This is a genomic window from Candidatus Desulfofervidus auxilii, assembly GCA_030262725.1.
Lineage (GTDB): Bacteria > Desulfobacterota > Desulfofervidia > Desulfofervidales > Desulfofervidaceae > JAJSZS01.
The window spans coordinates 1-57671 of sequence record JAJSZS010000008.1; the positions used below are offsets into that span (position 1 = coordinate 1).

The following is a 57671-nucleotide window of genomic DNA, read 5'->3' on the forward strand; positions in this document are numbered from 1 at the left end:
AATATCCACTGTATAACTTCATCCACAGTGGTATCTAATGTAACTGCCCTTCTAGCTAGCCAATAACGATAATCATCACCAAAAGGAATATCATTCAAATAACCATTATGATAGCCAGCACCAACTGAATTATAATATTGCATTGCTAACAATGCTCTTTCTTCATTCCATTGACTATAAGGCACTATGAAATTATTTACATCAAATCCTAAAGCTATCAATTCTTCTTTTGACATTTCAAGTTCTCTTTCAACAGAATCAGACCTTATTTCATAATTTGAAGGATCATCACTATTAAATGTATGAATATAAAGAGTTTTTGTCTCATCATCGAAATAAAATGAACCTGGGGTGTTTTCCACTCCACTAATAGACCATTTTTTCTTTAACGGAATTCCGTTTTCTACAACAAAAGGCAATTCATCATATTGATAATTAGTTAATGATTGATAAGTATAGTTCATACCAGAAACTTTCTGCCATTCATTAAATATCACCTCATCCTGATAGCTTTGGGGAATTTTATTAAAATGAGGGTGACTTTTACTATGTGAACATATTTCCCAACCTGCGCTTTGCATTTCAAGAAGCTGATTAACATTCATTTTCGACCAACTTCCAATACGATTCGAAATAACATTAGCAGTTCCCACAAATCCATACTGACTCAAAATAGGAAAAGCAGATTCGTACACGCTTTTATGACCATCATCAAAGGAGAAAGTGAGCATTGCACTATTCGCATAAGGAGATAATACAAAGATTATAAGCATCAAGAAAATAAATTTTCTTAACATTTTATTTCTCCATATTTTAACGATTTGACTATAATATATTTTTCAAAAAGTCAAGTAACAAAATGTTTTTTGCTTACGAAGTGGAAATAACGAGGTGATTTTTGCTTTAATTAGTTTAAACATAAAGTTGTAGAAATAAAATACAATTGGCAACTTAAAAATGTTATATTGCAAGAGCTAATCTTTTTGACTTTTTCTTCCCGAAGTGGAAATAAATGGACGATAATTTTCATTTCCATTTTAATCTAAATTCACTATTTACTTGCCGGCTTACTTCCCACTTTAAATTTTACTTTTTTGCCCTTTAAAGCACTGTTAAATAATAAGTTTGCCCTAACTACCTGTAGCATTCTTAAAGGTATTCCAATAAAAAGATCTCTAAATAGAAAACAAATTTCTTTAATACACATTTTTGAACATTCTATTTCATAATTGTATATCTTAAGATATCGTTTAGCTAAAAAAGTAAATGCTTTTATTTCATAACTATTTAGTGTTTTTTTCCATTTATATATATTTTGAGGCGAAATAGGTTTAAAAATCAGTTCAGAATGATGTGAACCTATATAATATTTACTCTTCTTATAAAAATTGAGTATTTCACTTTCGTAATTAATATTCAAGAAAAAGCATATTTTTTTTAATACTTCTTGAGGTTCCATAAGAAGATCTTCATAACGAATTCTCATCTTATTAGAATTTGGCACATATTTAAGAAATTTCTCTATCTTATAATTTTTATATTGCCACTCTAAAGCAACAACAGCAACATTATTTTTCGTTGGATCCATTTTACGCCAACTATCAAAGACATCTCTACCATCTCTTACAATATGAATAAATTTTGCTTCTGGAAATAACTGATATAGCAATTTTATTTTTCTAAACAATGAAGGTGTTTTATCTCCCCAAATAATTTTCCCTTCGTGTTTAGCATAACTTAAATAAAGGCTTTCAATAAGTTCTTTCAAAGTTATTTCTTTTTGTTGTTTTAAATTTTCTAAAAAGTCTGAATAATCATAGTTCCATAAATGGAAATGAGGACTATTTCTTAAGTAGTTATAAATTCTTTTTAAGGACTCACCATAAAAAGGTTTTTTAAAATACTTATATTTTAAAAGTGGTCTTAAAAATTCAGCCTCTTCAGGTATAGCAATTTTTGAATGGCTGTTTAGAATAAGACGTAACAGAGTTGTACCAGACCTTTGAGTACCCAAAATAAATATTGGTGGTTTTTTACTATTCATTAGTTAGTTCCTTTGAAAATTTAATTATTACCAAAAATTTATACTAGAAGTTTCAAGAAGCTCTATTAGCATTTCTTGTTTTCCCCATGGAAAATAATACCAAGTAGTAGCAATCATACCAAGAGGTTTTGGAACAAGTTTTTTCATAAATGATGAAAAAGTTGCAATAGCTCTTTCATCTTTAAAAGTAGCGCCAATGACTTCAAAGCCTTTTTTTCTAAAATAAATAATAGAAGAATATGTTTTTTGTGGAAAGTAAATCCAATCAGCAATAATAACGTTTTTATTAATAAAATCTATTGCTTTATACATTTGTTTATATCCACCATTTTTTTCTTTTTTAAGCATATCACTCCATATAATAGTTCTTACTCCTTTCTTAAAAAGAAAATCGGTTATAATGTTAATATCTTTTGCAAAAAGCCTATAACTTATAGGCGGATTATATTTGTGCATACCAAAACATTCATCGTGTCCTATATGAAAGTACTCAGGATGAAATAAATTTAACAACTCTTCAATTAGATCAAAAACTATTTTATAAACTTCTTTCTTTTTGGGATCGTAACACAAAAATCTTTTAGATTTTTGTAAAAGCTTGTGCTGAATTAATCGCGGATATGCAGGAGCCAATAATCTTTCTTGTTTACACAAAAGATTTAATTCAGGAATTACGATAAAATATCTTTTTTTTGCAAAGTTAATAATGTCCCTAAGTTGATTTTTAGACAAAGCATTGGGACTCGAAATTTCAGGATGACTACTATATTTTAAATTATTATCTATATGTAAGATCAAAACATTAAATTTCAATTCTGAAGCGATCTTTATAACTTCTTTTAATCTTTTAATATTGAAAGTATCGAAGACTGTCATATGAACAGCACGGAACGGAAAAATAGGATAATCAGATATTACGAGTGTTGGAATTGACAAATATTTCTTGCCACGCACTATTCGAATATGACTCATTAAAATTATTTGTTTTATTGTTTGAATTGCATAAAATAATCCTTTTTTACTATTAAAAGAAACAAGGAAAAAATCCTTTGTAATTATTATAGCATATCCTTCATCATTTTTTATTTTGATTTCCCAAGCATCAAGAAGTTTTTTTGCCAAAGGGTTTGTAGCTTTTAAAAAATATATAGAAGGTCTATAAGATAAATGGTCTTTATTTAAAATTTTATATCGATACTGACCGCAAATTTTAAAAGACTTTCCAATAATCTCTTTTATATTTTTCCAAAAAAGATTTAGTTCAAATTCATAGTCATTGCTATCAAGAAAAATCAGTGTTTGTGAATCGAATCTAAATTCGCTGTTGTCAAGCCAATAAAATTTTTTAACAGGTGGAATAAACGCAAACAAAGATCTATAAAAAAGAAAGGTTAAAAGAATAATAAGAACATTAAAAAAGAAATTTTTAATCATTGTTCAAAACTGACTCTTTATTTTTACTCCATGCCTCACCCATAGCCAAAAAAACTGGTAATAACCAAGAAGTAGAAGGATAACCTTCGACACTTTCGGTTAATCCACCTATAAAATAAGCACAAACTAATCCAATTGCTAAATAAATAGCACGAACATTATATTTAGAAACTTGCAACAATCTATAAACAATGAGCAAACGAAAACATAAAAAACCAATTAATCCAATCACTCCAACATCAAATAAAGTTGTAAAATAATCACTTTGAGCCGAAGCAAAATTAGTTCTTGGCCAGTAAACTATTCTCCACGCACTATAACCCATACCAAACAACAGAGCATCATGTTTAACTAGGGTTTGATACATCCATACCCAAACTTTGACTCTGGTGTGAAAAGAATTAATGCTATATGAACTAGTATTTTCTATATAAGTTTTTAAAGGAATAGAAAAAATCTCTCTTAATTGTTGATACATTGAAGTATGGACAAAAAATATCAACGCGCAAAACATAACTCCTATAACTACAGAATAATATTTTATTGGTTTATTTCTATAAGTGTAAAAAAGTGTTACTAATAGACTTAACATATACACTATAACGCCAATTTTAGCGCCTCCAAAATATACAGCAACAGGAAGCGTAAAAAATACTACTACATAATAATATTTCGAAATTTTTTTAGTGACTATATAATAATAAAAGATAGGGACAAGCACACTTACAAATATAGAAAAACTATGAGGAAATTCAAAAAATAAAAAATGAAATTTAATACTTCTTGATGTATCATAACTAAAATTACTTATAAAAGCAAGACACAATCCTAGAAAAGAAAACAAAAGAAACAAAACGGCTAGAAAGTAACAAAAAATTTTATCAAAGTCTTTAAACTTTAATATACTTATTTGACAGAAATAATAAATTGCTAAAAAAGATAAAACTTTACTACCTAATCTAAAAAAGGACAAGAAATTCCAATGATAAACCAGAGTGAAGAACAAAAAACATAGGTATACAACAAAATATTTTAATAAACTGTGATTTAAATAATCTTTATTTTCCAAAATATTTAAAAGATGAAATAAAAATAAAAAAATACAAAACAAATTAATAACACCTGTAAGACTAATATAAGGAAACATAATAGCAAAAACCTTTTGAGCAGTTCCACTTACCATATGAATTACAAAAAGCATAGGGAAAATATATTCTATTTTAAGAAAGCAAAAAATGGCAAAAATAATAAAAAAATAAAAAATAAATGATGTACTAATTTTTGCTAAAAATTCATTAATCTTAAACATAACTATTCATAAAGAAAAAAATATTTCTCAGCTAATTGTTCTGCAATTATAGAATAATCTCTATACCTTGTAACATTATTTCTCCCATTTTTAGAAAAAACATTTAATAGCTCTCTATTTCTAATCAAAAAAGAAATTTTTTCTACTATATAGGTCTCATTATAAGGTACACATATCCCACATTGTAATTTTTTTACAAGTTCTTTTTGATCAGGAATTTCAGATACCACACATGGAATACCTAAAGCAGCATATTCCATTACTTTTGTAGGAGATGAAGTAATAAATATTATTTCGTTTGGTGGAGTTAAGGAAAGACCCAAATCCCCTGCAAAAGTATATTTCCAAGCTTCCTTTTGGGGTAACCATCCAGTAATAGTAACACGTTCTTTAATTCCTAGTTTATTTATCTGTTGATCAAACCAATATAGATTTTGACCAACTGGAGGCCCTCCAATCAACAATAGATAAACGTCAAATTTTTTTTCGATTAACTTTTTAGTTATTTTTAATAATAAATCTGTTTTTCTAATCTTACTTATTACTCCTAAGTATACCATTATAAAAGCATTTTCAGGAAGATTTAAATCTCTTCTTAAAGAATACTTGTTTAAGGATAAAATTGGCCTAACTTCGCTAGTATCTACACCCATAGGGATAGGAGTCATTTTGGAGTGAGGTATTCCCTTTTTAGCCAACCACTCTTTCATAGTATTACTTTGCACAAAAATATGATCCGCTTTAGAAAACACTAATTTATATTGGATAAATTTAGTGAAAATTCCTCTTAATTTTAAAAATAATTTTTTAAATAAACCTAAATTTTCACTTTTCGATCTTACTAAATCTCCTTCTGGAAATGGCCAAGATATCCAAAAGAAAAATGGCTTTTTATATAATCTAGATATTACCAATCCTATTAAAGCAACTAAGGATTTATCCCTAACTTGTAAGGCATCATAAAATTTCAATTTTTTTATTATTAAAAGTGTTTCCTTAAACACCTCAAAAGGTCTATGTAATTTTGAAGTTTTATATAGATACAAACTACCAGCAGGCCAGTCTTCAAAAGTATTTTTTATGTAGCGCGATATAAGTGATGTATAAATACCATATCGTGGTAAATACTTTCCAAAAAGTGTCTTAATATCTACTCTAAATGTTGGATAGTTTTCTCTAATAACATACAAAATTTTCATTGCTTACCTAAAAGTATTATAATAATGGATACCCGTATCTAAAATTCAGAAAACCACCAATTAGTAAAAAAGAAATTTTATTAACTAATCTAATGTTTTTTCGATAGTCCTTATTGAATTCAATTTTAACATTTTTTTTAAATCGCCATCGACTGCCTGCAATATTATGAATATTTTCTGTAATAGGATAACTCAAAACAGTTCCTGATGGGTCTAAGCCAAGCCATTTATATATTCTCTTCATTATATTTTCAGTATCACTTGATAACTCCTCATACAATACTCTAAAATAATGAAGATTTGTGATGTTACTTTTACCAATGTTTTCAGCAGCAATATTACATATTGTTCATCTAAAAGCAGTTCTTAAAGGATTCACTCGTGGAGTGAATACATTTTTACCATAACTTGGTTTAATTCTTGGAATCGAACAAGAATGAGTAACAGCCATACCATCTCTTACTAAATGAATGAAATATATCTCAAATAGATCACTTTTTATATAAATTTTTAATCTAGAAAATAATTTTGAAGAATCAACAATAAATTTACATTTAGTAAGATCTTTTACTGTTTTAAGCAATCTATAATAATTATTTTGAATTTTTTTTATTTTATTTGGAGGAATAATATCTATTAAGGTAAGATTATTTAAAATTTTAGAAATTTTGTTTGGTGGATCATTATAATCTAATCTAAAATTTGTCTTTTCTGGTAAATTTTCAAAGATTTTATTCCAAAAACTACAAGAACTTATTTTCTTTCCACAAGAGCACAAAAGATCTTGTGATAACCATTTATCAAGAAACATCAATTCTCCTAAACTTTGAATTTCTTTATGATTATTTAGAAGTAAATCCAATAATGTAGTACCACTACGTCCTGTAGGGCCAATATAAATTACTTTTATCCTCTCCTGCATCTTTAACTTTTCACTGTTTAACTAAATTATAATTAAACTTTAGCAATAAAGGCAAAGTAAATGTACTTACTATTAAACGTTGACTAAAAGACATCTTTTGATGCCATTCTTTATCGTATTTTATTTCAATTTTTCCCTTTTTAAACCGCATTGGATTTCCAGACACTGTATGATTTTCGGTTAAGGTTAAAATGTTCTTTTGAAGAATATTTGAAACATCTCTTTTTATACCGAATTTTTTCAATATAATTCCTATAATCTTATCCGGACTGCTAACTAAATCTTCATATTTAACAAATATATAATTATTAAACATTTTTTTTGTAACTAGAAATAACAAATTAATTTTATTCCATTCAAAAGCACTTTTAAATGAAGAATAACGTGGCATATAAACGATTTTATTTGTTATTTCAGGTCGTATTTTTTTCCTTTGCCATGAATAAGCGACAGCACAACTATGTCTAACTAAATGAATAACGTTAAGTTCAATATTTTTTAAATTCAAAAGGACAAATGCATGAAGTGGAACCTTAGATGAATCTATGATAATATTACATGAAGCTACCTTTGCTATACTTGTATAAAGTTTAGAAAGTATTTGGATGTAATTTTTTAGTCTAAAATCAAAATCCCTAAATCTAATTTTAGGGAATAACAGAAAAGGTATATACCTCATTCTTTGCACAGAATTTCTTAGCTTAAGAATATTTATTACATCTGAAGAGCTAATTTTTCCAAAGGCTTTTTCAACAACTTCTCTCCAAAAATCGCAAGAATTAAAAGGTTTACCACATCCACATAATTGGTTTTCTAAAAAACTCCTTTCCCAAATAAGCCAAAGTTCTCCTGCAGAGAAGAATCCTTCAAATTCTCCTAAAATTCTTTCTAAAAGAGTGCTTCCGCTTCTTCCATATCCTGCGATATAAATAATTTTGATCTTTTCCACACTGTATTCCTCAGACAGATTTTATTCTCATAAAGCCTTCCCAAATCCAAAATTAAAAGCTAGACTATTAACACCTAATCGTTTTCGCACAAGCCACCACAATGCTATATTCCATGTTACCATTGAAATTGCCGTAGCTATTGCTGCTCCTTTGATGCCATAGGGAGGAATTAAAATAAAATTTAGCAAAATATTAACCCCTGCAGCTAGAGCTAAACCTCGCGCAGTGTCCTTTTCATGACCAGTCATGTTTAAGAGAACGCCAACAGAACCCACTGCTGAATTTACCACTTGTCCTAAAAGAAGGATTAAAAGAGGAATATAGGCAAGAATAAAATCTTTTCCAAATATTAAGCTAAGAAGGGATTTCCCAAAAAATACAAAAAGGCATGTAATAAGTAAATTAAAACCAAATATAGCTTGAGCACTACGCGTTACTAAGCGTTGAAGTCTGTCCATTTCCTTTTTTGCGTAAAGAGTTGCGAAACGTGGAGCTACAACCATATTTACTGCTTGAAGACCAAAAGCAGTCACTAAGGCCATTTGCACCGCTACCCTGTAGATTCCTACTTGAGCAGGGGGTTTAAAAATCCCAAGCATTACTATATCCGTTTGATTATTTATTACCCACATACTAGCAATAAAGGCAAGGGGAATTAAACTACTAAACCACCTCTTTCCTTCATAGATTGGTTTAACTTTATATACATTTAAGGGAGTATTCCGATAAAGCAACCACGCCCCTATTATAAAAGCAATTCCTGCTGCTGTTACATTAAGAGCCATTGCTTGTGGAGGGGTAAGTTTTTGGTGAAAAAGAAAAAATACAATACATAAAAAAGCAAAAAATAAAGCAGGGCGAATAAAAAATTCAGGAAGCTGCCCTATGACAACTTTATGTAAACCTCTTAAAGCAGCTCCTCTCAAATTTCCAAGAGAAACAAGAGGAACAAGAAAAAGAGCCCATAAAAAGGTCCATTCTTTAAGACCAAGTTTACCTTTTTTAAAGATAAGAAAAATTGAACCTATAACAATAATAAGACTTATAGAAATAACCATTATTACTTTTCCTGCCCAACGCCAAATACCCTGCACAATTTCTGGTTTGTTTTTAGCCATACCTTTAGCTGTTTCCCGGACTATAAGTTGTGGAAGCCCTGCTTGAGCTGGCATGGAGAGAAGAGCTATAAAAGCATAAGCATAAGCATATATTCCATAGCCTTCTGCTCCTAATATTCTTGCAAGAAGCACAGTAACCAAAAAAGAAAAACCAGCATGAGATATTTTTAACAAAAAACTCCAACTTGTTTCTTTTGCTAGCTGCGAATTTAATAGATATTTAAAATCCATTATTTTAAGATTAAATAATTTTTTTTGTTTTAAGAAAATCAAGAATTTTATTTACACATTCGTCTATACTTAATTGGTCTGTTTCAAGAGTTATTTCTGGAGATTCAGGCTCCTCATAAGGGTCATCCAGCCCTGTAAGTCCTTTTATTTCTCCTGCAAAAGCTTTTTTATAAAGTCCTTTTGGATCTCTCTGAATACATATTTCAAGAGGACATTTTACAAAAACCTCTATAAATTCTCCATCTGAAAGAAAGTTTCTAACCATCTTTCTTTGCTCTTTATAAGGTGAAGCAAAGGCACAAATAACTATAATACCCGCATCTACAAAGAGTTTAGCCACTTCACCTACACGGCGAATATTCTCATCCCTGTCCTTTTTTGAAAATCCCAAGTCTTTACATAAACCATGCCTTATATTATCTCCATCAAGAAGGTAAGTATGCACTCCCATGTTACACAATTTTTCTTCAAGCTCTCGTGAAATTGTTGTTTTGCCAGAGCCAGGAATTCCTGTAAACCAGATTACCGCAGGACGATGTCCTTTATTTTTTGTTCTTTGCTCTTTAGAAACCCTTGATTTCTGCCAATAAATATTTTTGTTTTGAGTAGAATCATTTTTAGAAGTACCAGTTGTGGGAGAATAAGATGATGAATTAGAATTATAAGTTTTCTCATTCATTGCTATGCCTCTTCAAGATTTTTTTATTACCTTTACGTAGTAGCAACCTCTACTCCATACCTAGTGTTTAAATATTTTAAGAAATATAGCATACTTGTCTATTATAAGCTCATTGAATTAAAAGTCAAATTGCCTGAATTTGTTGACAGAAAACTATGTTTTTAATAACCTATATTTTCTGAAAGGTATCTCAACTTCAATATAAACTTTATCTCCTTCCTTTAAGTTATGTCTTTTGCACAATTCATAACGTGTTATTTTTTCACTCCCTTCAAATGTTTTGGCAAAGCTAGTGCAACCACTACTTAAATTTCGTAAAGATGTTGTGTAAGTTTTATCGTCAATATTTAAAATAAAGGATTCACCAGGTGGAGGAAAAAATTGTCTAACTGTTTTCTTACAGGAAACTATAGCTAATCCAGAGGGGTTTGCCCCTATTCGTTGAACAGAAAATTCCAACCTTTTACGGGCTACAGGGTAAAAGATATTCTTAAAGATTTCTCTTCTAACTCTAAAGCCAATTTTTTTAAGTGTTTCATAAAGCTTGTTTATGTCTTCTATTTCAATTTTGTTTTCTTCTAAAAGCTTCTTTGTTATTCCTAGCGTTCCTTTGACTTTTAAACCCAATTCCATTGCTGCTTTTCTTGCTGCAAAATCATCTAAAATAACCACGTCGGCATTTAATTCTACTGCCAAAGCTATTGCTTCAGATTCACCTTGACCAAGTCTTTCATTTAACGCTTTATAAAGTTTTACTAATTTGGTGGCTAAACCAAAGTTAACATTGCTATGGTTTTTAATTTTTAAGATTTTTTCGTTAGCTTCATCGTCTTTGACAGAAATTTCTTCTATTACTTTTTTTGGAATGGCAACCATTTGGAATAAGGACAAAGCTTTTTCTAAATATCCAAGTTTTGCAAGAAAAATTAGGGGAGAGGTATTAAAAACCGCTGTCAATTACCACTCCTTTTCTATTTCTATATCTTCTTTTTCAAGAAAAGAAAAAGAATAACCAACACTATCTAGCATTTCTAATAAAGTTTTCTCTTCAAGATTTAGAAGTTCTGCAGCTTTTCTTAAACTTATAAGTCTTAAAGATAAAGCACCAACTACTGTTAGGAAAAGGTTCTTTTTTTCTTTGTCTCTGAAAAAAGGGATGGAAAGATCAAGATATTTTTGATTTTGTTCTTGCATCTTAGCCTCCAATAATATTTTATAAGCTAAATATTTTCTTCAGTAAAGGGACTTTAGAAAACTGGGCGAGAATTTAAAAGTCAAATTGCCTGTGACTTATCAGATTTGAAGGATTTGGTGCTATTTGTTTATGAATTTTTTAATCTCTTCAACAGTTTCAATGGATTTAATTGCTTCATTGATTGTTTCCAGTAAATTTATATCTTCTATTTTCTTTATTTCAGGATAAATTTTTAATCCTTCTGTTCCAAACTTTGATTCAAGACCTAGTTTTATTGCTGTCAAAAGTCCCAGCCTGATTCCATGTTGAACTTGCTGCTCAAACAATTTCTGATCAGTAGCAGACATAATTTTGAAACCTCCTTCTGATTAAATATAGCTCCGCCATTGAGGTTGGTTTCTTAATTTAAAAGCAAAAAATATGCCAAACAAAAATCTTATTATACGTGTATTTTTTAAAAAATAAAGAGAAAATAATTTCTTATTAAGGGAAAATATTTTCTATTGTTTATTGTGCTTAAATAAATGATTTTTAAGCATAGGAAAAATTTTTCTCTTTGGTAAAATTTTGACAATTGTTCTAAAGCATGCTATTTTTCTTGCAAAAATAGATGGGTTTTATATGGTTTTTCTTTATTCTTTTATTATAGCGTTTCTGATAACAACTATTTCCATACCATTATTTATAAGGGTTGCACCAAAGTTAAAATTGATTGATGTGCCTGATGAGAGGAAAAAACATACTAAGCCTATTCCAAAAGTAGGAGGATTGTCATTAGCTATAGGAGTCCTATTACCTTTATTATTTTGGGCAAGAAATGTGCCCCATTTTTGGGCAATTTTTATCTCTATTTTTGTTATATTTATTTTTGGACTATTAGATGATGCTTATTGTATGTCCCCTAGTTATAAATTCCTTGGTCAAATTTTGGCTGCATTGATTGTTATATACTTAGGAGGAATAAAGATAAATTCACTTGGATATATTATTGGAGAAAAAGAATTAATATTAGGTTATTTGTCAATTCCTTTAACTGTATTTTGGTTAGTTTTAGGCACAAATGCTATAAATTTAGCAGATGGACTTGATGGATTAGCAGCAGGTATATGTTTGCTTATTTTTTGTTTTATTTGTTTTCTAGCTATAGAAATGGGTAGCTACTTAGTTAGCATTTTTGGTTTTGCAGTATGTGGAGGTCTTATTGGATTTTTAAGGTATAATACGTTTCCAGCTGTTGTTTTTTTGGGTGATACAGGAAGCCAATTCCTTGGTTTTTCAGCTTCTTTAGTTACAATTATGCTTTGCCAAAACTCTATTTATAGCCCTGTCTTACCAATTTTATTATTAGGATTTCCTTTAATTGATACAGCATATGTTATTATCAATCGAATCAAGCAGGGAAAATCCCCATTTAAAGCTGATCGCAGCCATTTGCATTATCGCTTACTCAATATAGGGATGAGTCATCAAGAGTCTGTATTAACAATTTATATACTTCAAACAATCTTTGTCTGTATAGCTTTCCTGTGCCGTTTTGAGCGTGATAAAATATTATTTTGGGGTTATTTACTTTTCCTCATAAGTTTTATATGGTTTATTTTTACTATTCAGCGAAAAGAGATTGTTTTTCCATATCCTAAGAAAGGTTTTTTAATTCATCAAAGATTTATAAGAACACAAATTGCCAATTACTGTGCTTATGCTTTATTTGTTTTTTTAGCTTTATTTTACATAGCCATGCCTTTTTTTCTAAAAGATGTTAAAAAAGACATAGGAATTATATGTGGCTTATTTTTAATCTTATTTTTTTCTTTTTCAAAAAGAAAAGAGTTATTTTCCAAGTTTATTTTTATTGTAGCTAGCTTTTTTATTTGTATATATTATTTTTATATTTTAGACTTCAAAGGTATAACACTATTTCAAAATAATCTAGCCCATTTATGCGATATATTTTTCTTTTTTCTTTCTATCTTATTCATAATTTTCCTTATAGGTACAAATGAGATAATCCCTATCACTACATTTGATTATTTAGTTTTGGCACTTGCTATTATTATTCCAAATATTCCAGGCACACCTGTATGGCAATTTCATTTAGGTAAGTTTTTTGCCAAATTGATTGCAATTTATTTTTTCTTAACCACATTTCTTGAAAAAAGATATTTTAGATATTTTTATATTTTTGTTATTTTGTCACTTTTATTGCTTTTGATTAGGTCATTTAATTTTTTGGGTTATTTCTTGTAAAGTTTTTAATGCTAAAGCCTTACCAGGAAAATTTATGTCTTCCTTTGTCGCCTTTATTAACTCTGCCTTTGCCAATGTTAATTGTCCCATTGCTTTATATGTCATGCCAAGATGATAGTGATAAATAGGTTTGTTAGGATTGATTCTAATAGCCTCTCTTAAATCAGAAAGTGCCTTTTCATAATTTTTTAAATGATAATGGATCCAACCAGATGTGTCTAAGAAGTCTGGGTGATTAGGAAATTTTTTAATTACTTTATCTATTAAATTTCTTGCTTTTTTTAAATTTTCATCAGTTTTCATTTTTTCAACATAGAGAAAGGCTAAGTTGTTTGCAGCAGCTGCATGCTCTGGATATTTATTCAGTATATACTGATAACAAGATTCAACTTTTTTATATTTTCCCTCTTGCTCATATAATAAAGCCAAAATAAACCAAGCATGAGGAGAGTCTTTTAATTCAGTTTTGATTATTTTCTCATAATTTTTAGCTGTTTCTTTTGGGAAAAGATGTTTGTAAACTCTTGCTAAATTGTAATAAGTGTTAGAAGCTTCAGGTTTTATAGAAATGGCTTTCAAAAATGCCTCTTCAGCTTTTTTTGGTTTTTTGGCTATTAAATATACTTCACCAAGTAAATTCTGAATATAAAATTCATGTTTTGGTACTAAATTTAAATATTCTTTGCATTTTGCTATGGCTTTTTGATATTCCTTTTTAGCCACATAACAGCGTGTTAATTCTATTAAAGCTTCAAGAAAATCTTTTTTTATTTTTAATGCTTCTTTAAAATGATTTATTGCTTTGTCAAAATTTTTTTGACCTTTTTCTATTATGCCAAGCTTGTGATAGATAAAAGGATTTTTAGGGCTCAGATTTAATGCTTTATTATATGCTTTTTTAGACTTTTCTATTTTACCCTGTATAAGATAGGTGTCTCCCAAAAAAATCAATGTAGGGATATGATTTGGTGCTATTTTTAAGATTTCTTCAAATTCCCTTTCTGCTTCCTTTAAATCATGTTTTTTAAAGTAAACTTGAGCTAAGAGAAATTTTGATTCTAAGTCATCTTCTTTAATCTTTAATGCTTCTTTTAAAGTATCTTCTGCCAGCTCTATTTGTCCATTCATAAAATATGCCCTTGCCAAGAGGCGATAGGCATCTAGAAATTTTGGTCTTTCTTTTAAGACAAACCTCAATTCAGTAATAGCTTCATTTGCTTGTTTCATATTAAGATGATATTTTGCTTTTAAAAAATGAGCTTCCAAATTTTTAGGGTTTTTTTCCAATACAGCATTTATTTCATCAAATGCTAATTTGTTTTCTCCCTTTTCAAGGTAATAAGTGGCCAAAAGATTACGTGCCTTAAATAATAATGGGCTTTCTTTTGCAGATTTAACACATTGTTTAAGTATATCTAAATATAGCTTTTCTTTTCCTTGCTGTTTGTATAAGTCAGCAAGAAATAAATAAATTTCTGGCTCATTAAATGTTTCTATAGCTTTTTTTAAGGTTTTTTCTGCTTCAGTTATTTTCTTTTCTTTTAAAAGAATAGCAGCTAAAGTAAGGTGATATTTGTAATCTTCTGGATGAGCCTTAATTAAATAGTTGGTAATTTCCTTTGCTTTATCAAATTCTGAAATTCTAGTATAAAATCTAACTAAAATTAATTTTGCCTTTTCTTCTTTAGAAAACCCAATAGCTTTTTTATAAAATGCTTCTGCTTCCTTGAATCTTTTTTGAGATTCATAAAAGCTAGCTAAAGCTAAATTGAGACTTAAATTTTTTGGATTATTTTTTAAACCTGTTTTTAAGGTTTCTTCTGCTAAGGCAAGATCATTTTTTACTTCATATAATTGGGCTAAAGAGATATATGCTTGTGCTTTTTTAGGATCAAGTGAAATAATCTCCTTTAATATTTTAATTGCTTCTTCTTTTTTGTCTTGAAATTTTAAAGCAGTTGCTTTTAATAAAAGTGCTTCTGTATTTTTAGCTTCTTTTTTAAGAACTAATTCTGCTTTTTCCAATGCTTTTTCTGGTTTTCTTGCTATGACATAGATAAATCCCATTTTTATATGTGCATCAAAAAGGTTTGGATCTAATGTTGTGGCTGTATTAAAATATTTAAAAGCTTGAGTTAGATTTCTCAATCTATAAGAGCATAGACCAACCATGTAATAGCCTTTAGCAAATTTTGGGTCAATTTTTATGGCATTTTTAAACTCTAATTGAGCCTTTTTATAATCCCCTTTTTCAAAAAGCTCCATTCCTTTATTAAAAAATGATTGCTTTCTTTCCTCTTTCCCTCCACAAGAAAAAATAATTAATAAGATTAATAAGAAAATCCAGCTTTTTAAAAATATTTTCATCATCTTTCCCTATTTATTCTGTCTAACATTAAAACCAATCTATCTAATAAAGTTATAGTTTTTTGAAGCAATTCATAAACATTTTTTTCAAGATTTTTTAATCGTAAATCTATTTGTTTTAAAGAATTATCTGTTAAACTGCTTTCTTTTTCCTGTGTCTTTATTGTTTCTTCTATTTCAGGCATCTTATGCGAAAATAATTCTCCTATTACATCACTAACCACATCTTTTGTAATTGTTTTTAATTCATCAACAAATCCATAAACTAATGCAGCATCACAAATTGCATTGATTAAACGTGGTACACCACCGCTATGTTCAAATATAAGCTGAATAGCCTCTTCAGAAAAAATATCTGTATTTATAGCACCTGCTACTTGAAGCCGATGTTTAATATAGGCAAAGGTCTCTTTTCTGTCTAAGGGAAACAAATGATAATTTAAAGTAATGCGTTGAAGTAATTGTTTTAAAGAAGGATGAAGAAGTTTACTTCTTAAATTAGGCTGTCCAGTAAGAATAATTTGTAATAAATGTTTATTGTTAGTTTGAAAATTGGATAACATTCTAAGTTCCTCAAGTACTTCAACAGATAAATTTTGTGCTTCATCTACTACAAGAACAGCAGGTTGATTATTTTTGCATTTTTCCATTAAGAAGTTGTGTAATTTATCCAATAACTGTGCCTTTGTTTCATCTTTATCATAATTAATGTTATATTCTTGAAGAACTGCTTGAATAAATTCTAAGGTATTTAAATTCGTATTTGTAATTACTCCTATAATATCTCCTTGAATTTGATTTAAAAATTTTTTGATTAAAATAGTCTTTCCTGTTCCAGGCTCTCCTGTAATCATAATAAAGCTTAAATTGTTTAAAAAACCATATTCAAGGTAACTTAAGGCAGCTTTATGTTTAGAGCTAGTAAAAAAATATTTTGGATCAGGAGCAGATTCAAAGGGTTTTTCTTTAAGACCATAGAATTCTAAATACATTATTCTAAATAATAAAGCTCAGTTTTTTCTGTTAAGGGCATTTTATTTAAAATTATTCCTAAAAGAGGCTTATTTTCCAAAAGTTCTAAAGCTTTTTTAACTTGTTCTATTGTAGTTTTATATACTTCTACTATAAGCAATACAGCATCTATATAAGAGGACAATACTAAAGCATCAGCATATGTTAAAACAGGTGGAGAATCAAAAAATATATAACGGTCTGGATAGCGATTTTTTACCTCTTTAACTAATGCTTCCATTCTGGGTGTATCTAATATTTCAGTTGCATTAGAGACAGCTTTTCCACCTGGCAATATAACTAATTTTTCGATACCTGGATTAACTAATAAGGTTGATAATGGAATTTCTCCATTAATTAAATAGTCTGAAAGTCCTTTTTCTAAGTTTAAACCAAAAAAATTAGCAATAGATGGATTTCTTAAATCTGCATCAACCAAAAGCACTGTTTTTGTAAATTCCTTTGCAAAAGTTATGGCTAAATTGATGGCAGTTACTGTTTTACCTTCTCCTGGCATCACACTTGTAATAAGTAAACTATTCCATCCCCTTTCCTGAGTGCGCTGTAATATTTGTGTTCTTAAGAAACGATAATATTCATAAACTTTATTATTTTTAAAAGCAGCAATTATCTTATTTTTCTTAAGATTTTCTAAATCTGCTTTAATTATTTTAGTTTGAACATATTGAGGTGTGTTAAATTCTTTTTCAACCTTTTTAAACTGTTTTGCTTTTTCCAAAGCCTTTTCAATTTTATTCATTTTTTCCCTCTACCAAATTTTATACCAAAGAATATCAAGCTTAATAAAATAGAAATGAACAAATACTAGGCAAATTATCATTAATAATAATGCTCCAGCAATATAAACAAGTTTAATTTTTTTCTTAGCTGCTATATCTTCTTCTGTTTCTATAATAGGCAAGATACCAATTACAGGTATAGAAGTAATTGAAGCAATGTCTTTTACTCCTTTTACTGAATGATCAATGTATTCAGCAATAGAGACCGCAGCTATGCCCGTGCCTAAAGAAAGAATAAAGCCAATAAGAATGATAGCTAAACGATTGGGTTTGCAAGGTTCTTCAGGATATTGTGGTGGATCAATGATGGTAAATCTTTCTCCTTTTTGGCTTGATTCAAGTCTTTCAGCCACCTTTGCTTCCATTAATTTATCCATTAATTCACGATATTTTATTTCAGCATTTGTTTTGTCTCTTAAAAGACTCTGATACTCTTTTTCTACCTCTGGCATCCTTTCTAAACGGCGTTGATAGTCTTCCAATTTTTTCCGCAATTCCTCCCTTTGTTTTTTTAAATTTTCTATCTCCATCTCTGTGGAGGCAATTTGTGTAGAAAGATTTATATAACTTGGATTATCAGGTTCTTTAACAATTGTTGTCTTTAATTCATTGGAAGATTTTTCTATCTTTTTCTCAAGCTCTGCAATTTCTCTTTTTAACCTCTTTATATCAGGGTGTTTATCAGATAGCCTCTCTTTTAGGCTTGCCAATTGGGATTTTAAATTTTCTAACCTTTTTATATCATTTTGTAATTCATTTCTAACTTTTACTTCTTTTTCTAAGCTTTCTATTTCTTTTTTAAGTTTTAAGACATCTGGATGTTTGGGAGAAAGTGTTGCTATAGCACTTATATATTGATTTTTTAAAAGTTCTAATCTCTTTTCTGGCGTAAGGATTCTTTCACCAGTTTCAGAAATTATAGGTAAATAAGGGTTAATTGTAGCTAACTGACCTTCTAAATAAATCTTCCTTTCTTGTAACATGGCTATCTGATCATCCAAACGGGCAATCTCATCACTTAATCTTCTTAAATTTTGCAGATTCAGTTGTGTCAATTCTGGCAATTCTGTAAGGTGTTTTTCTTTAAATTCAGCAATTTTTTTGTCTAATTCTTCAATATGTTTTTTAAGCATATCAATTTGGGCTTCCAAAAATTGGGTAGTTTCTTTTGCTTTTGTTTCACGATTTTTTAAATTTTCTTCCAAATATAATGAGGCTAAATAGTTGGTTACTTGCTGAACTGTATTAGGCTCTTTTCCTTCATAAGAAAGAGTAAAAGCAATTGTAGCTGCCTTTTCTCTTGGATTCGGTACTTCAATACTGATTGTTTCTAATTCAATGCTATCTCTCATCTTTTCAATAATTTCATCAATCGTAAGTTTCTCCCTTAAATCTGCATAAAGATTAAATCTATTTATCACCTCTAAAAGTCTTGGACGACTCATAATTTGCTGAGTAATAGCCTGAAGTCTTTCTTCTACATAACCAGTAACAGTCGTTCTAACTAAGTCAGGTGGAATTTCTTGTTCTTCAATAAGTATAGTAGCTGTTGACCGATATACAGGCGGAAGCAAAATGGCTAAAAGCAAAAAAGATAAAAATACTAATGTAAAAGAGATTAAAAATGCCTTTTTTCTTCTCTTAAAAATCCTTATATAATCAGCTATCCCTTTATATTCTGTTTCAGAAATTTGTCTAACCATTTTTTATTGCCATAAATATAATTTTGACCAATTAATTCCCAAAAAAATAACATTTCTTTCAGCTTTAAAATCAGTAAGTCTGCTTTTATAAAATTGTCTTAAATAAGCTAATTCAACTGAAAAATTTTTTGTTAAGAAAAATTGCATTGATGGTCTTACATCATAGCTATAATAATCTAATGTTTTTACATCACCACTTGTTTCTCCTCTATAATAGCTAGCATAAAAAATACCTTTTAGTCTTTCTGTAAAATTATAGTCAATCTTACTATAAACCCTTCCTCTAAAAATCATCTCCCCAATTACACTCGGTATAATGTCTCTCTCTATACCTATAAAAAATGTCCCCTTTTCCATTTTCCTAGAAAAACTTACATTCAATAATGCTCCAACACCTTTTTCTCTTTTTGTCTCTGTATATGGCACAATAATAGGGTAATTTAAAAAATAAAAGATCATGTACCTTCTAAGTTTAACTTTAGAATCTGAATATCTTAAGCCTAAAAAACCACTTATTTGAGTTTTTTCAGAAAACATATAATCTATTCCACCAAAAAATAATACATTATGTGTTCGCCCTAAATCTGATTTAAAATAATTATAACCTAATCTGCTAATTAAAGAAATCCTTCCATCACTTAAATGGTATTCATAGGCTAAATTTCCACCTGTATACCAATAATCTATATATATAGCTGATTCATAATCACTTCGCATATAAAAAGAAGAAAATGTAATAAGACTTTTTTCTGTCAAAGAATAACTTATTAAGCCATCCCCTGAATAATTTTTTCTTATATTACGCTCTAAACCAATACCAGTCTCTGTCCATTCTGATTCAAGCGTTGTATCTCTTATGTATCTTCCATTTAAGGCAAGTGTCAGTCTTTCTGTTTTTAAATGACTTAATCCTATTCTATAAATCTGTTCTTCTGTATTTAAGTTTGTTTCATCTGCATAGCGCAAAATATTTACTTGAGCTTCTGTATTAATCTTTGTTTTTTCTGTGTTAATAGAAGCTAATATTTTTGGACGAATATAAGTCACAAAATCATCTTTTTTGCCTCTCCAATAAAGATATATATTATCATCATAACTTTGCCTTAAAGAAAATGAAGGTATAACTTTGTATTGAGCACCATATAAAATATTTGCCAAAATAACGAAAAACATTATAAAGCCCCACCTCACTAACATTTAGATTTTGACCTCATTCCTACGGCACAACAATTACATCACCACTTTTTAAAAATATATTTTGCTCAAGCTTTTTGCCTTTAGAAACTGCTTTATAATCAAACTTGATTCTGATTTGTTTTCCCCCTTCTTGTCTCAGGATGCTGATATTGTCTAGGTCTGCAAATGGAGAAAATCCTCCTGCCATAGCCAATGCCTGCATCACATTTATCCTTCTTCCTAAAGTATATGCCCCAGGCTTATTTACTTTACCAACAATATAAATTTTATAACTGTTTATCCCAATTAACATCACTGTAACTACTGGATCAGAAATATATTCTTTTAATTTTTCTGTAATCTCTTTTTTTACCTCTTCTACTGTTTTTCCTGCTGCTTGAATCTCCCCTACTAAAGGAAAATTTATTTTTCCATCAGGACGCACAATCACCTGTTTTGTCAATGCTTCATCCTTCCAAACAGAAATCTCTAATACATCCTCTGGCCCAAGGACAAAAGATGAAGACTGTGCATAGACTTTGATAGGTAAAAGTAAAAAAATTACTAAAAAAATAAATTTTTTCATTTTAATACCCTATTTTTAAATTTTTAAAACATTCCTATCATCCATCAATAAAAGTGTCAATGGCAAAAATAATGCCAAATTAATGCGCAATAATTCCTTATCATATTCTTCTAACTTGGTCAAAATTAAGGAAAGAAATTTCTTATTTTTAAAAGTCGCCCAATTTTTAAAAACTTTTTGTATGAAAAATAATTCACAAAATGTGAAAATTTTTTCTTTTTTTATTTTGAAATGCTTAAAAAATCTATTTTTTATTCTGGCACAATTTTTGCTTGACATATTCATAACATTAGTGTAAGCTTAATAATTAAATTTAATTTAGGGGGCAATTATGAAAAAGAATTTTTTAATTTTATTAATCTTGATAATTGTTTTATTACCATTTCTAGCTGTAGCTCACACAACTTATATAACAGGTGAGGATGTTGATATTGTAAGTTGGCAAGAGTTTGTAAATGTAACTATAGAGGAAGGAAGTGCTAGTGGTGAAGTAAGTGGTGACATTAATGGGACAGTGAGTATTGATAATCATTTCTCATTGAGCGTTAATTCTGGGACATTTGCTGGTTTTGAATTTGGTTTTAATAATTGGGAAGTCAGTGTTAATGGTGATACTTATACTGGAATAAGCACTTGGTTTTATGATCCAGAATCTGATGAAACACACATAGCTATAGGTGGAGATATAGCTGCAATAGGTTATGGCACTGAAGAAGGGGGAGAATTTGTTCTTGCAAGAATTGAAGATACACAATGTCATGGCAATTTTACATATAAAGAAACTAGTAGTTCATTTACTTCATATGATACAAATATTCTTTTAAATGTTGAAACCGAACTTTTTTATGGTCATGGAACTGGTTATTATAATGGTGGAATTGCTGCTTATTTAGTTGAATTAGAATTTGAAGATTTGTTAGAAGCAGAGCTTTTCATCTATATCTGTGACTGGGGAGATGGGAAAGGATTTGGAGTAGATCTGCCAGAAGAAACAGGATATTGGTGGTTAGGAGGGGTTAGTCCTCCACTTTATGGAGTAATAGAGGATATTGTAGGAGATGGAAAAGATGCTTTGATAGAGCATGCTGTCCCTTTACCTTCAACACTTCTTCTTTTAGGTAGTGGACTGTTTGGTATTTTGGTTATGAGAAAAAGGAGAGGAAAATGCAGCTAAAAAATTTTTTTGCAGGATTGATTATTTTTGTATTTATTCTATTTTCAGCTTTGGCAATGGCAGACAGGACTGATTTAGTTGGCTTTCCTTACCATAAGCAGGTATTCTCAGGAAATGTGGATGTTAGGGTTGAAATAAAAAATTTTGAAGGAATATTTTCAGGAGCAGTTATTGGAGAATATAACAATAATTTTATTTGGTTAAGTATAACCTCTGGAGATTATGCAGGTTATGGTTTTGGTATGGGCACATCTGAAGGAACCATAGGATGTCCACCTTATATAGAGATGCAAGACTATGTAAGCAACTTCATTAATGCTAAAAAGCCAGAACATGGCTACGTAGCGGTTTATGGTGATTTTGGGGCAATAGGGTATGCAAATCCAACTGAATTAACAAGCCTTTTTGGTACTCAATATAGTGGAACATTTTATGCACCTGTGACTAATGAGACAGTGACTGATATTTATAACACTGTTCCTTTAGAGATTTATATATCCACTGGAAGTTTTTCTCTTTCTGGCTATTATTCTGGCACAATGACTATTACAGGGCTTACCTTTGATTTTGTTGATGTAAGTAACTTAGATCCTTTCCAAGAATGGGGCATAGATGAACTTGTTGGTTTTATTGGCGCTTATGATTGGAGTGAAACAGGTGTAGGAGATGATGGTGAAATATATTTTGTATATACAGAACCCATTCATTTAGGTGCTGTTACTGGTGAATTAAAAGGGGTGCTTGTTGCTGATTTGGAAAATTATACTGCTTTTATTGAACATGCAGGCACTGCTCCTCCTATTCCTATTCCATCAACGCTGTTATTGCTTGGAAGTGGATTAATTGGTGTTTTGGCAATAAGAAAAAGTATTGGAATTTAAGTATTAATCCTTGCAGAAGCTATTTCTAATGCTTTAAAAGAAGAAAACTAGGATTGATTTTAAAGCGTGAAATTGCAGAAATAAAAAGCAGATTAGCAATTTAATAGAATTTTCTGAAATTCTAGAAATTCCTAAATTATATGAGAATAGCAATGCTAAATAATTATTATTATTTGCGTGGTGGTTCAGAAAGGGTATTTTTTAATGAGATTGAATTATTAGAAAAACATGGGCATATAGTAGGAGTATTTTCAAGAGATCATCAAGAAAATTTCCCAAGCAAATATGCTTCTTTTTTTCCTCCAAATATTCAAACTGATAAGGTGAAATTCAATTTATCAGCTATAAAATTAATAAGTGAGATTATTTATTCAAAAAGAAATAAAAATCTTTTTGAAAATTTTTTAAGTTATTTTAAACCAGACATCATACATGCTCATAATATTTATGGTCGTATTACAACCTCTGTTTTAGATGCTGGTAAAAGATATAGTTTGCCTGTAGTAATGACTTTGCATGATTATAAGCTTATATGTCCAAATTATAAATTGATGCGTAATGGAAAGGTTTGTGAAGATTGTAAGGGGAAAAAGTTTTATATGGCAATTTTAAATAAATGTCATAAGAATAGTTATCTTGCTTCATTTATTTATGTTGTTGAGACAGCTTTTAATGAATTTTTAGGAAAATATAAAAAAAATGTAGATTTTTTTATAGCACCAAGCCGATTTTTAAAAAATAAATTGATTGAATTTGGCATGGATAGAGAAAAAATTATTTATATCCCAAATTTTATAGATTTAAATAAGTATGAACCAAATTATGATTTTGAGGATTATTTTCTTTATTTTGGACGTATTTCAATGGAAAAGGGTATAGATTTATTAATAGATGCATTTTGTAATTTAAATCATAAAAAAATAAAACTTATGATTGTAGGAGATGGGCCAATTAGAGTAGAAATGGAGAGAAAAGTGGAAAAATTGAATAATAAAAATATTAAGTTTACAGGTTACTTAAGTAGAAGTAAGTTAAAAAAAATTATTCAAAATGCTCTAGCTATAATTTTGCCTTCACAATGGTATGAAAATGCCCCTATGAGTGTATTAGAAGCCTTTGCCTATGGAAAGCCAGTAATTGGAGCAAAGATTGGAGGAATTACAGAAATGATAGATGAAGAGATTAATGGATATTTATTTAAAGCAGGGGACATTGATGATTTAAAAATAAAAATGGAAAGTATGATAAAAAAAGATAGATTTAAAATTATAGAGATGGGGAAAAATGCCAGAGAAAAAGTTGAAAAAGAATATAATGCTCAATTACATTATGAAAAATTGATGGAAGTTTATGAAAAGGCTCAAATATAATCTTTAATCTGTTTTATAAATTCGTTCATGTCATCAATGTTATCCAGAAGTTTATATAGTAGCTTTGTATCAACAGATATGTATTCATGCACTAAAATGTTTCTTAGACCAACCATTCCTATGAGTTTTTTTTCTAAGGTTTTATCTATGTACTTGAATTTTCTAAGTAATTCAATGCATTCACTATAATTGTTTGGGCTTCCCAAGTTATATTTTGCACATATATGACAAGCTATATCTATTATGATCTGAATAGATTCTAAAAAGCCATAACGTAAAGCCCATTCCTTTGTTTTGTTTGATAATACATCTTCTAAGGTGTGTTCTATTTTAAAATTTTTTAATTCAGCTATATTTCTCTCTAAAGTGATTAGTCTCTCATACATAATTTTGCTCTCCGATTTTATTTCTTTCGATTCTTTCCAAAAATTTTTTTATATTTTTTTCATACAAATCTTTTAAATCTAGATAATAGAGCAGAGTGTTTTTTTTAAATTCAATAAACTTATTATTGTCACTTACATATAAAACAATACCTTCTGTAATTATGTGTCTGCAAAATTTTGCATTTTTTTTATAAAGCTCATTTAAAATGATGATGTCTATTTTTTTACACAATTTTGCTTCTAACTTTGCTATTATGTATCCCAATTCTAAAATATCTGGCATTTTGCTAAAATGTATGGCGATATCTATATCGCTTAATTCACTGTAATGTTCTTTAGCATAAGAGCCAAAAACTATTATAAAATCAATAGATTTATAAATATCCAAAATTTCTTTTTTTAATTTTTTAAATAAATTCGATTTTTTCATATGTTTGTTTTTATCATTTTCAGGAAAATTAGTAAAGTTAACTTAAGATTCCTAAATATAAAAATATTTGCAAAAATGCGAGATTTCTGTTTAAAATACTTTAAGAATATCTTGAAAATCAAATTATACTCATGAAGATAGTTTATATAGCTTTAAAAGGGATGCCTTTAGGAGGTGGGATAGAGAAGTATACAGAAGAGTTGGGCAGCAGATTGGTAAAAAAAGGTCATAAAATAATAGTTTATTGTAGTCCTTATTATCAAACTAGAAATAATGAATATAAAGGTATGAAGGTTAAAATACTTCCGTGTATTAATACAAAAAGTTTACAAAAAATATCGCTTTGTTTTTTAGCTAGCCTTGATCAGTTTTTGGAAAAAGATATTGATATTGTGCATTATCATGCAGTGGGGCCTTCTATTTTTTCTTTTTTACCAAGAATGTTAGGTAGAAAAACTGTGGTTCAGATTCATGGTATTGAGTGGAAAAGACCAAAATGGGGATATTTGGGAAAAACATTTTTTAAATTAAGTGATTTATCAGCTGTTTATTTTCCTAACAAAGTGACAGCTGTATCAAAGGTATTAAAAGATTTTTATGAAAAGAAATTTGGTAGAGAAGTTGTTTATATTCCAACTGGGGTGAATAAACCAATAAAAAGACCACCTAAAAAAATAAAAAAATTTGGAATTAATGGAAATGATTATATCTTTTTTGCAGCTAGACTTGTTCCAGACAAAGGATGCCATTATTTAATTGATGCATTCAATGAGCTGAAGACAGATTTAAAATTGGTTATTGCAGGTGATGCTCCACATGAAGAAGGATATAAAAGAATATTGTATGAAAAGGCTCAAGGAAATAGAAATATAATTTTTACGGGATTTATTCATGGAGAGCTATTAGAAGAATTTTTTAGCAACGCATATATTTATGTGTTGCCTTCAGAGATAGAAGGGCTTCCTACCTCTTTGCTTGAAGCGATGAGTTATGGAAATTGCTGTGTAGTAAGCGATATTCCTGAAAATTTGGAAGCTTTAGGCAATTATGGATATTCTTTTAAGTCAAAGGATTATAAAGATTTAAAAAGATGTTTACAAACATTGATTGATAAACCAGAATTAATCTATGAAAAGAAAAAAGATGTGGCAGAATATGTCTGTAAACATTATTCATGGGATAAGATTGCAGATGAATTTGAGCAATTGTATTATGAAATCCTAAAAAATTAAATATTAATGGAGAAAAAATGATTAATTTTTTGAGAAGTAATTCAATTATCTTTGGGATTATTGGTGTTACTTATAGATGTAATGCTAAATGTTATATGTGTAACACATGGAAGTATCCTACTAAAAAGAGCGAAGAGATTGATGTAAAAACATTGGAGAAATTGCCAAAAATAAGGGTAATAAATGTAACAGGTGGTGAACCATTTATGAGAGATGATTTGGATGAAATTGTTTCTGTTTTAAAAAAGAAATGTAAAAGACTGGTAATCAGCACAAATGGTTTTTTTACTGAAAGAATTATTAAATTGGCAAAAAAACACCCAGATATAGGGATTAGAATAAGTATTGAAGGTTTGCCCAAAATAAATGATGAGCTAAGGGGGATAAAAGATGGCTTTGATAAAGGGTTAAGAACATTAATTGAATTAAGAGCTATGGGTATGAAAGATGTGGGATTTGGGATGACTGTAACAGATAAAAATGCTAAAGATTTATTACCACTTTATAGACTTTCAAAATTAATGAAAATGGAATTTGCTACAGCTACTGTGCATAATTCTTATTATTTTCATAAGTTTGATAATGAAATCAAAGATAAAGAATTAGTTATTGGTGAATTCAAAAAATTGATAAAAGAACTTTTAAGGTCAAATAGGATAAAGGATTGGTATAGGGCATATTTTAATTATGGAATTATAAATTATATTAAAGGAAAAAAAAGATTATTGCCTTGTGAGATGGCTTTTAATTCTTTTTATTTAGATCCATTGGGTGAGGTAAGACCATGTAATGTTATGGAAGAGACAATGGGAAATTTAAAAGAAAAAAGTTTTGAAGAAATATGGCATAGTCCAGAAGCAGAAAGAATAAGAGAAATGGTAAAAAGATGTAATCGAAATTGTTGGATGATTGGTAGTGTTGGGGAAATTATGAAAAAATATATTCATATTCCCACAAAATGGGTAATAAAAGCAAAATTCTTTAAAAAAATTGATTGGCCTTAAAATGAAGCATTCAAGAATAATAATCATACAAATTATTATTTTGTCTCTTTTAATTTTTAGCATTTATACTCCTACTTTAATAGGCATCTATAAAAAAGTGTCTACAAATAAAGATTATACTCATGCATTATTAATGCCTTTTATTGCTGGATACCTTATTTGGGAAAGGAGAAAAGATTTATTAAATATACAAATTAAGCCTTGTTTAAAGATATTTCCATTAATTTTATTTACTTTTTTATTTTCTCTTTATGGAGTCCTAGGTTCAGATATATCTGCAGCAAGAATATCATGGTGGCTTTGGTTGGTTTGCATTGTTATTTTCTGTTATGGGATTGATGCATTTAAAACTTTATTTTTACCCTTAATAATGCTTGGCTTTATGATTCCACTTCCACAACATGTTCAAGCCCCATTAACAATGTCTTTAAAATTGATTTCATCTAAATTGGCTTTTTTTATAATCAATACTGCTGGTATTCCTGTGCATGTAGAAGGAAATATAATTGATTTGGGTGATGTTCAATTGCAGGTTGTGGATGCATGTAGTGGTTTAAGATATGTTTTGCCTTTAATAGCCTTAGGTATTCTTTGTGCATACTTTTTTCAAAAACATTTATGGAAAAGAATAATACTTGTTATCTTAACTCTTCCTATTGCGGTTTTGATGAATGGTTTAAGAGTGGGAATTACTGCCATACTTTATCAATGGGTAAGCCCAAAAGTGGCAGAAGGATTTTTTCATGGATTTTCTGGTTGGTTTATATTTATTGCATCATTTGCTTTATTGATGGGTTTTAATTATATACTTAAATTGTTGCCACCTAAAGATTTTAAAAAACAAAAAGATATAGTTAAGGATTTAAAACAAAAGCAAAATAATTATGTTGTTTTTGGTATTATAGTAGTTCTGTTAAGTGTGCTCTTTTTAACTTCTATTAGCACAGCTACTATGCCAAGAGTTGAACTGGTTAATGGTATAAAGGCATTTCCTCTTGAATTTAATGGATGGAAAGGTATTTTAGAACCAATTGACCCAGAAATTTTAAAAAGATCAGGAGCAGAGGAGGGTTTTCAAGCTACTTATATTAATAAAAAGAAAGAAATAGTTTCAGTTTATATAGGCTATCGTGGAACACCTTTTATGGAAACAGAAGAATTTTTTCATAGTCCTACTGTTTGCTTACCTGCAAGTGGCTGGAAAATTTTGGAAAAAACTACTTATAGAATTCCCAATATACCTTATTATAAAAATTTTGTAGTAACAAGGCTTTTGGCTGAAAAAATGGGACAAAGACAATTATTATATTTCTGGTTTCAAACAAAGAGCAAAATAGCTCGCCATATTTTTGAAAACAGATTTCATTTAGCTCTGCATGCCTTAAAAAGAGATAATACTTATGACCTAACAATTCATGTTTATACACCAATTAAATACAATGAGGATATAAAAATTGCCCAAAAACGATTAAATAATTTTGTTAAAGATCTTGAATCTGTTATGATTGAATTTTTAAATAAAAAAGGGCAGCTTAATTAAGCTGCCCTTAAATAATAATCTAACGCTTTATAATCTTTTTCCTCAATCCAATGAAACCAATAAGGCCAGAACCTAAAAGTAAAATAGTACTTGGAATAGGAGTAGGTGCTTGAGGAGGATTCCACTCTACCATTACGATTTCTTTATAATGATAAGCCCCAGTTGAATCTTCATCAATAACAGGCAATCCATAATCTATCCAACCAGGGCACTCACCCAATTGTTCATCATAAAAAGGTTTCCAACAATAAGTACCATCACAACTAGTTCTACCTTCAAAACCACCAACAATATTATAAACATTAGTATAACCTGCTCTTATCAATTCATTTCCTGCTAAAAGACTGCGTTTTCCACTGTGACACATTAAAGCTACCGTAGCATCAAGTGGAATAAGTTCTTGAAAATCAGTCAAAAAATAAGGATTTTTTACTCTTGCTTCATTTTCATAGTCAAAGAGCATATAAGAAATATTTAAGACTTTTCCTTCTAATCCATCACCTCCAGGATGACCAGGTGTGTTTTTCCATCCCTTTCCAGGACGGGGATCCCAATAATCATAACCACTCCATTCTTGAGGTGTTCTAACATCAACCAAATAATCAATATCATCTGTTAACAACATATTATAAGCATCAAGTGGACTTATATTTTTCACAAAAGCTGCAAAGGTGTTAGTTACACCCATTACTAAAAATAAAAGTAAGCTAAATACAATGATTTTTTTCATCTTATCCCTCCTTAAGTTATTTTTTCTTTGTATAAAGTTAGGATCAGAAATTTATTCTTCATACCTCCCCCTCCTTAATTATTTTTTTACTTTACAAACTTTTTACGGCAAAATTTATGCCAAGTCAAGAAAAAATTTTAAAATAATAAATTGTGTTATTTTTAAATATAAAGTTTTACATATGAAATTTTTTTCTCTTTTTGTGAAAAATTTTTCATATAAAAAATGTCCAAAATATTTAATAAAATTTTATAATATGAAAAAAAATTCACTTGACTTAAATGTCTACTATAATAAAATTTTAAAAATTTTTTAAAAGGAGGAAAAAATGAAGATCTATTTAATGCAACATGGTGAGGCTTTACCAAAAGAAAAGGATCCAGAAAAGGGTCTTTCACCTGAAGGAAAGGAGCAGATTGAGTTGAGTGCAAAAGCTTTAAAAAAAATGGGGATAGAGTTTGATGTTATTATTAGTAGTCCAAAAAAGAGGGCAAAGCAAACAGCAGAGATTGTAGCTAAGGAATGTGGATATGGAGGAGAAATTGTTATAAATTCTGTTTTTGAGCCTTTAGCTTCACCTGAAGAGGCTATTTCTTACTTAAAATCTCTTAATAAAGAAAATATTTTTGTAGCAGGTCATCTACCTTCTTTAGCAGAAATTGCTTCAAGACTATTGAGCGATACAGGTGTTTCTATCCAGTTTCAATATGGTGGGGTTTGCCATATTTCAGTAGAAGAGGAGAAGGGGAAACTTATCTTTCTTATAACACCAGAGCAATTAAGAATTATAGCTGGTTATAGTGATTAACTAGTAACTATGCTTTTATTTCTCAATCCAAAATTGGGTTATATTAGGCAAGAAAACAGGTTTTTGTTTTACTTCTACTACCTCTCCAGTAGAAAGCTGCACGTAGCTTTTTAATTCCTTGCCTATCTGTTTTGTTACAATGCTTTCGCCAAGAGCAGGTGCACCTTTGCCAATATGAACATGGGATTGTATTTTATTACTTTTGAATGCAACATTCAAATCAAGCAATATAGCAGGTTCTTTATAGGGTATGCCAGCTTTATAATAAATAGAATACAAATATGTATCTCCACCATAACCGCAAATGTCATTATTGGGTAGAAAAGAAGTAAACATTGCTAGCTGACCAACAACAACTGGTTTTGAAATAACTCTCTCAGCTGGACTTGAGGTAGATAGATTTATTTTCCAACCGTTATAATTGGTCAAGATATAATTAACACAACCATCCCAATCAGTGCCTGTATAACCACCACAACCACTTACAGTGACATTGACTACTTCTGTTACTATCTTTTCTGTAGCCATGTTGGTGGTTGTTGAATCAGGATAATCATCAGATGTGCCCCAAATATTATCTTCTCCAGGAGAACACGGCCCAATAACCCCACCTTCGCAGGCACAAAGATAGGATTTGGCAGTGGCAGAAACCTGAACATTTGTTGCATCAAAAATGTCAGTTACAGTTGAGCAAGTTCCATATTCTTTATTTTGTGAGTCCCAACAAGTGTCTTTTATTCCATAAATATACTGTTGAGTATTATCTGTTTTATCAGTTTGACCAAAATATTTCCCTGTACCAAAGAAACACCAAAGATTGCCTTGTTCATCAAAAGTCAATTCTGGTGCAGCAGTAACAGGTGCAGCAGCATTATGGAGTGTAGTTATCTGCCAACTTGCTACATTTGTGCTTTCATTTGTTAAAATCCTAAGCATTTTTCCGGTAAGTGTATTACCTGACTTCTCTACTGTACCACAATAGATAGCTTCTACATTATAATCATTATCTGGATCAACTGCTACACAATCACCAACATAGGTATTACTGCCTATCTGTAATTTTCCAACCAAACTTCCATCTCTTAAATCTATAACATAAATATAACCTGTACTTGGTGGTGTATCCCCATTATAATCTGTTGGACCAGAACCTAAGACTACATACCAATGACCATTTTCATCTTCATCACCAATCCTGACAATGGCTGGATAAGATGTAGTGAAGTTTAAATCAGGATCAGAAAATTCCCAAAGTAATGATGGTGATTCTGGATCAGTAATATCTAAAGCAAAAATAGAGGGTAGACCTACCCTCTTGCCCTTAACTCAGGGTGCATTACTGGGTGGATTAGGACTGCCACCAAAACGCATCTCACCGATCAAAATAGTTCGCCAACTATTTTTACTTTTAGCAGCTGTAGCAGTTCCGTTAATGCTTGCATCAAAAAGCATTGGTCTTTGATCTACATAGTAGATATGACAATAATCTGGATAAGCTAAATATTTTAAATAAGGTAAAGCATTCATAGGTATGTATGCCCAAAGTTCCTTTGCTACATCTGTTCCTTCAAGTTCGGCTTTAAGACAAGGTTCAGAAGTTGTTGGGTTTTTGTCATTTACTTTACCTAAATAAAAGCAATGTAACATCCCATCATTTGCTCCAACAAAGAGATAATCTTTGTGCTTATAAATACAGCTACCACCTGAACAATCTGAATCTTGAGTACAAGTCTGTGATGGATTATTAGAACATACTTTTTGAGAATAAGTATCTTGGATAAAACTCTCATAAGTATTATCCTGATATAAGATATGGTAAAGATTTAATGGAAAATGTGATAATATTCTGGGTGTGGAATAAACAATATCTCCTAATTTCCAAATATGAGTTTCTCCTCCTATAGTTAATTCCCGATTTCTATGCCCACTACTATTGCATGTGCCTTCATCACTATCCAAACATACATCTACATCTATTCCTCGGACATAATTTATAATATTTTCTGCATCGTCATCATCATAAGCTCTGAGATAACGTTTCAAAGTAGAAGCATTGCTTGTTGTAAAATTGCCACTCAATAAAGATGAACTATCTGTTGAAGTATAGATAGTCCTATCTCCAGCATCCCTTTGCCATAATGCTTTCCCTGCATCCCAAAGAGTTTTTAAATTAGACAATGTTTTTGTCTCATCAGGTGAACAAGGAAATGTTACTTTACCATTACAATCTGAACTATATAGATGAATCTTTGTCTCATTATCTTCAAGGAAAAATTTCATAACTTTATCTTCATCTAAGATTAATTGCTTATCATTGGTAGTGTTTTCTCTTATCTGCCCATATGGATCAATCCAAAATCCTTTTAAGTGACCAACCCAAGATAACTTTTCATTATTTTCACTTGTAAAAGAAGGTAAAAAATATGCCTGACAAAAATTACCGCTACCTCTTACTGAAGTGGAAAGCATAGAGACCGCAGTTCCAGAAGAGGCGCGTTTGAGAATATCGGCAAACACTTTAGAAAGCTTCTCTTCTAATTTTAAAGGATTAGCTACAAAAAAATAGGTATCAGGTTTTCCATCACCATCTTTGTCCCATTCATTAGATAAGTCAGGTTTGTTATTATTGTTTATATCTTCAAAACCACCCCATTTTGCTGCATACCAAAGAGGGTTTTTTAAAAGGGTAGCTGCTGAAGAGCCAGAGATGGTAAATATTTTTTCCCAAGTTAAAGGCATACTAGCAACCACTGAAGGTGTATCGCCATCTCCAGGTGGAGGGGCAGTATCACTGTCTTTTACTGGTAAATAAAGCCCATCTTCACTGGTTCCAGAAATGACAAATCCCAAAACCTGGTCTATACATCCAGCAGCATAGTCTGAACTTAAGGTAATTTTGAGCTGATTAGCAGGCAAGGGGGGATTACAGGCATCTCCCACACAATATTCATATTTTACAACGCTATCCATATCATGGTCTGCTCCTTGTTCAACATCTTCAAAATTTATTCTAAACTTTCCATAAGTGGGTGTAATCTCTTCGACATAAAAATCTACAATCTGATTGGAAGGACAGTAAGCATTAGAAGAACAATTACTGATAATTAAACCTCTATCGCTATCATAAGTTAAATTGCATTTTTGCGCGCATGAATTATATACACTAAGACATCCACTAACAGATTTCCCCACAGGAACTAGGGTAACGGTATGGTCGCCCACTTGAATCTTTATTTCAGGCACAGGAGAAGAAAGGGCTACACTATAGGTAGTTACATTTTCTGCCTTTGTGGGGTCAGCAAAATTATTTTTAAAATCCGTATGTCCATAATAAGCAAGAGCTGCTGAGTAATAACTACCTTGCTTAGTGGGCTCCTCAGGGCATAAGCCTCTAACCTTACTCAAGTCTGAGACATTTTTAGCAGAACAAATAAAATCATATACACCATTACTTTCTCCTATAAAATAGTCTGCCCCTGAAATACCTTCTTCATCTCCTATGGTTTTGGCTAATTCAGCTACATCTAAGTCAGAAAGGTCACCTGAATAACTTTCAAAAGCACTCCCTGGCACAGTATCAGAATCATAACTGGGATTGATATCACTGATAATTACCATGAAAGGTTTAGAACACCAGGGGAACAATTCAGGAAGCTGAAGGGTATTTCCGGCTTTTTTAATCCCCCAGTCAGGTTTAGGGAGTAGTAATCCTGTATCACTAGAAGAACTATAAGTAAATTCTGATGTAGGACTTCCCTTACCTGCAAAATACCTCAAAGTTTCGTAAATCATTTCTGCAATGGGATTGCCCCACATGCGGCACTCTCCTTCATTTAATGGATGGGTAGTGATCCACCCACACGTATAGCTTCCTTGATAGCTATAATCAGAATATCTAAATCCCACTGTTTTTAACCTGTTTAAAGTGAGTATAATATTACCTTCAGTATTTTCCGAAGTTTTAAATATACCTGTATTGGGATTTATTTCATCTGAAATAGACCATATATTCTTTCTTAAGACACCCCCACTTAAGTTTTTTGTGTAAGAACCAGTTAAGAGTCCAAAATACATTTGAGCCATATCTACACAGACTCCCTCATCGCTTTTGCAATCACTATCTGTATTACACGACTTAAAGCTCTTTGAACATACCTTTGTTCCATTTCCCTCACCAAACTTTTGCAAAAGCCCAATGGGTTTATAGTTCCCATTTGGATATTCTTTGCAGTTTGGTTCAACACCCACAGATGGATCACAAACCTTTACTCTAACATAATATTCACCATCTGGTGTTCCTAGACTGTTATCACAAACTGGTCTTTCTTTTGATGCCCACTCCCATATTCTATTAGACCTATTAAGTAACACCCTTATTTTGTGTGGCTCGCCTTCACTGGTAGAAGTTACACAGAAAAGATGCCTTTTACCCGCTGTGGGGGAGTCAAAAGGAGTAAGTAACCTGGTGTCATTACCAAAATATTCCTTTCCCCAGCTATGGGCATCTTGAGGGATATAAACTCCTTCTAAAACTGTTTCTGATGAAGAATCCGTGCTTCTATATCCTCCATAAAGCACTTTTCTTAAAACGTCCATCCTAGACATAGAAAGCCAGTTTAAAAAATTTCCGCTCCATTCATCTTCTCCACCACAATATTTATCAGATGTGATTCTGGTAGGAACAAACTTAGCAGTAGCTCCAGAACCTTCATATTTGTAACATTTATAAGGGTCAAAGTATCCATAATAATCTATGGAGTGCTTGTATCCTACATCAAGCAGTCCATCTTCATCCAAATCAGAGGCATCATTATAAGCCTCATAATAGAGTTTATGGTCTCTTCCCATAACAAGCATTACCAGAGGAGGACCTTGGGCTGAGATAAAAGGAGGCACAGCGCAATAATTATCCATAGTTTGAGTGAAGGCTAATCTTCCTATTAATGATGTAAAACTTATAAGGAAAATAAATAATATTTTTTTCATCTTTTATACCTCTCTATTAAAATTTCAGTAACTAAATTGTCTATAACCTTTATAGTAACCCAATCTCCAATTTTAATATCTCTTAAAGATGCAGGATTTTCAAAAAATGCCCCATTTACCTCCTTGTGAATGGCTACTCTACAATCTTGAGCAATATAAAAATCTTCTCCCGAAACATTTATATAGTCATAGTTTTTAGAAATAGCATTTACTTTACCATTAAAATAATAATGGCTGCGTGTAAATCCTGTATGTGTTGGAAAAAACAACATAATTCCTAAACAGATTATAAATAGCCAATTTTTTCTCATGTTTTCCTCCTCTATTCTTCTTTATTACTCCATTTATTGTGAAAAAATCGTGAAGTGTATGTGTTAATATCCTTTTACATACATAATATATAAATCTGCTTGACTATTGTGTTTGGTAGCCTGAGAATGGACAAGGTAATAAATACCAACACCAGCTACTCCTGTATAAGCTCCTGAAATAGGAGGGAAAACTGGCACTCCTTTAAATCCAGCAAGAGGTTTCCAAAATACTTGCCATATTTCATAAAAATCATTAGGATCGCCAGGATCACCAGTTTGAGGGTTATTATTGATTAAATTTTGTAGTTGTCCATATGTTTTTGTTTCTAAATCTATTATTGCTTCTTCTATTCCTCCCTGTGCCATTTGAAGAGCTATATTGTAGTTTTTAGCACTACCATATGTTTGATAGCCTCTTGTGCATAGATATGTAATAAGACCTATCAAAATTATTCCCATAATCATTACCATTAGTACTGTTAATAAAGCTATCCCTTTGTTATTCATTATTGTAACTCCCTTAAAGGTATTTCTAAGGTAATTGTGCGCCAGCGATAATGGCGTAATTCACTATTAAGGTTAACAATGTTATCTGCTGTACTTATTGTGGCGTTTGGATAATTATAAGAAGGATCTCTTTTTCCATACTGTTTTACAATAAAAATACGCACAAGTCTAAGTCGATTTTTTAATGTAACTGGAGCTTCTCCAGAAATATCATCTTCCCATGTAACATTACCTGCAGGATCTATAAGCCCAAATTGAACTTGGAAATCTAATACTCCATCTAAAATAGGCATAGATGAACCATAAACACGACATAATGAGCATATATTATTTGCATTACAACTGCATAAACGATAGCCTGTAAAAGTATTTAAAAAATAATCTTGAAAAGTATTAATGTTATTTCCAGCATCAGTTTTACTGATGCCTCCAAGACTAAAAGCAAATACAGTTTTTATATCAGCTATAAAACCTGTAGCATTATTTAAACTGAGATTATTTCCTGCTACGCCTTGGATTGTATATATGTTTCCAAAAAGTTCTTTTGTTTCAGTATTTAAAAAGACAATTTTATCGTTGCTTTCAAACTGGGGGAAGTTAGGATAACTAGGAGCAGGAGTTTCTTGGTTTGAGGTGATAGTGACAGTTGTATCTGTAGCATTGATATAGCTTGTATTATATCCCCATTTCATATAATTATCAGCAGCAGAAGAAATAGAAGCTCCTTTAATTATTAATTCATCAGAATTATTTTGGCCATTATTATTGTTTGAACCTATAGGCACAAAGTAGTCTGTAGCTACAATTCTTACAATAACAGGGACTCCTAGTCCTGCCATGGCTACATCTCTTAATAATATAGATTCAGATACAATGCCTGTTTGTGTAGTCCTTGTTTTTGCGGCTTCTTGATAAGAGCGTTTAGTTAGGTTAGACAAAAATGTTAATGTAGCTGAAGTGAGGATAATAAATATTACCATTATTACTAAAAGCTCCGCCAATGTCATACCTCTGTTTTGCATTATGGTTGCCTCTTTATTGTTTCTAAAGTCACAAAATGAGGTGTACTAGTGTTGTTTCCTTCAAACCAATAAACAACAACAACTATATTTTTCCAATCAGCTGCAGTATCTATTCCCCAAATTTTATAATAAGTCTTAGAAGAAACTCTTGTGATAGGAGTAATTGTATTATAAGTTGTGATAGCTAAAGCAGTACTTGGATGGTCTATACCATTTGTTGCATCATTTGCGTCTGCTATATCTGCATTTCCATCATATTGATCATTTCCATTGTCTAACAAGTAAACATTACCATTACCATTTGGGTCAGGATGTGGATTATTTATAAAGGTATTGTTGTTTACAATATCACTCAAAAGTTCATCATTATAAGGCAAATTTGTTAGATAATTTATTGTTGCTTCAGCAATTTGAATAGCAGTTTTTTTATGCTCTAAATAGGCATTATGTTTTATGATAGTTACAGTAGCATGAGTTAATGCTATTAATATGATTCCAAGTATAGTTAAAGCTATCATTACTTCTACAAGCGTAAATCCTTTTTTCATTGTATCCTTATCCTAAATATTGACACTGAAATTTGTTTTGTTTTTCCATTATTATGCGTTAAAGTAAGTGTGAATGACTGATCTGGTGTGCCCTTGCGAGTGAAAAGGACTCTATTGTTAGCAGGGTATCCAGAAAGAGTGATGTTATTAAGATTTCTTGTTTCCAATTCTTCTCCTGTATCGTATGCATTGTTATCATTTTGGTCTTCAAAAATAGTATAGCTATTTGGCACAAACTGGATGCCAAATCTGTGTGCATTACCAAGAGATTTTTGCCTTGCCCATTCTAAATCAGAATATAATTGGTTTGTTGCATCAGTTAGGTTATAATTTGCTACAAGATGTTTAAAGCCGATAGTGCCAAGACCTAATAATATAACCAAAATTCCTATAACTACTAAGAGCTCAGTTAAAGTTACACCTTTAACTCCCATTACTTATTCCTTATACTATTTATTGTGAAAAAATCGTGAAACTTTCTTGTAGGAAACAAACATTTAAGTTCGAAATAACCATCTTTTTCATTATAAAAAAGTTTCATTTTATACCTTTCACCTAGTCTTTTAGCAAGTGTTAAGCCAATGCCGCTTCCTTTTGGAACATTAGGATTAATATCGTTTTTTATAAACAAAACAATATTTTTGGCTTCATTATATAAAGAAATATATATCTCTTTTTCTGCATATTTTACAGCATTTTCAATTAAAAGATAAAAAATCATTCCTAAATCTGTCTGATTAGCGGTAAGTTTTGTTTCTTTTAGGTTCAATATAATTTTCTTATTGTTTAAAATCTCTCTAAACTGTTGAAGAATTAATTCAATAAGTGTTTTTAGATCTATGTTTTTTACATTTATTTTTCTAGCCTTAAAGTTTCGTATAATATTTAATGTGTGTTTAAATTCTGTTTCAATGAAATTATAACTTTTATTTAATCTATCTAAAGCAGGGGATGAAATTTTTTGTTTAAGGATTTCTAGATTCAATTTTTGTATAGCTAAAAAATTGCCTAATTTATGTGAGAGAGTAAGAAGGATAAGTTCTAAAAATTTTCTATTTTCTTCTCTTTCTCTTATATGGTGCCATAAAAGTTTATAAAAAATGTAAGTAAGAGCAAAGATTAAAAAAGTTTCCCAGAGAAAAAGATTTAAAGCAAAATTTTTTGTTTTTTTGTTTACATGATCTAGATTTATATAGACAAATTTTCCATTGAGCGAAGGAGTAAGAAGTAGCCAATTTTTTTCATTAATTATAGAATTAGATATTTTAAAATATTCAGGAAGATTTTGATTTTTGTTCTCACGAATAAGTTTTAATTCTGTTTCTACCTTATCATAAAAGGCATTTAGAAGAGAAAGTTTATAAAAGCTGATGGCAACAAAATTAAGAGCAGATATACCCAATGTAAGCATAATGAAAAAAGCAATTAATATTCTGTGTTCAAAACCTATTTTAATCGGTAACCTCTGCCTTTATAAGTTTCTATAGTATTTTCAGGTAAAATTTTTCTTAATTCTTTTATATAAGTTCGGATAATTTCATCTCCTACTGGATTATCCGCCCAAACATAATTTAGTATTCTTTCCTTGCTTACAACTTGTCCACGATGTTTAATAAGGAAGCAAAGCAATTCCCATGCTTTTGGAGATATTTTTATTTCTTGACCGTCTTTTAAAATCACACCTGAATCTAAGTGGATTTTCAAGTTGTCTATTTCAATTACTTTTGGAAGAGACATTTTGCGTCGATTTAAGGCTTTAAGTCTTAAAATAAGCTCCTTTGGAGCAAATGGTTTTGTTAAATAATCATCCGCTCCTTCTTCAAAACAAACTTCTTTGTCCTTTAATTCTTTTTTGGCAGTGAGGACCAAAATTGGTGTAGTTATACCTTTTTCCCTTATTTTTTTTAAAATGTCCTCACCTTTTTGATATTTAAGGATTAAATCAAGGATAATGACATCAAATACTTCATTTTCTAGTATAGATTCAACAAGCCTGTCATCAATAACCCACTTTACATTAATATCGTTTATTTCGAGATATTCTTTAAGACTTTCCCCTAAATTGGGATCATCTTCAATAAGAAGAATTTTCATCTTTTTATCTAATACCCAATTAAAGATTACTTGTCAAATTGAAAGAAATTGATTAAAAATATTTTGGCGGGACGTAGCTCAGTTTGGCAGAGCACAGCGTTCGGGACGCTGGGGTCGCAGGTTCAAATCCTGTCGTCCCGACCATGTTTTAAAATAATGTGTGACATAAAATTCCTTTGTTTTTAAAAGATAAGATTAATTCATCTTTCTTTTTAATAAAGAATTCCCTTCTCATTGCTTTTTCTAATTTATATTTTCGATAGACCCAATCAGCATAATGATAATTCATTTTATCAATTAGTACATAATCTACTTTTCCTTCTAGTTTAATTGGTAAATTTTCCACTCCTGGTAAAATAGGGGCGATCATTACATAAGTTTTAATACCTTTTTTATGTAAATTTGCTAAAGCATTAATTCTTTCTTCAATAGAGGAAGTTTTAGGCTCAAAAATTTTTTTAATCCTTTCATCTGCGGTAGTGATTGTGAAACCAACTTCTATATTTTGAAATTTTCTTAACAAATCTAAATCTCTTAAAATTAAAGATGATTTAGTTTGAATTATTACTGGCCAATTGTTTTCAAGTAAAATTTCAAGACATTTCCTTGTCAATTTATATTTTCTTTCAACTGGCTGATAAGGATCACAAATGCCACTTATCCAGACTTTCCCTTTTTTCTTTTTCTTTATTTCCTCAGCAAGCAGTTTAGGAGCATTAATTTTGATATCAACAAAATTTCCCCATTTTTCTTTATGATTAGTAAATTTTTTCATAAATCTAGCATAGCAATAAAAACAACCATGTTGACAACCAAAATAAGGGTTAAGGGTCCAATTAAAAACTTTTGATTTAGAAAGAATACTTTTAACTAAGACTTCTCTAATCATTAAAGATTAATCGATAAATATCAGGCAAAGAACGATATTGTTCATTGAAATCAAGACCATATCCAACAAGAAAACCACTTAATTTAAATCCTATATAATCTATTTTTATCTCAACTTCTCTTCTTTCAGGCTTATCTATGAGAGCACATATCTTTAAAGAAGCAGGTTGTTTCTTTTTTAAATGTTTGATTAAAAAATCAAGAGTATAGCCAGTATCTACAATATCTTCTACTATAATTACATCTTCTCCTTTTAAAGGAATTTCAACATCTTTTACAAGCTTTACTTCTCCTGTACTATAATCTTTTTCTCCATAACTAGCTAAACGTACAAAGTCTATTTTGACTGGTAATTCTACATTTCGAACCAAATCAGCCAAAAAAATAAAAGCACCTTTTAAAATACCAATAAATATTGGAGTACGACCAGCATAATCTTTAGTAATTTGTTTTGATAATGCCTTTACTTTTTTTAAAATTTCCTCATTCCTTACTACTAATTCTTTTTTTGGCTGCATATTTGCTCCTTTCCTTTTATCAAGCGAGTGATAAAATTAAATATCTGCTTTAATAAGTGTTTCAGTACTTATTACTCCTTCTATTTGACCGATATTTTCAACAATGATTTTAGTAAGTTCATCTAAATTCTCAGCTTCTATCATAACTACGATATCATACCGTCCAAAAACACCATAAGCATATTTTACTTTATCTATCTTTCTTATTGCTTCTAATACTGATTTTACTTTTCCTGGCCCTACTTTTAATAATACACCTGCTATCATATCCCTCCTCCTTATTTTAATTTTTTAAAAGAAATGGCTGTAAAACAATGTCCATCTCCTTGCCAATTTATGGGCACCCAAAGAAATTCGATTTTTTGCTTTGTCTGCTCACGGCTAGCAATAATAAGGCGGAATTCATAATCTTTATAGTTTCTCTGTGGGGTACAAAAAAGATCAAAACTTAATTGTGTTCTTGAATATTCTTTAAAAAGAGTACGCCTGGGATGTAACCAAAAATCATCTTTTTGCTGAAGCCAAATAAGATAAGGAAAAAGAGTCTTAATAGGAACAGCACTTCCTATAACACCATTTGTTTCTATTAAGGCTTTTTTATAAGCGCGCCAAAGTAAAGCAATTAAAGCCTCTCCTTTTACTCCTTTTTTATCTAATTGAGTATAAATTTCTTTTATCACTTGAGCCAAATCAATCTTTGTTAAATTTATCTTTTGTAAAAGCTCATATTGAGGGCCATACCAGATTTTTACTTCATTTTTTGATAAAATAAATTCCAATGTTAATAATCCAGCCTTTAATTTAGGTAATTGTCCTTGTAACTTTATTTGTGGTAGTTGAGCTGCTAAAATACTTCCTAATTTTGCTTTATAAGCTTCCTTTTCTCCATTAACTTCTTTTTTAGCTTGGTCTAAAAAGGACTTAGTAATTTCCAAAGTTATTGAAAGAGATTTTATTTTTTCATATTTTTGTTCAGCTTCTTTTAAGATACCTTCTAATATAAAAGGAGAATTATTTTTTTCTTTAGCTTTAAGATATTCTTTTATATTTTTAGCTAGTTTTTCATATAATGTTCCTGTTTGTATTAATTGTTTTGTTAAATCTATTTTATCCATCATAAGTTTGCATGAACTCTTTTCATTTCTTCTTCTTTTACTCCTAATTGCTTCATTAATTCAGCTACACAGGCTTCAAAAAAGATAAGAGTAGAAACTTCAAAAAGAGTACCTAAGGGAGTGATACTTGAACCCATTAATTCACCTACTTCATAATGGACATGTTCTTTTGGTCTTATTTTAGAAGGAATAATTACAACTAAATTTGCCATTTTTGCTAAAGGAGAATCAGGATCGCTAGTTACGGCTATTACATTGCCTTTTAGAGATTTAGCTGCTTTTGCTGTTTCTACAACAATGGCTGTCTTTCCAGAACCAGAAACAGCAAGTAAGCTATCTCCTTCCCTTAAAGCTGGTGTGACAGTTTCTCCAACAACAAAAACTTTTATGCCTAAATGCACTAAACGCATTGCAAATGCCTTTGCTACCAATCCAGAACGTCCTGCTCCTACCACATATATTCTAGGTGAGTTTTTTACAGTTTTAACAAATTCTTCAAATTCTTTAGGATTTATACGTTCTGTAATTTCAGCAATTCTTTTAATTATTTCACGATAATACACTTTCTATCTCCTTTTTTAAAGTTATTACTGCTTTTTTAGGATCAGAGGCTTTTGTAACAAATCCTCCAACAACGATAATACTTGGTTTATATTTCATAATTTTAGGTATATCTTCTGGTGTAATGCCTCCAGCAACTGAAAGGGGAATAGAAAAGTTTTCTTTAAATAATGCTAAATCTTTAAAAGATTTACCTTTGACAACTTGAACATCAATAGCTGTGTGAATATTAAAATAATCAGGATTTAATGAAACTATTTTTTGAGCTCGTTCTAATTTATCTTCTATGCCAATAAAATCTACTATTACTTTTTTCTTAAAATTATGTGCTGTTTTAATAGCTGCTTGAATGGTCTCAAGAGGAGCAGCAGCACAAACTGTCATCATGTCAGCACCAGCATTAAAGACAAGTTTTGCTTCTAATTCTCCTACATCCATTGTTTTTGTATCTGCAAGAATAAGATTTGAAGGGAAACGTTGTTTTAAAGTATGTATAATTTTTGTTCCTACTGATTTTAAAAGAGGTGTGCCTACCTCTAAAATCTCTACAAAAGGAGCTATTACCTCTGCAATATTAAGAGCTTTTTTTTCCTCTACAAGGTCTAAAGCAATTTGTAATTTCACACTTATTTTTTAACACTGATAGGAAAACAAGGCAAGTTTAGTATTTTATCCTAATTCTAAAATTTTTTAATGTTTAAGTGAAATTATTCCCAAAGCACTTAAAGTTAAGATAACTGCTACTATAAAGGCTAAAAATGGATAAAGTATTTTTTCTTTTTCCTTTAACATAGTAAAAGCAGATACCCACACTCCTACTACTGCAGCTATGCAAGAAAATGCTATGCCCAACATACCTAAACCATCACCAGATCCAAGTTTCTTTAAATACCAATGGCCATGAATAGCATGCCCTGCGCATTTTTCCCAAATTTCGTGAACATCTTCCCCTTCCCATAAAAGAGAAAGTACACAAGAAGATTTAGCATATTGTGGACCACCAAAAAGATAAATGGCAGCTCCAATAACTGCAACAATCATACCTATAAAAGTAATCCAATAAACTATTTCGCCATAAACAATACCTGCCAATGGTGCTTTAGGTTTTTCTTGCATATTTTCCCTCCTCTATGATACTACGGCTGAAGCCGCTTTCCAAAGCTCTACTGCTTTCATTAATAGCCTTATACCAGAAAATAACATGATAGCAATTATCAACCATCTGACAAAACCAGCTTTTATTTTAATCATTATTGCTGCCCCAATAAGTGTGCCTACTATTAAACCAATCATGCAAGGCACAGCGAAAATAGGAAGGATTCCTCCTCCCATAATATAAGGCCAAACAGCTGCTGTATCACCTATTCCAATCATTACTTTACTACAAGTAGCTGCTACTTTTAATGGTGCCATCATTACCAAATTAAATACTGGCACCATAGCCCAACCTGCTCCTAAACCAAAGAGTCCAGAGATTAATCCTACCCCACAAAAGAGAATTGCAGCAATATGAGCATTTTTTACTTGATAATTAACCACTCTTCCTAAAGAATCTTCCCAATAGGCCATAGCTAAACCCAATCTTTCAGTAAAACTATCTACTTCACCTACCTCAGGATATTCAATTTTCTTTCCTGCAAAGATAAAGAGCATAGAAATACCAATGACAATTATTCCTAATCCTCCTCTAACTAATGCTTCTCCTTTTATTCCCATTGTTGCTTTTACATATCCAGCTAAAAGGGCTCCTATTACTGCACACACAGCATATGGTACTGCTCCATAAAATAAGATCCTTATATTAGCAATGCCTTTTCGCAAAAAAGGTTTTGCTGCTACTAATGCACCAGCCATAGCAACAAATAATCCAGTTGCTCTGATAACAAACGAATCAATTGGAGTAAATCCCATCATAATAGGTGTAAAAACAACACCTCCACCTACACCTGCTAATACAGCCACAATACCTATCACAATACAGGCTATAAGAAAAAGGAAGAAAAAGGCTACAGGACTAATACCTAAAGTTTTTTCTGCCGCTGGTGCTACTGTCTCTGCTGCCTCTTCAACTGCATATACAATTTTGTTTCCTAACAAGGACATTATAATTGTTACAATACTGATACCTAATACCCATTTCCATTTCTTTTTTAAATCCATCAAAATCCCTCCATCTTTTTAGGCAAATTAATACCTTTTTGTTTGTAAAATGTCAATAGTTTTTTTTATTTCAATAGTTGCTTTTTGAAACAATAACAGCTATAATGTATTACAAAATGACACTTTTAAATAGATTGCAAGTAAGATTAAATGCAATTAGTTTAAAGGCTAAGGTAATTATTGGTGTAAGTTTGATTTTGATTGTAGTAATAGGTCTTTTTACCTATTATGATACCTTAGCACGGATAAAATTCCATTTTGATAAGCAAGAAGAATGGGCATTTGAACTTAGTGATACAGTTATGAGAAGTATTGAATATCCCATGTTTGATGGAAATATGGATTATGTTCAAGCTATTTTAGAAAGATTGTATAAAATGGAAGATGTAAAAGTTGTAAATCTTTGCGATGCTAATGGTGTTATTAAATATAGTGGGTTGCCATCTAATATAGGTAAAAAAGACACTTCTGAAATTACTAAAAAGGCATTACTTACTGGTTTATTGACTAAAGGTTTAGAAATCTTAGGAGGAGAAAGGGTTCTTTATCATGCTATGCCTATTGCTAATGAAAAAACTTGTTATAAATGCCATGGAAGGGAAAGAAGGATACTTGGCGTTTTAACAGTTGGAATAAACTGGACTCCTATAGAAGAAAGGGTAATAGCACTTAGAAATAGAGAGATTTTCTTAGGTGTAATTTCTATTATAGTAGTAGGTTTCTTTTTAACTTTATTTTTAACCAAATATGTTACTCGCCCACTTTCTACTCTCACTCGATTAGCTGATGAAATTAGTCGAGGAAATCCGGGTTTTGAATTTGGAAGGGTAGTTAAATGTTGGGAAATACAAAAATGTGATGAAGTCAATTGTCCAGCATATGGAAATACTGAAATTATGTGTTGGTACATAGATGATACGCTTTGTAAGGCTGAACTATCTGGGAAATTTCCAGAAAAATTAAATATGTGTCGTAAATGTACAGTTTATAAACGCCATATGGGTGATGAAATGGTTCAATTAGCAGATGCATTCAAACATATGCTTTATAGGTTAAGAATTTCTAAAGAAAAATTGAAACAATCTGAAGAAAAATATAAATTTCTTTTTGATACTGACCCAAATTCTATTTTTATTTTAGATCATGAAACCTATAGGATTTTGGATGCAAATGCGAGGGCAGAGAGTCAATATGGTTATTCAAAAGAAGAATTTTTGAATATGTCTTTTTGGGATTTGGGATTTAAAGAAGATATGGAAGAGATGAAATATCACTTTAAAAATATTTTGGATGGTCGATGTGTGCTTTTTTCTAAAAAATCACATCGTAAAAAGGATGGAAGCCGTTTCTATGTAAATATTCATGTATGTGGAGTGCGGTTTGCAGGAAAAAATGCCTTTATTGCTACTACAATTGATATTACAGAAAGTGTGCAGAAAGAAGCACAATTAATTCAGGCTAGTAAATTAGCAACATTAGGAGAAATGGCAGCAGGTATAGCACATGAGTTAAATCAACCTCTCAATGTTATGAAAGTAGGTAGTGATTTTCTTAAAAAAATGATAGAAAGGGGTAAAAAGATAAGTGATAAAGATTTAAAAACAGTAGCTCAACAGATAAGTAGTCAAGTAGATAGGGCATCTCAAATTATTAATCATTTGAGGGAATTCGCTAGAGTATCAGATATTGAGGCTCATGAAGTAAATATTAATGAACCTATTAGAAATGTTTTTAAGATATTAGGACAGCAGCTAAGGTTACGTCAAATAGAAGTAGAATTAGATTTAGATGAGAATTTACCTCCAATAATGGCAGATAGTAATCGATTAGAGCAAGTATTTATAAATCTTGTAACTAACGCTAGAGATGCTATAGAAGAAAAGCCTTCAGGTGATAAATTGTTAAAAATAAAGTCATTTTTGGATAAAAATGATGTTGTCGTTACTGTATCTGATAGTGGAAAAGGAATTCCCAGAAATATTATGGATAGAATATTTGAGCCTTTTTTTACCACTAAAGAAATAGGTAAAGGCACTGGTCTTGGTCTTTCTATTAGTTATGCCATTATTAGAGATTATGGTGGTAGTATAACTGTAGAAAGTGAAGAGGGTGTAGGAACAACTTTTGAATTAAGATTTCCTGCATGTTTTAAACATAATAAAAATACAAGGCATTAAAATGAAGCTTTTATTAATTGATGATGAAGAACCCGTAAGGGAGATTTTAAGTTTATCTTTACGTAGTGATGGTTATGAAGTTATAACTGCAGGTGATGGTGAAGAAGGGATAAGATTATTCCAACAAGAAAAACCTCCAATTGTTTTAACTGATATAAAAATGCCTGGTATGGATGGGATTGAAGTATTAAAAAAAATCAAACAAATAGACCCTGAGACCGAAGTAATAATTATTACTGGACATGGCGATATGGATTTAGCTATTCAATCTCTTAAACTCGAGGCTTCTGACTTTATTACTAAGCCTATTAAAGATGAGGCATTAGCCATTGCCTTAAAACGGGCTATAAAAAGAAGAGAAATGAGACAAAAGCTTAATGAATACACTACTAGTCTTGAAAATAAAGTAAGAGAAGCTATAGAGGAGATAAGAATAAAAGAGATGCAATTATTTCAATCAAGAAAACTTGCAGCCTTGGGGACACTTTTAGCTGGTGTAGCTCATGAATTAAATAATCCCCTTTCCAATATATATACATCTTGCCAAATACTTTTAGAAGAGATAGAAAGCCCTGATTTAGATTTAAAAAAACAGCTTCTAAAACAAATTGAAGAACAAACTAATAAAGCACGCAATATTGTTCGTTCCCTTTTAGAGTTTTCAAGACAGAGAGAATTTAAAAAAGAAATATTGAATTTAAAAGAAATAATGGAGGAGACAATAAGTTTTGTTCAAGGACAGATACCGCCAAAAGTAGAAATGATAGTTGAGATTCCAGATGACATTGAAATTTATGCTGATAAGCAACATATTGAACAAGCATTTTTAAATATTATTACAAATGCTATACAAGCTATACCAGATAAAGGGACAGTTAGTATTAAAGCAAGTGTAGATAAAGATAAGGGGGTAGTGAATATTGAGTTTAAAGATACAGGTGTTGGTATTGAGCCTGATATTTTACCTAGGATATTTGATCCATTTTTTACTACTAAAGAAGTGGGTGAAGGTTCAGGTCTTGGTTTATTTATTACACATGAAATTATAGAAAGACATCAAGGTTATATTGCAGTAGAAAGTGAAGTAGGAAAAGGTACTACTTTTTTGATAAAATTGCCTTTGGAGAAGCTCAAACATGAATGAAAAGGTAAAATTATTAGTAGTTGATGATGAGCCGATTGCTTTAAAAAATCTTGAGTATATTTTAAAAAAAGAAGGTTATGAAGTAGTGTCAACACAAAGCGGAGTACATGCATTAAAACTTTTAGAAGAGGAAGAATTCCCCGTTGTTTTAACAGATTTACGTATGGAAAAAGTTGATGGTATGCAGATTCTTGAAAGGTGTCGTCAGCTTTATCCAGATTCAGAAGTTATTATCATTACTGCATATGCAACAATTGATTCAGCTGTAGAAGCAATGAAAAAAGGTGCTTATTATTATATTGCTAAACCTTATAAATTAGATGAAGTGCGCAAAGTTGTAGCTGAAGCAGTAAAGAAAAATAGACTTCAAAAAGAAGTTAAAGAATTAAAACAACGCTTGGAAATATTTGAAAATAAAGTCACAATTATTACAGAAGATAATAATATGAAAAAACTTCTTGAAACAGCCAGAAAAGTAGCACCTACAGATTGCAATATTCTTATTACAGGAGAGACTGGTACAGGTAAAGAATTGTTAGCTAGATACATCCATGAACATAGTCGTAGGGCAAAAGGACCTATGTTAGCTATAAATTGTGGTGCATTTCATGAAGAGCTTTTGGCAAATGAGCTTTTTGGCCATGAAAAAGGGGCATTTACTGGAGCAAATTATTTAAAAAAAGGACTCATTGAAATGGCATCTCATGGTACCCTATTTTTAGATGAGATCACAGATATGTCACATGCTATGCAAACAAAGCTTTTACGAGTTATTCAAGAAAAAGAAATTCTAAGATTAGGAGGAACAAGACCAATTAGAGTAGATGTTCGCTTTATTGCTGCTACAAATCAAGATATTCACGAGGCTGTTAAAAGCGGTCGTTTTAGACAAGATTTATACTATCGTCTTAATGTAGTTTCTTTACATATACCTCCACTTTGCGAACGTAAAGGAGATATTCCTTTGTTAAGTTATTATTTTTTAAAAAAATATGCAATTACTATGAAAAAAGATGTTAAAAAAATTTCTTCTCAAGTTATGGATATATTAATGAATTATGATTATCCTGGTAATGTAAGAGAATTGGAAAATATTATTGAAAGGGGAGTAGCACTTTGTCCAGGAGATACACTTTTACCTGAACATCTTCCCGAAGATTTAAGAAGATTAAAGGTTTTTACTATTCGTGGTGATCGCCGCTATCCTACCTTAAAAGAACAAGAAAAATCTTACATTTTATGGGTACTTAAAAAAGTCAAAGGTAACAAAACAAAAGCTGCTGAAATTTTAGGTATAGATCGAGTTTCTCTTTGGAGAAAGCTAAAAAGATATGGTATCAATATTTAAGATTTAGGTTTAATAACTATTAAAGGGCAATTTAGTTCTTTGCATTTTTGCAATGTCTTTATATCTCTTTCAGAAACAATAGTAAAAAGGATTTCATTGTGTGTTTTCACATAATTTGCGATTTCTTCTTCTAAATTTCCTATAGAAAGATTTGCGTTTGGAATAATCTTTTTGGTAAAATAATAAAACAATTTTTTTAATTTTCCTTTCAAGGTTTTTCTTTTGCTTGGTTTAATTACATAAAGTATCTCAATTTCTGCTCCAATTCTTTTACCTAAATTCTCTGCATAAAGTAATGCTTCTTTATCTGTTTCTTTCTCTAATACCTCTCTAGCTATTTCAAATGCTCCTGCTTCTGCATAAGTAGCTGCTTCAAATAAGGTTTCTATTTTTTTAAATAAAACGGCTAATAAGATTTTTCTTTTCAATTCTAATTACCGACGGGAAGCCCTAATCTCCTTACGTTCTTCAGGCCTCTTGTAAATAGGAACCCGTTTTTCTTTTTTCTTTAATACCTCTCTAGCTATTTCAAATGCTCCTGCTTCTGCATAAGTAGCTGCTTCAAATAAGGTTTCTATTTTTTTTAATAATTTTCCTAACATGGCGTCCTCCTTTCTTGTTTTCACTTTATGGTAACGCAACTTCTATGCCAATATTAAAATTATGATTTATCCATCATAATTAGACCCTCTTTAAACTAGTTTTTGTTTCATTTTTTTAATAAAAAATACTTATTCGATTTGTGCTAAATAAATAGAGACTTAATTTGTTACTATCTGCAATAGATGATAATAAATATTTTTTGCAATATGCAACACTTAATAAAAATAAGGGACACCTGCGTGTCCCTTTAATTTTATAGATTATATTAAGAAGGTAAAGCAATCAGACCTAAGAAGGCGACAATACATATCAAACCAGCGATAAAAGCTAAAGCAGAAAAAAGATATTCTTTTTGTTTTAAAAGTGCTAAACCAGAAAAAAACATAGCAGGAATAACAGCAAAGACACCAAAAGCAATACCAAACATGGTTAATCCATCACCACTGCTAAGTTTAGTTAAATACCAATGTCCTTGTGGTAATTTTCCTATAACTTCATTCCATATGGTAGCAATATTATTTCCTTGCCAAGCAAGAGAAAAAACTTGGGGTATATCCCTATAGTTTTTTCCTGCAATAAAAGCAAAAGCTGTACCAATAGTAGCAATTATTGCTCCTAATAAAGTCCCCCAATAAATGATCTCTCCATAAACAATTGCTGCAAGTGGTGGTTTAGGTTTGGTTTCCTCTGTTATGATTATTTCCTTAGTTATAACCATTTCTTGAGCCATAATTTCACCCCCTAATTAAAATATAGGTAAATCTATGCCAAATATTCCTTCTATTCCACGGATTATTAATTTAATGCTTGTTAAAAACAAAATGCCAATAAGTATATATCTTACAAATGCTGCTTTGACTTTAACTAAGATAGTTGCTCCAATGATTCCACCAACAACCTGTCCCAACATCCAGGGTGCAGCAAAAAGAGGGAGTAAAGCACCATATATAATATATGGCCATATAGCAGCAGCATTACCTATAGCAAGCAAAACACCGCTACAAGCAGCTGATACTTTTAATGGAACTGCCATAACAAAATTTAAAACAGGTACTACTGCCCATCCTCCACCAAGTCCAAAAAATCCTCCTGTAAATCCTACTAAAGCAAAAAGTAAGAATCCAGGAATGCCTCTTGTAGCTTGATAATTTATTAATTTTTTTAATGATTCTTCCCAGTAACTTCCGCTAAGTCTTAATCTTTTAGTAAAACTATCTACATGTTTTACTTCAGGATATTCTGTTTTGGCACCTCCAAAAACAAACATAAGAGCAATAAAAACAAGAGTAACTCCTAATGCGAGTCTTACAATGGCATCGCCTAATGCCCCTAAATATGCTGAAAGATAGACAGCACTAAAAGCTCCTACCATAGCTCCAAGAACAATGGGAATTGAACAGAAATATACAATTTTGATATCAGCTAATCCCTTTCTCATAAATGGGCCTGTGGATATTAATCCACTAAACATAGCTACAACAAGTCCTGTTGCTCTGACTAATAGTGTATCAAGTGATGTAAAACCTAAAACAATAGGAGTAAATAAAACTCCTCCTCCAACTCCTGCTATAACAGCCACTATAGCAATACCAGTGCTTAATAAGAAAGATACAACGATTATTCCTAGCATAAATGATGGGCTCATAATTTCTGTAGGGTGCACTTTTGAAAATAAAGCCATAGCTATATATGAGATGGCAATCAAAAATAGCAATAAGGCTGCCTCTAACATACCAGTCCCTTCATAAGAGCCTGCTTCAGCCAGAGTAGCAACTTCAAGTAAATACTCAGCTTTTCTTCTTGCCCTTTTTAATGTGCTTAATACCCCCATAATAATTCTCCTTTAAATTTTTCATTAAATATGGAATACAAGTTTTATGCCAATTTCATAAGTTACGTAATAAATTAACTTTTTTGACATAAGCCTTTAAATAAAATGGCTATTGTGTTGCATTTTGTAATAATAAATTTAATGACTTTGAAAATTAAAAAAGCTAATTATGTTACATAATGAAACTTAAATATTGCAATGTGTAACTTAGATTGCCATTGATATCAGAATCAAACTAAGATATAATTTTTTTATGAAATTTTTTAAAAAATCTGAAGAAAAACAAATTCCGGAAATAGAAGAATTACAAAAAATTATTAATGAAACTCAATTACCTCCAAATGTTAGAGAGATTGCTATTCAAGAATTAGAAAGACTTTCTAGGATGAGTCCTAGTACAGCAGAATTTACTGTTGGTGTTAACTATGTTGAGTATTTAATTACTCTTCCCTGGTATAAAAAGACCCAAGATAATTTGGATATAAATTGGGCAGAGAAAATCCTTAATGAAAATCATTATGGTTTAAAGAGTGTTAAAGAAAGAATTTTGGAATATTTAGCTGTTAGAAAATTAAGATTAGAAAGGAAATATCAAATACTAGTAGTAGATGATGATGAAACTGCCAGGAATAATTTACAACATATTTTAAAAAAAGAAGATTATGAAGTAGCTACAGCAAGTAATGCTATAGATGCACTTAGGTTGCTTGAAACTGTTGAGTTTGATGTGATCCTTACTGATTTAAGGATGAAAGACATAGATGGCATGGAATTATTAGAAAAAATTAAGTGTAAGTATCCAGAAATGCAAGTTATTATGATTACCGCTTATGCTACAATTCCATCGGCAGTAGAAGCTATTAAAAAAGGGGCTTATCATTATATTGCTAAACCTTTCCAATTGGAGGAAGTCCGAAATACTGTAAGAGAAGCATTAGAAAGAAAATTTTTACAACAAGAGATAAAAGGTCCAATTTTATGTTTTGTAGGCCCACCAGGTACAGGAAAAACTTCATTAGGTAAGTCTATTGCTCAAGCATTAGGGAGAAAATTCATTCGTATTTCACTTGCAGGGATGAAAGATGAGGCGGAAATAAGAGGACATCCACGTACATATGTAGCTGCTCTTCCAGGTAGAATAATTCGTGAAATACGTCGGGCTGGGACTATTAATCCTGTATTTATGTTAGATGAAGTAGATAAAATAGGTCAAGATTTTAAGGGTGATCCAGCTTCTGCTTTGCTAGAAGTCCTTGATCCTGAACAAAATGCTAGCTTTACTGATTATTATTTGGATGTACCATTTGATTTATCAAAAGTCATGTTTATTACTACTGCTAATATTACAGATCCCATTCCAGATCCACTTTTAGATAGAATGGAGATTTTACCTTTTTCAGGATATACAGATGAAGAAAAAGAAAAAATTGCCTTTCAATTTATTATTCCTAGACAAATTAAAGAAAATGGACTGTCTAAAAATCCTCCAAGGTTTACAACTGATGCAGTATATAAAATTATTCGTGAATACACATATGAAGCAGGTGTAAGAAGTCTAGAAAGAGAGATTGCTTCTATTTGTAGAAAAATTGCTAGAAAAATTGTTAAAAACAATAATATCTCTAAAAAGGACTTTAATATAGATTCTCAACTTGTAGAGAAATATCTTGGTCCAAGAAAGTTTTACCATGAAGTGGCACAAGCAAAAGATCGTATAGGAGTGACTACTGGTCTTGTATGGACGGAAGTAGGAGGAGATATTATCTTTGTTGAAGCTACGAAGATGAAAGGGAAAAGAGAACTTATTTTGACAGGTTCATTAGGAAATGTAATGCGTGAATCTGCACAGGCAGCTTTGAGCTATGTTCGTAGCAATGCAGAATTATTTGGGATTCCACCAGATTTTTTTGATTATCATGATATTCATATTCATGTTCCTGCAGGGGCTATACCAAAGGATGGCCCTTCTGCTGGTATAACTATTGCTTTAGCCCTAATTTCTCTTTTAACAGGAAGACCAGCAAGAAGAGATGTAGGAATGAGTGGTGAGTTGACTTTAAGTGGCAGAGTTTTGCCAGTAGCAGGAATTAGAGAAAAAATATTAGCTGCTAGGCGAGCTGGAGTAAAAATTGTAATCTTACCTAGTAAAAATAAGGTTGATGTTGAAGATCTTCCAGAAAGTATACGAAAAGATTTAAATATCATTTTAATAGACAAAATTGAAGATATTGTAGATTTAGTTTTAAGATAAATATGGAGTTAGAAAAATCTGTTGAACAATTGCCACATCAACCAGGTGTTTATCTTATAAAAGATAAGAGAGGGCATATTATTTATGTTGGCAAGGCAAAAGATTTACAAAAACGAGTAAAAAGCTATTTTTCTCGTCAGACTTCTGCTAAAGTGAAATCCATGTTAAGCCAGGCAGTTCAGATTGATTATATTATTACACCTTCAGAAAAGGAAGCATTGATTCTTGAATGTAATCTCATTAAGACTCATAAGCCTCGTTATAATGTAGTGTTACGAGATGATAAAAATTACCCATATTTAAGAATTGATTTAAATGAAAAATGGCCAAGGTTTGTTATTGTAAGGCGTATGCAAAAGGATGGGGCAAAATATTTTGGCCCATTTGCTTCTGCTAAGGCAGTGAGGGAGACATTAAAATCAATGAGCCAATTATTTCCTTTAAGAAGATGTAGTGATTTTGTTTTAATGCATAGAAAAAGACCTTGTTTAAATTATCAAATTGGTCGTTGTGTTGCACCATGTGTAGGTTATGTGACAGAAGAAGAATATAAAAAGCTTGCTTTTCAAGCCTGTTTATTTTTAGAAGGGCAAGCAGATGGGCTCTTAGAAACTTTGGAAAATGAGATGAAAAAAGCCTCTGCTAATCTTGAATTTGAAAGAGCAGCTTTTTATCGAGATAGAATATTTGCCATCAAACGTACATTAGAAAAACAGGCAATGGTTTCTTCTGACTTTGTTAATCAAGATATAATGGGATATTTGTCTTGGCCAGAAAAAGAGAAAAAGATAGAAGTGATTGTATTGCAAGTAAGAAATGGATATTTGCTTGGGGAGAGAAACTATACTCTTTCCCTTTCTATGGCATCTCCTAAAGAGGCTTTTAAAAGATTTTTAGAACAGTATTATTATCGCCAGGATTTTATTCCTTCTGAAATTATTATTCCTTTTTTGCCAGAAGAAAAAAAGGTTTGGGAGGAATGGTTAAGTGAAAAAGCTAATGGAAAAGTAAATATCACTACTCCTCAAACAGAAGAGCATAAAAGACTTTTGACAATGGCAATAGAAAACCTTAAGCATCACCTTAATACAAAATTGATGGAAAAAAGTGTCCTTTTTACTTTAAAATCTATTTTAAATTTGCCTCAAATACCTAAAAGGATTGAATGTTTTGATATCTCAAATATTCAAGGGCAATTTGCTGTTGCCTCTATGGTTGTTTTTATAGATGGAGAACCAGCAAAGGATGAATATCGTCGTTTTAAATTAAAACAAGAAGGCTTTCCCAATGATTATGCTATGATGGAAGAGGTGTTAAGCAGAAGATTTTCAAAGAATGAGACATTACCAGATTTATTATTAATAGATGGAGGTAAAGGGCAATTAAAAATAGCTATTGAAGTACTTAAAAAAAATGGTCTTAATATATCTGTGGCAGCCATTGCTAAAGGAAGAGAAGGAGAAGAAGATAAAATTTATCTACCAGAAAGGAAAAATCCTTTAATGCTTAAATCATATTCACCTGCTTTAAGATTTTTAAAGCATATTCGAGATGAGGCTCATCGGTTCGCAATTAGCTATTATAAAAAACTTCATAGAAAGGAGTTATTGGACTCTGCACTTGAGAATATTCCTGGTCTTGGTCCAAAGAGAAGGGCTTTGTTATGGCAACATTTTAATTCTTTAGAAGAGATAAAAAATGCCTCTCTTGAAACTCTCTGTAAAATAGGATTACCTTATTCTGTAGCAAAGTCTTTAAAAGAGGCATTAACTTAAATAAAACAATGTTTTCAATTTATACATTAGGATTGTGGCTTGGGGTAAGTTTTAGTTTGCCACTAGGAATAATTCATCCAAAAATAAAACATTATATAAAAAATCGTCTTGGACACCATCTTAACTATCCATTTTTTTCTAATCAACCTGTTTGGTTTCATGCCCTTTCTGTTGGTGAAGTGCTTTCAGTAGTACCTTTGGTAAAAGCATTTAAAAAAAGATATTCAGAAATTTCTATTTTTTTTACTGCTAGCACACTTACTGGTCATGAGATGGCTAAAAAACAATTAAAAGATATAGCTGATGCTATAAACTATTTTCCATTAGATTTTCCTAATGTTATAAATCATTATTTAAAACGAATTAATCCAAGGCTTATTATATTCACAGAGACAGATATATGGCCTAATTTTTTAAATATAATGCATAAAAATCATATTCCAACTATACTTATCAGTGCAAGGATATCTGAACGTTCTTATAAGAGATATTGTTTAATAAAAAGTTGGGTTTCTCATGTTATAAATCATCTTGAATTTATAGGGGCACAGAGAGAGGAGGATAAAAGGCGCTTTTTGGGATTAGGTTTTAAAAAAGAAAAAATTAAAGTAATAGGTAGTCTTAAATTTGATTTGCCTTTACCTGATTTGGGTCAAAAAACACTGATAAGAAAAGAATTAAACATTTCCTTAAAACAAACTATCTGGATAGCAGGAAGTACTCATCGGGGTGAAGATGAAATTATTTTAAAAGTTCATCGAGCTCTTTTGTCCCTTTTTCCTAATCTCTGTTTAATTATTGCCCCACGCCATCCAGAAAGGTTTGATGAAGTAACAGCACTTTCTTTAAAAATGGGATTTCGTACTAAACGACGTACAGAAGATAAAAAAGGGGATTATGAAGTAATTGTGCTTGATACTTTAGGAGAATTAGCTAAAGCATATGGTATTTCTCATTTTGCCTTTGTTGGAGGTAGCTTTGTTCCTATAGGTGGGCATAATCCATTAGAAGTAGCAGTTTGGGCAAGACCAGTTATCTTTGGGCCATATATGTTTAATTTCAGTGAGATTGCCAAAATGTTAGTAGAAAACAAAGCAGCTATTGAAGTAAAGGATGAAAAAATGTTATTTCAGGTTTGTCGTTTTCTATTAGAAGATAAATCTGCTGCTGAGATAATAGGAGAGCAGGGTAGAAAATTAGTAACTGCACATCAAGGAGTGATAGAACATTATTTAAAATTAATAGAAAAATGGATTTAAATCGCCTTTTTTATCTGTTTCAAGAAGGCCCTTATACTTTAAAACTT

General features: G+C 30.8%; 58 protein-coding genes and 1 tRNA gene (1 of these 59 running past the window's edge). 16 read left to right on the top strand and 43 right to left on the bottom strand.

Annotation, left to right across the window (positions count from 1 at the left end; translation table 11 throughout):
* The 13 genes from LWW95_05740 to LWW95_05800 form a co-directional block, all read right to left on the bottom strand.
* On the bottom strand, positions 1-773 hold a 773-nt coding region (locus LWW95_05740), incomplete at its 3' end, for a polysaccharide deacetylase family protein (GenBank protein ID MDL1956535.1).
* Positions 774-1051: 278 nt separating this feature from the next.
* A complete protein-coding gene (locus LWW95_05745; GenBank protein ID MDL1956536.1) occupies positions 1052-2044 on the bottom strand; it encodes a sulfotransferase in 993 nt (330 codons plus the stop codon).
* A gap of 27 nt (positions 2045-2071) precedes the next feature.
* The gene (locus LWW95_05750) at positions 2072-3415 is read right to left on the bottom strand and encodes a beta-N-acetylhexosaminidase (protein ID MDL1956537.1); all 1344 of its coding nucleotides are present in this window, start codon (positions 3413-3415) and stop codon (positions 2072-2074) included.
* A gap of 55 nt (positions 3416-3470) precedes the next feature.
* On the bottom strand, positions 3471-4787 hold the full coding sequence (locus LWW95_05755; GenBank protein MDL1956538.1) for an O-antigen ligase family protein: 1317 nt from the start codon (positions 4785-4787) through the stop codon (positions 3471-3473).
* Between the two features lie 2 nt (positions 4788-4789).
* Positions 4790-5986 carry a glycosyltransferase gene (locus tag LWW95_05760; protein MDL1956539.1) on the bottom strand — a complete coding sequence of 399 codons (1197 nt, stop codon included), beginning with the start codon at positions 5984-5986 and terminating at the stop codon, positions 4790-4792.
* Positions 5987-6002: 16 nt separating this feature from the next.
* Positions 6003-6230 (bottom strand): hypothetical protein, encoded by a 228-nt coding sequence (locus LWW95_05765; GenBank protein ID MDL1956540.1) that lies wholly within the window; start codon positions 6228-6230, stop codon positions 6003-6005.
* Positions 6231-6335: 105 nt separating this feature from the next.
* Positions 6336-6908: a hypothetical protein gene (locus tag LWW95_05770; GenBank protein ID MDL1956541.1), complete on the bottom strand. Its 573-nt coding sequence runs from the start codon at positions 6906-6908 to the stop codon at positions 6336-6338.
* Between the two features lie 10 nt (positions 6909-6918).
* Positions 6919-7857 (bottom strand): sulfotransferase, encoded by a 939-nt coding sequence (locus LWW95_05775; GenBank protein MDL1956542.1) that lies wholly within the window; start codon positions 7855-7857, stop codon positions 6919-6921.
* Positions 7858-7884: 27 nt separating this feature from the next.
* Complete coding sequence (locus LWW95_05780; protein ID MDL1956543.1) at positions 7885-9207, bottom strand: flippase; 1323 nt, start codon at positions 9205-9207, stop codon at positions 7885-7887.
* 10 nt (positions 9208-9217) lie between these two features.
* Entirely contained in the window at positions 9218-9886 is a 669-nt protein-coding gene (gene cysC, locus LWW95_05785; GenBank protein ID MDL1956544.1) for an adenylyl-sulfate kinase, read from the bottom strand.
* A gap of 153 nt (positions 9887-10039) precedes the next feature.
* Entirely contained in the window at positions 10040-10762 is a 723-nt protein-coding gene (locus tag LWW95_05790; GenBank protein MDL1956545.1) for a hypothetical protein, read from the bottom strand.
* Positions 10763-10843: 81 nt separating this feature from the next.
* Complete coding sequence (locus LWW95_05795; GenBank protein MDL1956546.1) at positions 10844-11080, bottom strand: hypothetical protein; 237 nt, start codon at positions 11078-11080, stop codon at positions 10844-10846.
* A gap of 120 nt (positions 11081-11200) precedes the next feature.
* The gene (locus LWW95_05800) at positions 11201-11428 is read right to left on the bottom strand and encodes a hypothetical protein (protein MDL1956547.1); all 228 of its coding nucleotides are present in this window, start codon (positions 11426-11428) and stop codon (positions 11201-11203) included.
* A 274-nt stretch (positions 11429-11702) separates the two neighbouring features.
* On the opposite strand from LWW95_05800, the gene LWW95_05805 reads away from it, so the two are divergent.
* Complete coding sequence (locus LWW95_05805) at positions 11703-13328, top strand: undecaprenyl/decaprenyl-phosphate alpha-N-acetylglucosaminyl 1-phosphate transferase (protein MDL1956548.1); 1626 nt, start codon at positions 11703-11705, stop codon at positions 13326-13328.
* Here LWW95_05805 and LWW95_05810 read toward each other — a convergent pair.
* Genes LWW95_05810 through LWW95_05835 form a run of 6 tightly spaced genes read right to left on the bottom strand, consistent with a single transcriptional unit; the run spans position 13299 to position 20971 of the window.
* Positions 13299-15698 carry a tetratricopeptide repeat protein gene (locus LWW95_05810; protein ID MDL1956549.1) on the bottom strand — a complete coding sequence of 800 codons (2400 nt, stop codon included), beginning with the start codon at positions 15696-15698 and terminating at the stop codon, positions 13299-13301. The genes LWW95_05805 and LWW95_05810 overlap by 30 nt on opposite strands.
* Positions 15695-16687: an AAA family ATPase gene (locus LWW95_05815; protein MDL1956550.1), complete on the bottom strand. Its 993-nt coding sequence runs from the start codon at positions 16685-16687 to the stop codon at positions 15695-15697. The genes LWW95_05810 and LWW95_05815 overlap by 4 nt, the downstream gene beginning before the upstream one ends.
* On the bottom strand, positions 16687-17466 hold the full coding sequence (locus tag LWW95_05820; protein ID MDL1956551.1) for a polysaccharide biosynthesis tyrosine autokinase: 780 nt from the start codon (positions 17464-17466) through the stop codon (positions 16687-16689). The genes LWW95_05815 and LWW95_05820 overlap by 1 nt, the downstream gene beginning before the upstream one ends.
* A 9-nt stretch (positions 17467-17475) precedes the next feature.
* Complete coding sequence (locus LWW95_05825) at positions 17476-19209, bottom strand: lipopolysaccharide biosynthesis protein (GenBank protein MDL1956552.1); 1734 nt, start codon at positions 19207-19209, stop codon at positions 17476-17478.
* 3 nt (positions 19210-19212) lie between these two features.
* The gene (locus LWW95_05830; protein ID MDL1956553.1) at positions 19213-20382 is read right to left on the bottom strand and encodes an outer membrane beta-barrel protein; all 1170 of its coding nucleotides are present in this window, start codon (positions 20380-20382) and stop codon (positions 19213-19215) included.
* A 43-nt stretch (positions 20383-20425) separates the two neighbouring features.
* Entirely contained in the window at positions 20426-20971 is a 546-nt protein-coding gene (locus tag LWW95_05835; protein ID MDL1956554.1) for a polysaccharide export protein, read from the bottom strand.
* A 331-nt stretch (positions 20972-21302) separates the two neighbouring features.
* Here LWW95_05835 and LWW95_05840 point away from each other — a divergent pair, with 331 nt between their 5' ends.
* The 3 genes from LWW95_05840 to LWW95_05850 all read left to right on the top strand — a co-directional run bounded on the left by LWW95_05840 (position 21303) and on the right by LWW95_05850 (position 24396).
* A complete protein-coding gene (locus LWW95_05840; protein MDL1956555.1) occupies positions 21303-22145 on the top strand; it encodes a PEP-CTERM sorting domain-containing protein in 843 nt (280 codons plus the stop codon).
* Positions 22136-23026 (top strand): hypothetical protein, encoded by an 891-nt coding sequence (locus tag LWW95_05845; protein MDL1956556.1) that lies wholly within the window; start codon positions 22136-22138, stop codon positions 23024-23026. The genes LWW95_05840 and LWW95_05845 overlap by 10 nt, the downstream gene beginning before the upstream one ends.
* 152 nt (positions 23027-23178) lie before the next feature.
* A complete protein-coding gene (locus LWW95_05850; GenBank protein ID MDL1956557.1) occupies positions 23179-24396 on the top strand; it encodes a glycosyltransferase family 4 protein in 1218 nt (405 codons plus the stop codon).
* Here LWW95_05850 and LWW95_05855 read toward each other — a convergent pair.
* Both LWW95_05855 and LWW95_05860 read right to left on the bottom strand, forming a co-directional pair.
* A complete protein-coding gene (locus LWW95_05855; protein MDL1956558.1) occupies positions 24387-24782 on the bottom strand; it encodes a DUF86 domain-containing protein in 396 nt (131 codons plus the stop codon). The two genes, LWW95_05850 and LWW95_05855, sit on opposite strands and share 10 nt — an antisense overlap.
* Positions 24775-25212 carry a nucleotidyltransferase domain-containing protein gene (locus LWW95_05860; GenBank protein MDL1956559.1) on the bottom strand — a complete coding sequence of 146 codons (438 nt, stop codon included), beginning with the start codon at positions 25210-25212 and terminating at the stop codon, positions 24775-24777. Before LWW95_05860 ends, LWW95_05855 begins: the two co-directional genes overlap by 8 nt.
* 131 nt (positions 25213-25343) lie before the next feature.
* Here LWW95_05860 and LWW95_05865 point away from each other — a divergent pair, with 131 nt between their 5' ends.
* The 3 genes from LWW95_05865 to LWW95_05875 are packed head-to-tail and all read left to right on the top strand — an operon-like array spanning position 25344 to position 28988.
* Entirely contained in the window at positions 25344-26444 is a 1101-nt protein-coding gene (locus LWW95_05865; protein ID MDL1956560.1) for a glycosyltransferase family 4 protein, read from the top strand.
* Between the two features lie 17 nt (positions 26445-26461).
* Positions 26462-27448 (top strand): radical SAM protein, encoded by a 987-nt coding sequence (locus LWW95_05870; GenBank protein ID MDL1956561.1) that lies wholly within the window; start codon positions 26462-26464, stop codon positions 27446-27448.
* Between the two features lies 1 nt (position 27449).
* Positions 27450-28988, top strand: a complete 1539-nt coding sequence (locus tag LWW95_05875) for an EpsI family protein (protein MDL1956562.1) — start codon at positions 27450-27452, stop codon at positions 28986-28988.
* Positions 28989-29007: 19 nt separating this feature from the next.
* On the opposite strand, the gene LWW95_05880 is transcribed toward LWW95_05875, so the two are convergent.
* Positions 29008-29718: a PEP-CTERM sorting domain-containing protein gene (locus LWW95_05880; GenBank protein ID MDL1956563.1), complete on the bottom strand. Its 711-nt coding sequence runs from the start codon at positions 29716-29718 to the stop codon at positions 29008-29010.
* A 328-nt stretch (positions 29719-30046) separates the two neighbouring features.
* Here LWW95_05880 and sixA point away from each other — a divergent pair, with 328 nt between their 5' ends.
* The gene (gene sixA, locus LWW95_05885; protein ID MDL1956564.1) at positions 30047-30526 is read left to right on the top strand and encodes a phosphohistidine phosphatase SixA; all 480 of its coding nucleotides are present in this window, start codon (positions 30047-30049) and stop codon (positions 30524-30526) included.
* Between the two features lie 15 nt (positions 30527-30541).
* On the opposite strand, the gene LWW95_05890 is transcribed toward sixA, so the two are convergent.
* The 9 genes from LWW95_05890 to LWW95_05930 form a co-directional block, all read right to left on the bottom strand.
* Complete coding sequence (locus tag LWW95_05890; protein ID MDL1956565.1) at positions 30542-31807, bottom strand: hypothetical protein; 1266 nt, start codon at positions 31805-31807, stop codon at positions 30542-30544.
* Between the two features lie 45 nt (positions 31808-31852).
* Positions 31853-35512 (bottom strand): hypothetical protein, encoded by a 3660-nt coding sequence (locus LWW95_05895; GenBank protein ID MDL1956566.1) that lies wholly within the window; start codon positions 35510-35512, stop codon positions 31853-31855.
* Positions 35509-35823: a hypothetical protein gene (locus LWW95_05900; GenBank protein MDL1956567.1), complete on the bottom strand. Its 315-nt coding sequence runs from the start codon at positions 35821-35823 to the stop codon at positions 35509-35511. The genes LWW95_05895 and LWW95_05900 overlap by 4 nt, the downstream gene beginning before the upstream one ends.
* 63 nt (positions 35824-35886) lie before the next feature.
* Positions 35887-36330: a hypothetical protein gene (locus tag LWW95_05905; GenBank protein ID MDL1956568.1), complete on the bottom strand. Its 444-nt coding sequence runs from the start codon at positions 36328-36330 to the stop codon at positions 35887-35889.
* A complete protein-coding gene (locus tag LWW95_05910) occupies positions 36330-37337 on the bottom strand; it encodes a hypothetical protein (GenBank protein MDL1956569.1) in 1008 nt (335 codons plus the stop codon). The genes LWW95_05905 and LWW95_05910 overlap by 1 nt, the downstream gene beginning before the upstream one ends.
* Positions 37338-37351: 14 nt before the next feature.
* Entirely contained in the window at positions 37352-37870 is a 519-nt protein-coding gene (locus tag LWW95_05915; protein MDL1956570.1) for a hypothetical protein, read from the bottom strand.
* Positions 37871-37896: 26 nt separating this feature from the next.
* Positions 37897-38334 carry a GspH/FimT family pseudopilin gene (locus LWW95_05920; protein ID MDL1956571.1) on the bottom strand — a complete coding sequence of 146 codons (438 nt, stop codon included), beginning with the start codon at positions 38332-38334 and terminating at the stop codon, positions 37897-37899.
* Positions 38334-39311, bottom strand: coding sequence for a hypothetical protein (locus tag LWW95_05925; protein MDL1956572.1), 978 nt, complete (start codon positions 39309-39311; stop codon positions 38334-38336). The genes LWW95_05920 and LWW95_05925 overlap by 1 nt, the downstream gene beginning before the upstream one ends.
* Before the next feature lie 35 nt (positions 39312-39346).
* Positions 39347-39994, bottom strand: coding sequence for a response regulator transcription factor (locus LWW95_05930; protein MDL1956573.1), 648 nt, complete (start codon positions 39992-39994; stop codon positions 39347-39349).
* A gap of 67 nt (positions 39995-40061) precedes the next feature.
* Here LWW95_05930 and LWW95_05935 point away from each other — a divergent pair.
* Positions 40062-40138 (top strand) — tRNA-Pro (locus LWW95_05935).
* Between the two features lie 4 nt (positions 40139-40142).
* On the opposite strand, the gene LWW95_05940 is transcribed toward LWW95_05935, so the two are convergent.
* From LWW95_05940 to LWW95_05975, 8 genes are all read right to left on the bottom strand, one after another.
* Positions 40143-40883, bottom strand: a complete 741-nt coding sequence (locus LWW95_05940; protein ID MDL1956574.1) for a radical SAM protein — start codon at positions 40881-40883, stop codon at positions 40143-40145.
* On the bottom strand, positions 40876-41400 hold the full coding sequence (hpt, locus tag LWW95_05945; protein ID MDL1956575.1) for a hypoxanthine phosphoribosyltransferase: 525 nt from the start codon (positions 41398-41400) through the stop codon (positions 40876-40878). Before hpt ends, LWW95_05940 begins: the two co-directional genes overlap by 8 nt.
* A 36-nt stretch (positions 41401-41436) precedes the next feature.
* The gene (locus LWW95_05950) at positions 41437-41667 is read right to left on the bottom strand and encodes an Lrp/AsnC ligand binding domain-containing protein (protein MDL1956576.1); all 231 of its coding nucleotides are present in this window, start codon (positions 41665-41667) and stop codon (positions 41437-41439) included.
* A gap of 11 nt (positions 41668-41678) precedes the next feature.
* Positions 41679-42518: a hypothetical protein gene (locus tag LWW95_05955; protein MDL1956577.1), complete on the bottom strand. Its 840-nt coding sequence runs from the start codon at positions 42516-42518 to the stop codon at positions 41679-41681.
* Complete coding sequence (gene hxlB / locus LWW95_05960; GenBank protein ID MDL1956578.1) at positions 42515-43078, bottom strand: 6-phospho-3-hexuloisomerase; 564 nt, start codon at positions 43076-43078, stop codon at positions 42515-42517. The genes LWW95_05955 and hxlB overlap by 4 nt, the downstream gene beginning before the upstream one ends.
* On the bottom strand, positions 43065-43700 hold the full coding sequence (locus tag LWW95_05965) for an orotidine 5'-phosphate decarboxylase (GenBank protein MDL1956579.1): 636 nt from the start codon (positions 43698-43700) through the stop codon (positions 43065-43067). The genes hxlB and LWW95_05965 overlap by 14 nt, the downstream gene beginning before the upstream one ends.
* 66 nt (positions 43701-43766) lie before the next feature.
* Positions 43767-44192: a DUF1634 domain-containing protein gene (locus tag LWW95_05970; GenBank protein MDL1956580.1), complete on the bottom strand. Its 426-nt coding sequence runs from the start codon at positions 44190-44192 to the stop codon at positions 43767-43769.
* Between the two features lie 12 nt (positions 44193-44204).
* Positions 44205-45236 carry a sulfite exporter TauE/SafE family protein gene (locus LWW95_05975; GenBank protein MDL1956581.1) on the bottom strand — a complete coding sequence of 344 codons (1032 nt, stop codon included), beginning with the start codon at positions 45234-45236 and terminating at the stop codon, positions 44205-44207.
* A gap of 116 nt (positions 45237-45352) precedes the next feature.
* Here LWW95_05975 and LWW95_05980 point away from each other — a divergent pair, with 116 nt between their 5' ends.
* From LWW95_05980 to LWW95_05990, 3 genes are read left to right on the top strand one after another with little or no spacing between them, the layout of a single operon-like run.
* Positions 45353-47413 (top strand): ATP-binding protein, encoded by a 2061-nt coding sequence (locus LWW95_05980; protein MDL1956582.1) that lies wholly within the window; start codon positions 45353-45355, stop codon positions 47411-47413.
* 1 nt (position 47414) lies between these two features.
* Positions 47415-48557, top strand: coding sequence for a response regulator (locus LWW95_05985; GenBank protein MDL1956583.1), 1143 nt, complete (start codon positions 47415-47417; stop codon positions 48555-48557).
* Positions 48550-49905 (top strand): sigma-54 dependent transcriptional regulator, encoded by a 1356-nt coding sequence (locus LWW95_05990; GenBank protein MDL1956584.1) that lies wholly within the window; start codon positions 48550-48552, stop codon positions 49903-49905. The genes LWW95_05985 and LWW95_05990 overlap by 8 nt, the downstream gene beginning before the upstream one ends.
* Here LWW95_05990 and LWW95_05995 read toward each other — a convergent pair.
* The 4 genes from LWW95_05995 to LWW95_06010 form a co-directional block, all read right to left on the bottom strand.
* A complete protein-coding gene (locus LWW95_05995; protein ID MDL1956585.1) occupies positions 49902-50333 on the bottom strand; it encodes a hypothetical protein in 432 nt (143 codons plus the stop codon). The genes LWW95_05990 and LWW95_05995 overlap by 4 nt on opposite strands.
* A gap of 6 nt (positions 50334-50339) precedes the next feature.
* Complete coding sequence (locus tag LWW95_06000; GenBank protein ID MDL1956586.1) at positions 50340-50507, bottom strand: hypothetical protein; 168 nt, start codon at positions 50505-50507, stop codon at positions 50340-50342.
* Between the two features lie 266 nt (positions 50508-50773).
* Positions 50774-51238: a DUF1634 domain-containing protein gene (locus LWW95_06005; GenBank protein ID MDL1956587.1), complete on the bottom strand. Its 465-nt coding sequence runs from the start codon at positions 51236-51238 to the stop codon at positions 50774-50776.
* Positions 51239-51253: 15 nt separating this feature from the next.
* Positions 51254-52339, bottom strand: coding sequence for a sulfite exporter TauE/SafE family protein (locus LWW95_06010; protein ID MDL1956588.1), 1086 nt, complete (start codon positions 52337-52339; stop codon positions 51254-51256).
* Positions 52340-52592: 253 nt separating this feature from the next.
* Between LWW95_06010 and lon the strand changes: the two genes are divergently transcribed.
* The 4 genes in view from lon to lpxK are tightly spaced (at most 8 nt apart) and all read left to right on the top strand, a layout consistent with a single transcriptional unit that may run on beyond the window.
* The gene (gene lon / locus LWW95_06015; protein ID MDL1956589.1) at positions 52593-54590 is read left to right on the top strand and encodes an endopeptidase La; all 1998 of its coding nucleotides are present in this window, start codon (positions 52593-52595) and stop codon (positions 54588-54590) included.
* Between the two features lie 2 nt (positions 54591-54592).
* Positions 54593-56365 carry an excinuclease ABC subunit UvrC gene (gene uvrC, locus LWW95_06020; protein MDL1956590.1) on the top strand — a complete coding sequence of 591 codons (1773 nt, stop codon included), beginning with the start codon at positions 54593-54595 and terminating at the stop codon, positions 56363-56365.
* 8 nt (positions 56366-56373) lie between these two features.
* Positions 56374-57624, top strand: a complete 1251-nt coding sequence (locus LWW95_06025; GenBank protein MDL1956591.1) for a 3-deoxy-D-manno-octulosonic acid transferase — start codon at positions 56374-56376, stop codon at positions 57622-57624.
* Positions 57615-57671 carry the 5' end (the start) of a tetraacyldisaccharide 4'-kinase gene (gene lpxK / locus LWW95_06030; protein MDL1956592.1) on the top strand. The gene runs 1011 nt beyond the window's last position, so the window shows 57 of its 1068 coding nt (coding positions 1-57); its start codon is at positions 57615-57617; the stop codon falls past the right edge of the window. Before LWW95_06025 ends, lpxK begins: the two co-directional genes overlap by 10 nt.

What these genes read in the sequence shown, in the direction of transcription:
- LWW95_05745 (MDL1956536.1), bottom strand. Translation starts at nt 2,044, where the DNA reads ATGAATAGTAAAAAACCACCAATATTTATTTTGGGTACTCAAAGGTCT.
- LWW95_05755 (MDL1956538.1), bottom strand. Translation starts at nt 4,787, where the DNA reads ATGTTTAAGATTAATGAATTTTTAGCAAAAATTAGTACATCATTTATT.
- LWW95_05760 (MDL1956539.1), bottom strand. Translation starts at nt 5,986, where the DNA reads ATGAAAATTTTGTATGTTATTAGAGAAAACTATCCAACATTTAGAGTA.
- LWW95_05765 (MDL1956540.1), bottom strand. Translation starts at nt 6,230, where the DNA reads ATGAAGAGAATATATAAATGGCTTGGCTTAGACCCATCAGGAACTGTT.
- LWW95_05770 (MDL1956541.1), bottom strand. Translation starts at nt 6,908, where the DNA reads ATGCAGGAGAGGATAAAAGTAATTTATATTGGCCCTACAGGACGTAGT.
- LWW95_05780 (MDL1956543.1), bottom strand. Translation starts at nt 9,207, where the DNA reads ATGGATTTTAAATATCTATTAAATTCGCAGCTAGCAAAAGAAACAAGT.
- cysC (MDL1956544.1), bottom strand. Translation starts at nt 9,886, where the DNA reads ATGAATGAGAAAACTTATAATTCTAATTCATCATCTTATTCTCCCACA.
- LWW95_05790 (MDL1956545.1), bottom strand. Translation starts at nt 10,762, where the DNA reads ATGGTTGCCATTCCAAAAAAAGTAATAGAAGAAATTTCTGTCAAAGAC.
- LWW95_05795 (MDL1956546.1), bottom strand. Translation starts at nt 11,080, where the DNA reads ATGCAAGAACAAAATCAAAAATATCTTGATCTTTCCATCCCTTTTTTC.
- LWW95_05800 (MDL1956547.1), bottom strand. Translation starts at nt 11,428, where the DNA reads ATGTCTGCTACTGATCAGAAATTGTTTGAGCAGCAAGTTCAACATGGA.
- LWW95_05805 (MDL1956548.1), top strand. Translation starts at nt 11,703, where the DNA reads ATGGTTTTTCTTTATTCTTTTATTATAGCGTTTCTGATAACAACTATT.
- LWW95_05810 (MDL1956549.1), bottom strand. Translation starts at nt 15,698, where the DNA reads ATGATGAAAATATTTTTAAAAAGCTGGATTTTCTTATTAATCTTATTA.
- LWW95_05815 (MDL1956550.1), bottom strand. Translation starts at nt 16,687, where the DNA reads ATGTATTTAGAATTCTATGGTCTTAAAGAAAAACCCTTTGAATCTGCT.
- LWW95_05820 (MDL1956551.1), bottom strand. Translation starts at nt 17,466, where the DNA reads ATGAATAAAATTGAAAAGGCTTTGGAAAAAGCAAAACAGTTTAAAAAG.
- LWW95_05825 (MDL1956552.1), bottom strand. Translation starts at nt 19,209, where the DNA reads ATGGTTAGACAAATTTCTGAAACAGAATATAAAGGGATAGCTGATTAT.
- LWW95_05830 (MDL1956553.1), bottom strand. Translation starts at nt 20,382, where the DNA reads ATGTTTTTCGTTATTTTGGCAAATATTTTATATGGTGCTCAATACAAA.
- LWW95_05835 (MDL1956554.1), bottom strand. Translation starts at nt 20,971, where the DNA reads ATGAAAAAATTTATTTTTTTAGTAATTTTTTTACTTTTACCTATCAAA.
- LWW95_05840 (MDL1956555.1), top strand. Translation starts at nt 21,303, where the DNA reads ATGAAAAAGAATTTTTTAATTTTATTAATCTTGATAATTGTTTTATTA.
- LWW95_05845 (MDL1956556.1), top strand. Translation starts at nt 22,136, where the DNA reads ATGCAGCTAAAAAATTTTTTTGCAGGATTGATTATTTTTGTATTTATT.
- LWW95_05850 (MDL1956557.1), top strand. Translation starts at nt 23,179, where the DNA reads ATGCTAAATAATTATTATTATTTGCGTGGTGGTTCAGAAAGGGTATTT.
- LWW95_05855 (MDL1956558.1), bottom strand. Translation starts at nt 24,782, where the DNA reads ATGTATGAGAGACTAATCACTTTAGAGAGAAATATAGCTGAATTAAAA.
- LWW95_05860 (MDL1956559.1), bottom strand. Translation starts at nt 25,212, where the DNA reads ATGAAAAAATCGAATTTATTTAAAAAATTAAAAAAAGAAATTTTGGAT.
- LWW95_05865 (MDL1956560.1), top strand. Translation starts at nt 25,344, where the DNA reads ATGAAGATAGTTTATATAGCTTTAAAAGGGATGCCTTTAGGAGGTGGG.
- LWW95_05870 (MDL1956561.1), top strand. Translation starts at nt 26,462, where the DNA reads ATGATTAATTTTTTGAGAAGTAATTCAATTATCTTTGGGATTATTGGT.
- LWW95_05875 (MDL1956562.1), top strand. Translation starts at nt 27,450, where the DNA reads ATGAAGCATTCAAGAATAATAATCATACAAATTATTATTTTGTCTCTT.
- LWW95_05880 (MDL1956563.1), bottom strand. Translation starts at nt 29,718, where the DNA reads ATGAAAAAAATCATTGTATTTAGCTTACTTTTATTTTTAGTAATGGGT.
- sixA (MDL1956564.1), top strand. Translation starts at nt 30,047, where the DNA reads ATGAAGATCTATTTAATGCAACATGGTGAGGCTTTACCAAAAGAAAAG.
- LWW95_05895 (MDL1956566.1), bottom strand. Translation starts at nt 35,512, where the DNA reads ATGAAAAAAATATTATTTATTTTCCTTATAAGTTTTACATCATTAATA.
- LWW95_05900 (MDL1956567.1), bottom strand. Translation starts at nt 35,823, where the DNA reads ATGAGAAAAAATTGGCTATTTATAATCTGTTTAGGAATTATGTTGTTT.
- LWW95_05905 (MDL1956568.1), bottom strand. Translation starts at nt 36,330, where the DNA reads ATGAATAACAAAGGGATAGCTTTATTAACAGTACTAATGGTAATGATT.
- LWW95_05910 (MDL1956569.1), bottom strand. Translation starts at nt 37,337, where the DNA reads ATGACATTGGCGGAGCTTTTAGTAATAATGGTAATATTTATTATCCTC.
- LWW95_05915 (MDL1956570.1), bottom strand. Translation starts at nt 37,870, where the DNA reads ATGATAGCTTTAACTATACTTGGAATCATATTAATAGCATTAACTCAT.
- LWW95_05920 (MDL1956571.1), bottom strand. Translation starts at nt 38,334, where the DNA reads ATGGGAGTTAAAGGTGTAACTTTAACTGAGCTCTTAGTAGTTATAGGA.
- LWW95_05925 (MDL1956572.1), bottom strand. Translation starts at nt 39,311, where the DNA reads ATGCTTACATTGGGTATATCTGCTCTTAATTTTGTTGCCATCAGCTTT.
- LWW95_05930 (MDL1956573.1), bottom strand. Translation starts at nt 39,994, where the DNA reads ATGAAAATTCTTCTTATTGAAGATGATCCCAATTTAGGGGAAAGTCTT.
- LWW95_05940 (MDL1956574.1), bottom strand. Translation starts at nt 40,883, where the DNA reads ATGATTAGAGAAGTCTTAGTTAAAAGTATTCTTTCTAAATCAAAAGTT.
- hpt (MDL1956575.1), bottom strand. Translation starts at nt 41,400, where the DNA reads ATGCAGCCAAAAAAAGAATTAGTAGTAAGGAATGAGGAAATTTTAAAA.
- LWW95_05950 (MDL1956576.1), bottom strand. Translation starts at nt 41,667, where the DNA reads ATGATAGCAGGTGTATTATTAAAAGTAGGGCCAGGAAAAGTAAAATCA.
- LWW95_05955 (MDL1956577.1), bottom strand. Translation starts at nt 42,518, where the DNA reads ATGATGGATAAAATAGATTTAACAAAACAATTAATACAAACAGGAACA.
- LWW95_05970 (MDL1956580.1), bottom strand. Translation starts at nt 44,192, where the DNA reads ATGCAAGAAAAACCTAAAGCACCATTGGCAGGTATTGTTTATGGCGAA.
- LWW95_05975 (MDL1956581.1), bottom strand. Translation starts at nt 45,236, where the DNA reads ATGGATTTAAAAAAGAAATGGAAATGGGTATTAGGTATCAGTATTGTA.
- LWW95_05980 (MDL1956582.1), top strand. Translation starts at nt 45,353, where the DNA reads ATGACACTTTTAAATAGATTGCAAGTAAGATTAAATGCAATTAGTTTA.
- LWW95_05985 (MDL1956583.1), top strand. Translation starts at nt 47,415, where the DNA reads ATGAAGCTTTTATTAATTGATGATGAAGAACCCGTAAGGGAGATTTTA.
- LWW95_05990 (MDL1956584.1), top strand. Translation starts at nt 48,550, where the DNA reads ATGAATGAAAAGGTAAAATTATTAGTAGTTGATGATGAGCCGATTGCT.
- LWW95_06000 (MDL1956586.1), bottom strand. Translation starts at nt 50,507, where the DNA reads ATGTTAGGAAAATTATTAAAAAAAATAGAAACCTTATTTGAAGCAGCT.
- LWW95_06005 (MDL1956587.1), bottom strand. Translation starts at nt 51,238, where the DNA reads ATGGCTCAAGAAATGGTTATAACTAAGGAAATAATCATAACAGAGGAA.
- LWW95_06010 (MDL1956588.1), bottom strand. Translation starts at nt 52,339, where the DNA reads ATGGGGGTATTAAGCACATTAAAAAGGGCAAGAAGAAAAGCTGAGTAT.
- lon (MDL1956589.1), top strand. Translation starts at nt 52,593, where the DNA reads ATGAAATTTTTTAAAAAATCTGAAGAAAAACAAATTCCGGAAATAGAA.
- uvrC (MDL1956590.1), top strand. Translation starts at nt 54,593, where the DNA reads ATGGAGTTAGAAAAATCTGTTGAACAATTGCCACATCAACCAGGTGTT.
- LWW95_06025 (MDL1956591.1), top strand. Translation starts at nt 56,374, where the DNA reads ATGTTTTCAATTTATACATTAGGATTGTGGCTTGGGGTAAGTTTTAGT.